The organism is Herbaspirillum sp. GW822-FHT03A08, from assembly GCF_058801885.1.
The window spans coordinates 173,015-229,214 of record NZ_JBXANR010000008.1 but is presented as its reverse complement, the minus strand read 5'-3'; the positions used below and the strand labels follow the sequence as shown (position 1 = coordinate 229,214).

56 protein-coding genes (2 of these 56 cut by a window edge) are annotated in these 56,200 nt (G+C 59.7%); 17 read left to right on the top strand and 39 right to left on the bottom strand.

The genetic code is table 11. The annotated features are described in order from the left end of the window. The 14 genes from AC1RN6_RS23200 to AC1RN6_RS23135 all read right to left on the bottom strand — a co-directional run. Positions 1-442, bottom strand: the 5' portion of a protein-coding gene (locus AC1RN6_RS23200) for a phospholipase D family nuclease (protein WP_493007828.1). Its footprint begins 131 nt before the window's first position; only the first 442 of its 573 coding nucleotides appear in the window; it begins with the start codon at positions 440-442; its stop codon lies beyond the left edge, outside the window. An 11-nt stretch (positions 443-453) separates the two neighbouring features. Beyond that, entirely contained in the window at positions 454-1,710 is a 1,257-nt protein-coding gene (locus tag AC1RN6_RS23195; protein ID WP_493007826.1) for an RsmB/NOP family class I SAM-dependent RNA methyltransferase, read from the bottom strand. A 22-nt stretch (positions 1,711-1,732) separates the two neighbouring features. Then, entirely contained in the window at positions 1,733-2,353 is a 621-nt protein-coding gene (purN, locus tag AC1RN6_RS23190) for a phosphoribosylglycinamide formyltransferase (RefSeq protein WP_493007825.1), read from the bottom strand. 75 nt (positions 2,354-2,428) lie between these two features. After that, positions 2,429-2,896: a barstar family protein gene (locus AC1RN6_RS23185; protein WP_369828895.1), complete on the bottom strand. Its 468-nt coding sequence runs from the start codon at positions 2,894-2,896 to the stop codon at positions 2,429-2,431. Beyond that, positions 2,875-3,255, bottom strand: a complete 381-nt coding sequence (locus AC1RN6_RS23180; RefSeq protein ID WP_493007823.1) for a guanyl-specific ribonuclease — start codon at positions 3,253-3,255, stop codon at positions 2,875-2,877. The genes AC1RN6_RS23185 and AC1RN6_RS23180 overlap by 22 nt, the downstream gene beginning before the upstream one ends. Before the next feature lie 124 nt (positions 3,256-3,379). Continuing rightward, the gene (locus AC1RN6_RS23175) at positions 3,380-4,576 is read right to left on the bottom strand and encodes a patatin-like phospholipase family protein (RefSeq protein ID WP_493007822.1); all 1,197 of its coding nucleotides are present in this window, start codon (positions 4,574-4,576) and stop codon (positions 3,380-3,382) included. Between the two features lie 99 nt (positions 4,577-4,675). Next, positions 4,676-5,434 (bottom strand): 3-hydroxyacyl-CoA dehydrogenase, encoded by a 759-nt coding sequence (locus tag AC1RN6_RS23170; RefSeq protein WP_493007821.1) that lies wholly within the window; start codon positions 5,432-5,434, stop codon positions 4,676-4,678. 81 nt (positions 5,435-5,515) lie between these two features. Then, the gene (locus AC1RN6_RS23165) at positions 5,516-7,633 is read right to left on the bottom strand and encodes a sodium-translocating pyrophosphatase (protein WP_493007840.1); all 2,118 of its coding nucleotides are present in this window, start codon (positions 7,631-7,633) and stop codon (positions 5,516-5,518) included. A 236-nt stretch (positions 7,634-7,869) separates the two neighbouring features. Further along, the gene (adk, locus tag AC1RN6_RS23160) at positions 7,870-8,526 is read right to left on the bottom strand and encodes an adenylate kinase (RefSeq protein ID WP_493007820.1); all 657 of its coding nucleotides are present in this window, start codon (positions 8,524-8,526) and stop codon (positions 7,870-7,872) included. A gap of 289 nt (positions 8,527-8,815) precedes the next feature. Beyond that, the gene (gene kdsB, locus AC1RN6_RS23155; protein WP_493007818.1) at positions 8,816-9,619 is read right to left on the bottom strand and encodes a 3-deoxy-manno-octulosonate cytidylyltransferase; all 804 of its coding nucleotides are present in this window, start codon (positions 9,617-9,619) and stop codon (positions 8,816-8,818) included. 57 nt (positions 9,620-9,676) lie between these two features. Next, positions 9,677-9,886 carry a Trm112 family protein gene (locus tag AC1RN6_RS23150; protein WP_493007817.1) on the bottom strand — a complete coding sequence of 70 codons (210 nt, stop codon included), beginning with the start codon at positions 9,884-9,886 and terminating at the stop codon, positions 9,677-9,679. Next, a complete protein-coding gene (gene lpxK / locus AC1RN6_RS23145) occupies positions 9,867-10,853 on the bottom strand; it encodes a tetraacyldisaccharide 4'-kinase (protein ID WP_493007839.1) in 987 nt (328 codons plus the stop codon). The genes AC1RN6_RS23150 and lpxK overlap by 20 nt, the downstream gene beginning before the upstream one ends. A gap of 90 nt (positions 10,854-10,943) precedes the next feature. After that, the gene (locus tag AC1RN6_RS23140) at positions 10,944-11,396 is read right to left on the bottom strand and encodes an ExbD/TolR family protein (RefSeq protein WP_493007816.1); all 453 of its coding nucleotides are present in this window, start codon (positions 11,394-11,396) and stop codon (positions 10,944-10,946) included. 12 nt (positions 11,397-11,408) lie between these two features. Then, on the bottom strand, positions 11,409-12,014 hold the full coding sequence (locus AC1RN6_RS23135; protein WP_050478527.1) for a MotA/TolQ/ExbB proton channel family protein: 606 nt from the start codon (positions 12,012-12,014) through the stop codon (positions 11,409-11,411). 340 nt (positions 12,015-12,354) lie between these two features. Here AC1RN6_RS23135 and xseA point away from each other — a divergent pair, with 340 nt between their 5' ends. The 5 genes from xseA to AC1RN6_RS23110 all read left to right on the top strand — a co-directional run bounded on the left by xseA (position 12,355) and on the right by AC1RN6_RS23110 (position 16,730). Beyond that, positions 12,355-13,728, top strand: a complete 1,374-nt coding sequence (gene xseA / locus AC1RN6_RS23130; RefSeq protein ID WP_493007815.1) for an exodeoxyribonuclease VII large subunit — start codon at positions 12,355-12,357, stop codon at positions 13,726-13,728. A 190-nt stretch (positions 13,729-13,918) separates the two neighbouring features. Next, a complete protein-coding gene (gene sodB / locus AC1RN6_RS23125; RefSeq protein ID WP_007876983.1) occupies positions 13,919-14,497 on the top strand; it encodes a superoxide dismutase [Fe] in 579 nt (192 codons plus the stop codon). A 125-nt stretch (positions 14,498-14,622) separates the two neighbouring features. Continuing rightward, positions 14,623-15,009: an OsmC family protein gene (locus AC1RN6_RS23120; RefSeq protein ID WP_493007814.1), complete on the top strand. Its 387-nt coding sequence runs from the start codon at positions 14,623-14,625 to the stop codon at positions 15,007-15,009. A 317-nt stretch (positions 15,010-15,326) separates the two neighbouring features. Continuing rightward, positions 15,327-16,028: a pirin family protein gene (locus tag AC1RN6_RS23115; RefSeq protein ID WP_493007813.1), complete on the top strand. Its 702-nt coding sequence runs from the start codon at positions 15,327-15,329 to the stop codon at positions 16,026-16,028. A gap of 87 nt (positions 16,029-16,115) precedes the next feature. Next, the gene (locus tag AC1RN6_RS23110; RefSeq protein WP_493007812.1) at positions 16,116-16,730 is read left to right on the top strand and encodes an FMN-dependent NADH-azoreductase; all 615 of its coding nucleotides are present in this window, start codon (positions 16,116-16,118) and stop codon (positions 16,728-16,730) included. A 92-nt stretch (positions 16,731-16,822) separates the two neighbouring features. Here AC1RN6_RS23110 and AC1RN6_RS23105 read toward each other — a convergent pair whose 3' ends face one another. The 8 genes from AC1RN6_RS23105 to AC1RN6_RS23070 form a co-directional block, all read right to left on the bottom strand. Next, a complete protein-coding gene (locus AC1RN6_RS23105; RefSeq protein WP_493007811.1) occupies positions 16,823-17,749 on the bottom strand; it encodes a LysR substrate-binding domain-containing protein in 927 nt (308 codons plus the stop codon). A 33-nt stretch (positions 17,750-17,782) separates the two neighbouring features. After that, complete coding sequence (locus tag AC1RN6_RS23100) at positions 17,783-18,706, bottom strand: rhodanese-like domain-containing protein (RefSeq protein ID WP_493007810.1); 924 nt, start codon at positions 18,704-18,706, stop codon at positions 17,783-17,785. An 85-nt stretch (positions 18,707-18,791) separates the two neighbouring features. Continuing rightward, positions 18,792-19,511 (bottom strand): YoaK family protein, encoded by a 720-nt coding sequence (locus tag AC1RN6_RS23095; RefSeq protein ID WP_493007809.1) that lies wholly within the window; start codon positions 19,509-19,511, stop codon positions 18,792-18,794. Between the two features lies 1 nt (position 19,512). Beyond that, a complete protein-coding gene (locus AC1RN6_RS23090) occupies positions 19,513-19,992 on the bottom strand; it encodes a DoxX family protein (RefSeq protein WP_493007808.1) in 480 nt (159 codons plus the stop codon). Positions 19,993-20,028: 36 nt separating this feature from the next. Further along, positions 20,029-20,196, bottom strand: coding sequence for a XapX domain-containing protein (locus tag AC1RN6_RS23085; protein WP_408166338.1), 168 nt, complete (start codon positions 20,194-20,196; stop codon positions 20,029-20,031). Then, positions 20,193-20,390 carry a DUF1427 family protein gene (locus tag AC1RN6_RS23080; RefSeq protein WP_493007807.1) on the bottom strand — a complete coding sequence of 66 codons (198 nt, stop codon included), beginning with the start codon at positions 20,388-20,390 and terminating at the stop codon, positions 20,193-20,195. The genes AC1RN6_RS23085 and AC1RN6_RS23080 overlap by 4 nt, the downstream gene beginning before the upstream one ends. A gap of 16 nt (positions 20,391-20,406) precedes the next feature. After that, positions 20,407-22,266, bottom strand: a complete 1,860-nt coding sequence (locus tag AC1RN6_RS23075; RefSeq protein ID WP_493007806.1) for an amidohydrolase — start codon at positions 22,264-22,266, stop codon at positions 20,407-20,409. Positions 22,267-22,369: 103 nt separating this feature from the next. Further along, positions 22,370-23,023, bottom strand: a complete 654-nt coding sequence (locus tag AC1RN6_RS23070) for a hydrolase (RefSeq protein ID WP_493007805.1) — start codon at positions 23,021-23,023, stop codon at positions 22,370-22,372. Positions 23,024-23,117: 94 nt separating this feature from the next. On the opposite strand from AC1RN6_RS23070, the gene AC1RN6_RS23065 reads away from it, so the two are divergent. The 3 genes from AC1RN6_RS23065 to AC1RN6_RS23055 all read left to right on the top strand — a co-directional run bounded on the left by AC1RN6_RS23065 (position 23,118) and on the right by AC1RN6_RS23055 (position 25,616). Beyond that, a complete protein-coding gene (locus tag AC1RN6_RS23065; RefSeq protein WP_493007804.1) occupies positions 23,118-23,357 on the top strand; it encodes a hypothetical protein in 240 nt (79 codons plus the stop codon). 9 nt (positions 23,358-23,366) lie between these two features. Beyond that, the gene (dkgB, locus tag AC1RN6_RS23060; RefSeq protein ID WP_493007803.1) at positions 23,367-24,170 is read left to right on the top strand and encodes a 2,5-didehydrogluconate reductase DkgB; all 804 of its coding nucleotides are present in this window, start codon (positions 23,367-23,369) and stop codon (positions 24,168-24,170) included. Positions 24,171-24,590: 420 nt separating this feature from the next. Further along, a complete protein-coding gene (locus tag AC1RN6_RS23055) occupies positions 24,591-25,616 on the top strand; it encodes an alpha/beta hydrolase (protein WP_493007802.1) in 1,026 nt (341 codons plus the stop codon). Positions 25,617-25,690: 74 nt separating this feature from the next. Here AC1RN6_RS23055 and AC1RN6_RS23050 read toward each other — a convergent pair whose 3' ends face one another. The 3 genes from AC1RN6_RS23050 to AC1RN6_RS23040 form a co-directional block, all read right to left on the bottom strand. After that, entirely contained in the window at positions 25,691-26,989 is a 1,299-nt protein-coding gene (locus AC1RN6_RS23050) for an MFS transporter (protein WP_493007801.1), read from the bottom strand. Positions 26,990-27,097: 108 nt separating this feature from the next. After that, on the bottom strand, positions 27,098-27,532 hold the full coding sequence (locus AC1RN6_RS23045; protein ID WP_493007800.1) for a MarR family winged helix-turn-helix transcriptional regulator: 435 nt from the start codon (positions 27,530-27,532) through the stop codon (positions 27,098-27,100). A 208-nt stretch (positions 27,533-27,740) separates the two neighbouring features. Further along, on the bottom strand, positions 27,741-28,346 hold the full coding sequence (locus AC1RN6_RS23040) for a winged helix-turn-helix transcriptional regulator (protein WP_493007799.1): 606 nt from the start codon (positions 28,344-28,346) through the stop codon (positions 27,741-27,743). A gap of 91 nt (positions 28,347-28,437) precedes the next feature. Between AC1RN6_RS23040 and AC1RN6_RS23035 the strand changes: the two genes are divergently transcribed. Then, complete coding sequence (locus tag AC1RN6_RS23035; RefSeq protein WP_493007798.1) at positions 28,438-28,905, top strand: MaoC family dehydratase; 468 nt, start codon at positions 28,438-28,440, stop codon at positions 28,903-28,905. Positions 28,906-28,909: 4 nt separating this feature from the next. Here the strand turns inward: AC1RN6_RS23035 and AC1RN6_RS23030 are convergent, their stop codons facing one another. The 5 genes from AC1RN6_RS23030 to AC1RN6_RS23010 form a co-directional block, all read right to left on the bottom strand. After that, complete coding sequence (locus AC1RN6_RS23030) at positions 28,910-30,829, bottom strand: putative bifunctional diguanylate cyclase/phosphodiesterase (RefSeq protein WP_493007797.1); 1,920 nt, start codon at positions 30,827-30,829, stop codon at positions 28,910-28,912. 553 nt (positions 30,830-31,382) lie between these two features. After that, positions 31,383-32,033 carry a maleylacetoacetate isomerase gene (maiA, locus tag AC1RN6_RS23025; protein ID WP_493007796.1) on the bottom strand — a complete coding sequence of 217 codons (651 nt, stop codon included), beginning with the start codon at positions 32,031-32,033 and terminating at the stop codon, positions 31,383-31,385. 36 nt (positions 32,034-32,069) lie between these two features. Next, positions 32,070-33,410, bottom strand: coding sequence for a fumarylacetoacetase (gene fahA / locus AC1RN6_RS23020; protein ID WP_493007795.1), 1,341 nt, complete (start codon positions 33,408-33,410; stop codon positions 32,070-32,072). Further along, positions 33,407-34,765: a homogentisate 1,2-dioxygenase gene (hmgA, locus tag AC1RN6_RS23015; protein WP_493007793.1), complete on the bottom strand. Its 1,359-nt coding sequence runs from the start codon at positions 34,763-34,765 to the stop codon at positions 33,407-33,409. Before hmgA ends, fahA begins: the two co-directional genes overlap by 4 nt. 31 nt (positions 34,766-34,796) lie before the next feature. Next, complete coding sequence (locus AC1RN6_RS23010; protein WP_493007792.1) at positions 34,797-36,113, bottom strand: MFS transporter; 1,317 nt, start codon at positions 36,111-36,113, stop codon at positions 34,797-34,799. A gap of 174 nt (positions 36,114-36,287) precedes the next feature. Here AC1RN6_RS23010 and AC1RN6_RS23005 point away from each other — a divergent pair, with 174 nt between their 5' ends. From AC1RN6_RS23005 to AC1RN6_RS22990, 4 genes are all read left to right on the top strand, one after another. Next, on the top strand, positions 36,288-37,193 hold the full coding sequence (locus AC1RN6_RS23005; RefSeq protein ID WP_493007791.1) for a LysR family transcriptional regulator: 906 nt from the start codon (positions 36,288-36,290) through the stop codon (positions 37,191-37,193). 19 nt (positions 37,194-37,212) lie between these two features. Then, the gene (locus tag AC1RN6_RS23000; protein WP_493007790.1) at positions 37,213-38,076 is read left to right on the top strand and encodes an alpha/beta hydrolase; all 864 of its coding nucleotides are present in this window, start codon (positions 37,213-37,215) and stop codon (positions 38,074-38,076) included. 192 nt (positions 38,077-38,268) lie between these two features. Then, positions 38,269-39,426 (top strand): MFS transporter, encoded by a 1,158-nt coding sequence (locus AC1RN6_RS22995; RefSeq protein WP_493007789.1) that lies wholly within the window; start codon positions 38,269-38,271, stop codon positions 39,424-39,426. A 140-nt stretch (positions 39,427-39,566) separates the two neighbouring features. Then, on the top strand, positions 39,567-42,188 hold the full coding sequence (locus tag AC1RN6_RS22990) for a PepSY domain-containing protein (protein ID WP_493007788.1): 2,622 nt from the start codon (positions 39,567-39,569) through the stop codon (positions 42,186-42,188). Positions 42,189-42,203: 15 nt separating this feature from the next. Here AC1RN6_RS22990 and AC1RN6_RS22985 read toward each other — a convergent pair whose 3' ends face one another. Then, entirely contained in the window at positions 42,204-42,602 is a 399-nt protein-coding gene (locus AC1RN6_RS22985; RefSeq protein WP_493007787.1) for a hypothetical protein, read from the bottom strand. Between the two features lie 331 nt (positions 42,603-42,933). On the opposite strand from AC1RN6_RS22985, the gene cls reads away from it, so the two are divergent. Next, positions 42,934-44,364 carry a cardiolipin synthase gene (cls, locus tag AC1RN6_RS22980; protein ID WP_493007786.1) on the top strand — a complete coding sequence of 477 codons (1,431 nt, stop codon included), beginning with the start codon at positions 42,934-42,936 and terminating at the stop codon, positions 44,362-44,364. Positions 44,365-44,414: 50 nt separating this feature from the next. Next, entirely contained in the window at positions 44,415-45,332 is a 918-nt protein-coding gene (locus tag AC1RN6_RS22975; protein WP_493007785.1) for a hypothetical protein, read from the top strand. Between the two features lie 101 nt (positions 45,333-45,433). Here the strand turns inward: AC1RN6_RS22975 and AC1RN6_RS22970 are convergent, their stop codons facing one another. From AC1RN6_RS22970 to AC1RN6_RS22955, 4 genes are all read right to left on the bottom strand, one after another. Next, complete coding sequence (locus tag AC1RN6_RS22970; protein WP_493007784.1) at positions 45,434-47,044, bottom strand: ABC transporter substrate-binding protein; 1,611 nt, start codon at positions 47,042-47,044, stop codon at positions 45,434-45,436. A gap of 137 nt (positions 47,045-47,181) precedes the next feature. Further along, positions 47,182-49,374 carry a putative bifunctional diguanylate cyclase/phosphodiesterase gene (locus AC1RN6_RS22965; RefSeq protein WP_493007783.1) on the bottom strand — a complete coding sequence of 731 codons (2,193 nt, stop codon included), beginning with the start codon at positions 49,372-49,374 and terminating at the stop codon, positions 47,182-47,184. A 13-nt stretch (positions 49,375-49,387) separates the two neighbouring features. Further along, positions 49,388-49,561, bottom strand: coding sequence for a hypothetical protein (locus AC1RN6_RS22960; RefSeq protein WP_493007782.1), 174 nt, complete (start codon positions 49,559-49,561; stop codon positions 49,388-49,390). A gap of 129 nt (positions 49,562-49,690) precedes the next feature. Further along, positions 49,691-49,951, bottom strand: coding sequence for a hypothetical protein (locus AC1RN6_RS22955; protein ID WP_050478500.1), 261 nt, complete (start codon positions 49,949-49,951; stop codon positions 49,691-49,693). A gap of 218 nt (positions 49,952-50,169) precedes the next feature. Between AC1RN6_RS22955 and AC1RN6_RS22950 the strand changes: the two genes are divergently transcribed. Continuing rightward, positions 50,170-50,940: a glutamine amidotransferase gene (locus tag AC1RN6_RS22950; RefSeq protein ID WP_493007781.1), complete on the top strand. Its 771-nt coding sequence runs from the start codon at positions 50,170-50,172 to the stop codon at positions 50,938-50,940. 30 nt (positions 50,941-50,970) lie between these two features. Here AC1RN6_RS22950 and AC1RN6_RS22945 read toward each other — a convergent pair whose 3' ends face one another. The 4 genes from AC1RN6_RS22945 to scpC form a co-directional block, all read right to left on the bottom strand. Then, a complete protein-coding gene (locus tag AC1RN6_RS22945) occupies positions 50,971-51,357 on the bottom strand; it encodes a response regulator (RefSeq protein WP_493007780.1) in 387 nt (128 codons plus the stop codon). Then, entirely contained in the window at positions 51,354-51,809 is a 456-nt protein-coding gene (locus AC1RN6_RS22940; RefSeq protein WP_493007779.1) for a response regulator, read from the bottom strand. Before AC1RN6_RS22940 ends, AC1RN6_RS22945 begins: the two co-directional genes overlap by 4 nt. Next, positions 51,802-53,433: a sensor histidine kinase gene (locus tag AC1RN6_RS22935; RefSeq protein WP_493007778.1), complete on the bottom strand. Its 1,632-nt coding sequence runs from the start codon at positions 53,431-53,433 to the stop codon at positions 51,802-51,804. The genes AC1RN6_RS22940 and AC1RN6_RS22935 overlap by 8 nt, the downstream gene beginning before the upstream one ends. 403 nt (positions 53,434-53,836) lie before the next feature. Then, a complete protein-coding gene (gene scpC / locus AC1RN6_RS22930) occupies positions 53,837-55,339 on the bottom strand; it encodes a succinyl-CoA:acetate CoA-transferase ScpC (RefSeq protein ID WP_493007777.1) in 1,503 nt (500 codons plus the stop codon). Between the two features lie 155 nt (positions 55,340-55,494). Here scpC and AC1RN6_RS22925 point away from each other — a divergent pair, with 155 nt between their 5' ends. After that, positions 55,495-56,200: the 5' portion of a LysR family transcriptional regulator gene (locus AC1RN6_RS22925; protein WP_493007776.1), read on the top strand. 188 nt of this gene lie beyond the right edge of the window; the window shows 706 of its 894 coding nt (coding positions 1-706); the start codon lies at positions 55,495-55,497; the stop codon falls past the right edge of the window.

Sequence of the window (56,200 nt, the reverse complement as noted above, 5' to 3'; positions counted from 1 at the left end):
AGCTACCGGTGATCACCGTAGCGTCAGCATTGTCAGCATCGATGACAATCACTTTGTTATGCGCGTTCTTGTATTTGGTTTCTTGCCGGACCTTGACGCCGGCATGCAGCATCTCCGCAATGCGATCGCGACCGGACTTGTTGAGCTGGTCGGCGTCGACCAGCACACGCACGTCCACGCCGCGTTTGCGCGCGGCGATCAACGCTGCAGTCAGCGGTTTGCTCGTCAGAATATAAGCCTGAACGAGAACCTGGGTGCGCGCCTTGTCGAGCGTATCGGCGATCAGGCCTTCGATGTCGTCGTCCGGCGTGAAGGCAACCTGCAAGGTCCCCTGCGCGGCTATCGGTTTCGACACCCCGCCATCGAAAGCCCGCGCCGTGCCGCAGGCGAGCAACAGTGCCAGCGCCAGCGACGACAAAATAGCCTGGCGCGTTGGCCGCATCCCTGCCCGCATTACTTCTTGCGTTCCAATACAGCAGCGAAGAAACCATCGGTCTGATGCAGGTTCGGCAGCAGCTTCAGGTAGTCTCCCATTTCCAGCGCAATCTTTTGCTCTTCCAGCACGGCGCTCATCGGCACCAGCGTGAAGTCGGGACTGTTTTGCAGGAATTCGGCGACCACGTCTTCGTTTTCTTCATTCAGAAAACTGCAGGTGCCGTAGACCAGACGACCGCCGGCCTTCACCAGACGCGCGGCGCTGGTGAGGATCGCGACCTGCTTGGCGTGCATCTCGGCGATGGTTTCCACGGTCTGACGCCACTTCATGTCGGGATTGCGGCGCAAGGTGCCCAGACCGCTGCACGGCGCATCAACCAGAACGCGGTCGATCTTCCCAGCCAGGCGTTTGACCTTGGCATCGTTCTCGTGGGCGATCATGACCGGATGGACGTTGGACAAACCACTGCGCGCCAGGCGCGGCTTCAGCTTGGCCAGGCGCTTTTCGGATACGTCGAAGGCATACAGACGGCCGGTGTTGCGCATGCTGGCGCCGAGCGCCAGTGTCTTGCCGCCTGCACCGGCACAGAAATCGGCGACCATCTCGCCGCGCTTGGCGCCGACGATCTGCGCCAGCAACTGGCTGCCTTCGTCCTGCACCTCGATCGCGCCATCCTTGAATAGAGGCAGATTTTGCAAAGCAGGCTTTTTGATGATGCGCAAACCCAGCGGCGAATAGGGCGTCGGCTCGCAAAGAATCGGCGCTGCCGCCAGTTCAGCTGCGACGTCGTCGCGATTGGCCTTGATGGCGTTGACGCGCAAATCCAGCGGTGCAGGCTGGTTCATGGCGTCGGCCAGTTCCATCGCGGCAGCTTCGCCGTCGCGGGCAATCAGTTTGTCCAGCAGCCACGGCGGCAGGTTGGCGCGCATCGCCAACGGCAGTTTGTTGCGATCGATCTGCGCGGTGCGTGTGAGCCATTCGACTTCTTCCGCCGACAGGCCGGCGATCGATTCGATGCTGACGGTGTCCGTCAGACCCAGCAGCGCCATACGGCGCATCATAGGGCCGACGCCGGACTCAGCAAAATTGGTGTAGACCGACTTGTTGCGCAACAAGCCATAAACCGATTCTGCGATCACGCCGCGTTCACGGCCGCCCAGCTTGGGATTCTCGCGAAAATAGCGCGATAGCGTCACATCGGCCGGGCCGGTAAAACGCAAAATTTCACGCAAGACTTCTTCCGTGTGGGGAACGATTGCGGGTGGCAATCTCATACTGCTTCCTTCAAAGTGATATTCAGACTTGCTCGGCGGACGGGTCGATATGAACACGACCGTTGTCCAGGCGCAGCTTGCCTTCGACGAACCAGCGCACAGCGCGCGGGTAAATTAGATGTTCCTGTTGCAGCACGCGTTCAGCCAGCACTTCTTCGCTGTCGGTGCTCAGCACCGGCACCGCCGCCTGTATCACAATCGGTCCGTGATCCAGATCGGGCGTGACGAAATGCACCGTAGCGCCGTGCAACTTGACGCCCACCGCCAACGCCTGCCGGTGCGTTGCCAGCCCGGGAAAGGATGGCAGCAGCGATGGATGGATGTTCAGCATCCGTCCAGCATAGTGCTCGACGAAAGGCGTTGTCAGGATACGCATGAAACCGGCCAGCACCACCAGATCGGGCGCAAACCCGTCAATGACGGCGCGCAAGGCGGCATCGAACAGCTCGCGTGTGGGATAGTCCTTGTTGGCGACGACCGCAGTTGCAATACCATGCTGCCGGGCGAAATCGAGACCGGCGGAATCGGCCCGGTTGCTGATGACTGCTGCGATGGAAACAGGCCAATTCTCAGCCTGTGCGGCCCGGACGATGGCTTCCATGTTGCTGCCGCGTCCGGAAATCAGGATAACAATGCTTCTCATGGTCGGCATTGTAACCGCTGCCCGTGGTCGAATTGACGAAAAATCGGCAAAAACGCAACTACGGGCGGGTAAATGTTACTGAAATGAGTAAAAAACGCGGAAGGCAACTTTCTTGTCGGCCCAGAAATCCGCCGCATCGCGGAACACATCCAGCAAGGTTTCGCGGGCTTCCTTGTCGAATTTTTGCGTATTCGGCAATTGCTCAATAACAACAATAAAGCCAGGCTGCGGACCGGCCTTGTGCGTCAGATCGGTCAGGCAGTCACCGAGCGCATCGAAGTTTTTGCCGAAATGGCGGGGGAAATGAAAAGCGCCGGCAATGATCGCCAGAACCTGCTGCTTCGTCATTGCCTCGGCGCAATAGGCGTACAGAAAGTGCTGGCCAAGACGAGCAGCCTCTTCCTGCAAGTCGCCGACGCGAAAGGCGCGGATGGACTGCACAACATTTGGCGGCACCGTTTTAAATAAACTCATTTCTCCCTCAGATTTTGCAATGGATGCTGCAACCAGAATCTGCTTGTTCATTCCCTGATGCGCTGGAATGTCTGATAGTGATCCTTGGTGTAATAGTACTCACCCGACGTTTGCGGATTACCGCCGGAGATGATCCGGCGCGCGCCGCGATTACGCGCTTTCGGCGTTTTCACGGTGAATTCGTGATAATACCCGCGCTTCTGCCTGGGCAAAACCCCTTCGTAGTTGCCAAACACGACACCGTCCTTGGCATACGGATACGGACCGCCCTGCTTGATCAGAGCCAAAGTCTGCTGCGCTTCCGGCGGTAAGGTGCCTGCGGCGATGTTGCCGACGCTGCTATCGGGCGAGCCTTTGGCGAATACGGAAAACGATAACAACAGTGCTGCGAGGAATACACACCACTGTTTCAGAAAGGTTGTCTTCAAGAGCAGGCTCGCATTATTTTATGTTGCACAAGTATTAATTTTTCGCAATACCATTGCGTAGAGTAACGTTTTGCTTCAAACCAAGCAACCCGTATCTGCGTTCTGTAAGGTAGGTGCGTGAAGCTCAGGCTTGGAGCGCCAGGGCACGATCTGGTTCAAAAAATGCAAGAACCTGGTCGCGCATGGCATAGGTATCGCGTTCGCCGAGGGCGATCAGCTCGCGCGTAAAACTCTGTTCGAACAGGAGATACGATGCCAGCGCCGCACCGCGTACTTCGGTGGCGCCGATACCGCCCAGCATCACCCGCACCGGGCGCGGCAGGCTGTTGACGTGACGGCTGGCGATCTCGTCAATGCGTTCTGACGGCGAAATCACCAGCACTTCGATGGGACGCAAGGGCATCTTGGCGCGCTGCTCGGGGGTGAGCATGGACAAGGTTTGATTGACACGGTTGGTACGCTCGATGTCCGCAGCCAGTCCATCGAGGAAGATGCTCGACAAGGCATGACCGGCCACCTGCGCCAGGCTGGGGTATTGCGCCAGCTCGGTCGGCGCTTCGGAGCGCTCCCCCATGCGGCCGGCGCCGATCACCAGGATCTTGCTGGAGCCCAGATGAATCGCCGGCGAAATCGGCGCAATCTGGCGCATCGAACCGTCGCCAAAATATTCGCGGCGACCTTCGTAAAAAATCGGAATTGCCGGAAAGATGAAGGGAATCGCCGACGACGCCAGCAAATGCTCAACGCCGATCTGGTCGCGGATGGCGCCGCGCTGGGTGCGCCGCCACGGCTCGATTTCCTGCATCGATTGATAAAAGGTCAGATGCTGGCCGCCGGTGTAAGACGAGGCCGTCACCGCCAGCGCATGCAAAGTGCCGTTGGCCAGCGCATCGTCCAGCCGCGGCAGATCCAGCAGGCGATGCAGCATCGTGACCAGCGGCGTGTTGTCCAACAGGGAATTGGGCGGATTGGCACGCCACTTGCGCAGCAGCCAGCCGAAGGAAAACAGCGACAGCCAACGCGCGCCGGAACGGATCACGCCGAGCGAATCAGCGCGGTAGACCTGTTCGACGCGGAAATTCGACCAGACGCTCATCAGCTCGCGCACACCCTCGCCGAAATCATCAGCGCGGCACGCCAGCGCCGTTGCATTGATGGCGCCGGCTGAGGTACCGCAAATAATCTGGAATGGATTCTGATGGGCCGGCCAGCCGGCTTCCATCAAAATCATGGACAAGGCATTCAACACGCCGACTTGATAAGCCGCGCGTGCCCCTCCGCCAGTCAGGATTAATCCCGTTTTTTTATCTGTTGACTCCATGCCAACAGCTTAGCAGGGCGCACGCGCTTTAGGCGGAATTTAGACGGCAAAAATGCGAGATGTTGCCAAAAATACGCAAAGAGAAATTACGTAATTTTTCTATTTTGGCGGCATGCGAATGGCGCCGTCGAGACGGATGGTTTCGCCGTTGAGCATGAGGTTCTCAATGATGGTCCTGGCGAGGTGAGCATATTCCGTTGCCTTGCCCAAGCGTGGCGGAAAAGGCACCGCGCCGCCGAGCGAATCCAGGACTTCTTGCGGCATGGACATCATCATCGGCGTCTCGAAAATGCCCGGCGCAATGGTCATCACGCGGATGCCGCTGCGCGCCAGGTCACGCGCCATCGGCAGCGTCATGCCGACAATCGCCGCCTTGGACGCGGAATACGCCGTCTGCCCGATCTGGCCGTCGAACGCCGCTACCGAAGCGGTATTGATGATCACGCCGCGTTCACCCTGCTCCAGCGGATCTTGCTTGCTCATGGCGTCCGCCGCCAGGCGCGCCATATTGAAGGTACCGACCAGATTGATATTCAGCGTCTTCTGGAACAAGGCCATGGTATGCGGGCCGTCCTTGCCGATCAGCTTGGCGCCAGGCGCGATGCCGGCGCAATTGATCAGACCGCGCAGACTGCCCAGCTGTTTGGCCGCTTCGATCGCTTTCAGACCGTCTTCTTCCGTGGTCACGTCGCAGCGCACAAATTTGCCTTGCAGCTCAGTCGCCAGCTTTTCACCGGCTTCCTCCTGCAAATCGGCCAGCACCACCTTGCCGCCGTTTTCCGCCAGCATGCGCGCGGTTGCCGCGCCCAGTCCCGATGCTGCGCCTGTTACTACAAACACTTGTCCAGCAATCTGCATGTCTCTGCTCTCCAATATAAAGACCGGCATGGAGTACCCATGCCGGTCGTTTTTGTGATCATCCTTGTGGGATGGGAAAGGCTATTTTCCCACGGGGACGCTCACAACAACAGCGGTTGTCTCAGTGACAGCGGCGGGAACAACCGCCGATGCAGCCGTCAACGCCGGTGCCGGCAACAAGGGCACCAGCAGCAAAGCCACGATGTTGATGATCTTGATCAGCGGGTTGACCGCGGGACCGGCCGTGTCCTTGTAGGGATCGCCCACGGTATCGCCGGTGACTGCCGCCTTGTGTGCGTCGGAACCCTTGCCGCCGTGATGACCGTCTTCGATGTACTTCTTGGCGTTGTCCCAGGCACCGCCGCCGGTAGTCATTGAGATAGCGACGAACAGACCGGTGACGATGGTGCCCATCAGCAGACCTCCCAGCGCCGCCGGCCCGAGCAGCAGACCGACGATGATCGGCACGATCACCGGCAGCAAGGACGGGATGATCATTTCCTTGATCGCCGACGAGGTCAGCATGTCGACGGCCTTGTCGTACTCGGGCTTGCCGCTGCCGTCCATGATGCCTTTGATCTCGCTGAACTGGCGTCTCACCTCGATCACCACGGCGCCGGCTGCACGCCCCACCGCTTCCATCGCCATCGCGCCGAACAGATAGGGAATCAGGCCGCCGATGAACAGGCCGACGATTACCATCGGATTGGACAGATCAAAGGATGTACTCTTGCCTACCGAGTCCAGCGCATGGGTGTAATCAGCGAACAGCACCAGCGCTGCCAGCCCTGCCGAGCCGATGGCGTAACCCTTGGTCACCGCCTTCGTGGTGTTGCCGACGGCATCCAGCGGATCGGTAATGGCGCGCACCGATTCCGGCATGCCTGACATTTCGGCGATGCCGCCGGCGTTGTCGGTGATCGGACCATAGGCATCCAGCGCCACGATGATCCCGGCCATCGACAGCATCGACGTCGCAGCAATCGCAATGCCGTACAAACCCGCCAGCCAGTACGAAGCCAGGATCGCCACGCACACCGCCAGCACAGGATACGCCGTCGACTTCATCGACACGCCCAGCCCGGCGATGATGTTGGTGCCGTGGCCGGTGGTGGAGGCTTCGGCGATATGCCGGACCGGCTTGAAATCGGTGCCGGTGTAGTACTCGGTGATGTAGACCATCAGACCGGTCAGCACAATGCCGACTACCGCCGAACCCATCATCGGTATGCGCAGCTCAGGCGGCATCACGGTCCACGTGACAATCGCGAAACCGACCAGACTCAATCCTGCCGCCCACCACAAGCCGGTGTACAGCGCCGACATGATTTTCTTGCCCGGCGCCACCTTGACCATCATGCAGCCGATGATCGACGCCAGAATCGACACGCCGCCAAGCAGCAGCGGATACAACACTGCCAGCACTTCCGCCCCCTTGAGCAGCAGGCTGCCGAGCAGCATGGTCGCAATCAGCGTAACCACATAAGTTTCGAACAAGTCCGCCGCCATGCCGGCACAGTCACCGACATTGTCCCCGACGTTATCGGCGATCACCGCCGGATTGCGCGGATCGTCTTCGGGAATCCCCGCTTCGACCTTGCCCACCAGATCGGCACCGACGTCCGCGCCCTTGGTGAAAATGCCGCCGCCCAGACGCGCAAAAATGGAAATCAGCGAAGCGCCGAACGCCAGACCGATCAGGGGCTGGATGGCATCATGCAGCGACGGCGCATTGCCGACGCCACGCAGGAACAGCCACCAGAAAAACAGCACCACGCCCAGCAAGCCCAGCCCGACCACCAGCATGCCGGTGATCGCGCCGCCGCGAAACGCCACGTTGAGCGCCTCGTTCATGCCTTTGGTCGCCGCCTGCGCGGTGCGCACATTAGCGCGCACCGAGACGTTCATGCCGATGAAACCGCACGCGCCCGACAATACCGCGCCGATCAGAAAACCGAGCGCCGTAATCCAGCCGAGGCCGGGAATCAATGCGATGACGATGAAGAGCACCACGCCGACCAGCGCGATAGTGCGGTATTGACGCGCCAGATAAGCTGCGGCGCCTTGCTGAATGGCGGCTGCAATGTCCTGCATGCGCTGGTTGCCGGGGTCTTGCTTGAGAATCCAACTGCGGGAAATGAGACCGTAGATCACTGCGACGACGCCGCATGCTACGGCAAACCATAAGGCTCCTGCCATCATGTCTCCTCCTTGTTATCACGACAAAGTAAACAATCACGACCTTCTGCATCGCCGCTCTTCTTCGGCTGATGCAGACACTGCGCACTGCAAAACTTTACGTCGCCCTTTTTCTTATGGATCTTTTATGTGATGCCGGGCTATACCCCTTTGCTGCTTCTGCCTGCTCCCTGCTGATGTTACCGCTGCGTCCCGATTAGGGGCGTAAAAAAAGCGGACACATGGTCCGCTTCATTTTATGCCGACAGTGCCTTAAATGCACTCTCTCTGATTTGCTCTACCGGTCCGACGCCGGCGATCTTGCGATATTGCGGCGCGCCGGGTTGACCCGACTCTGCCCATTTGCCGTAATAGCCGACCAGCACTTCGGTCTGTTCGTGATACACCGACAGACGCTTCTTGACGGTTTCTTCCTTGTCGTCATCACGCTGGATCAGCGCTTCGCCGGTAACGTCGTCCTTGCCTTCGACCTTCGGCGGATTAAACTTGACGTGGTAAGTGCGGCCCGAAGGCTGGTGCACGCGACGGCCGCTCATGCGCTCAACAATGGCGCTGTCGGGAACGTCGATTTCCAGCACGTAGTCGATGGTGACGCCGGCATCCTTCATGGCGTCGGCTTGCGGGACCGTGCGCGGAAAACCGTCAAACAGGTAACCGTTGGCGCAATCAGCCTGCTTCAGGCGATCCTTGACCAGACCGATGATGATGTCGTCGGACACCAGACCACCTGCGTCCATGACCTTCTTGGCTGCGATGCCCAGCTCCGTTCCGGCAGCGACGGCGGCGCGCAGCATGTCTCCGGTCGAAATCTGCGGAATGTTGTATTTTTCCTTGATAAAAGTGGCTTGCGTACCTTTACCGGCACCAGGCGCTCCTAGAAGGATGAGGCGCATATTTTTTCCTAAATTGAAGTTTTGAATTCTGTTGCGATGGCCACTGAACGTACCAACTTATCCAATTGCTGCCATCGAAGGCGATTGTCTCTGTTGACGCCGTGTATCTCTGCTCTGTACGAAACTTACCACAAAATCTTACCAGATCATGACAAACGCCTATTTTTTAGGCAGCCTGTTTCACTGAATTATCACTGGTGAGAATGACAGCAGACTTACAAAGCCGCAGCCGATGAATACGCAGAAACGATACGAATCGTATCGAAACGGGCGCATCAGCGATAAAAAATTACAAGGCGGAAATTGCCGTGACCAGCGGGCTGTCCGGCGGCGCTTCGAAATGCTTGCGCACGCGTTCCAGATCTTCCGGCGTATCGACGCCGGCTTCCGGCAGCAGCGATGTCACGTGCACTGCAATCGAATAGCCGTGCCAGAGCACGCGTAATTGCTCAAGCGCTTCGATGCGCTCCAGCGGCGACGCAGTCAGCGTCGGATAGATCTGCAGGAATTTGTTGGTGTAGGCGTACATGCCGATATGGCGCAGCGGCGCGAACTCATGGCTGTGCAGCTCGGACAGGCTTTCCTTCGACTGCGCAAAACCGTCGCGATGCCAGGGAATCGCCGCGCGCGAGAAATACATGGCGCGGCCTTCCTTGTTCAGCACCACCTTGACGACGTTGGGATTGAACATCTCCGGCAGCAGTTCGATGCTGTGCGCTGCGGTCGCCATCGGCACATCCGATTTGATATGACCAGCGGTAGCCGCGATCAGGCCCGGATCGATCAGGGGTTCGTCGCCCTGCACATTCACCACCACGGCGTCGTCGGCCAGATCCAGCGCAGCCGCCACTTCAGCGATGCGATCAGTGCCGGAAGGATGATCGGCGCGCGTCATGGCGACGTCAATGCCGTGTTGCTCGCAAGCGGCGTAGATATCACGGTGATCGGTTGCCACCACGATACGCGCCGCACCCGACAAGGCCGCCCGCTCCGCCACGCGCACGATCATCGGCTTGCCGCCGAGATCAGCCAGGGGCTTGTTCGGCAAACGGGTGGAAGCAAGGCGCGCGGGAATGATGACGGTAAAGGACATGGCAGGTGCAATCAGACGGTCAGCAAAACAGAAACGGGACTAAGGGCAGACAGGTGTTTATTCGGCAGCCGGCGCAACCGGAGCAGCCGCTATCGCGGGTGCGGCGCCGAGATCGCGCGCTTCGTCGGCCCACATGATAGGAATGCCGTCGCGGATCGGATAAGCCAGCTTGTCGCCGTTGCAAATCAGTTCCTGGGCTTTTTTGTCGAACTCGAGCGGTCCCTTGCAAACGGGGCAAACGAGAATATCAAGCAGTCGGGCGTTCACGGAGTTTCTCCACTATATGTTCAGCCAGCGCGCCGTCTATGCGCGCCGTCACGGGCACGACCCAGATACGCGGGTCGTTTTTGATGGCCTCAATTGCCCTGCATTTTACTGCATCCTTCTCGGTGATCAGGATCAACGCGGCTGACAGGCCGGCAAAAGGGTTCTGCGCGAAATCATAGTGATCTGGCAATGCAATCGCTTCAAAGTTCAGACCGGCCTGGCGCAGCGTGGCAAAAAAACGCGACGGATTGCCGATGCCGGCGACGGCGGCGATGCCTTCGGCCTGACTCAATGCTTCCAGCGGCTGTTTGCAGGAACGGTCCTGCAACAACTCCACCTGACCGGTCACCAGCTGCATGGCGACAGAACCGGCGGGAGCAGCGGTCACATCGCCGTCGCTGCCGACATTGCACACCGTGAAGTCGCGGCGGCGCGAAACAGGTTCGCGCAGCGGCCCTGCCGGCAACAGCCAGCCGTTGCCGTTGCCGCGCGCATCCGACAAAACGATCTCGACGTCGCGCGCCATGGCGTAATGCTGCAGGCCATCGTCCGACACGATCACATCCACCTCGGGATGCGCCGCCAGCAAGGCCTCAGCAACGGCGACGCGCGCGCGTCCGACCATCACCGGGCAAGCGGCACGTTCAGCGATCAATAAGGGTTCATCACCGACATCCTGCGCCTGCGATGCGGAAGTCACTTCACGCACCTCCCCCAGCTTGGAGCCATAGCCGCGCGAAATCACGCCCGGCGTGTAACCGGCCTGACGCAAGGCTTGCACCAGCCAGATCGTCAGCGGTGTCTTGCCGGTGCCGCCGACAAAGATGTTGCCGGCCACAATCACCGGCACCGGCAAACGCGTCGCCTGTTTGAAGCCAAGCCGATACAAGGCGCGCCGCACCAGTGCAATCAGCCCGAACAGCAGCGACAGCGGCCACAGCAGGCAGGCCAGCCAGCCGCGCCGCATCCAGGCGCGCGTCAATGCGGATTCAAGGGAAGCGTGATCGGACAAAAGTGGGCCTGGTCAGAGAAACGGGGGCAGTGGCGCAATTACTTATTACTTGCCGCTGCTGCTTTGCGCAGCAAACGTCACCCGCGAAAAACCGGCCGTGCGCGCCGCTTCCAGCACGTTGATCACGGTCTGATGCGCTGCCAGCGCGTCGGCGTTGATGATCACTACGGGATCAGCCCTGGCAGTGCCGGCAGCAACATTGGCTTCATTCGCCTTGACCGCGCTTTGCAATTCCCTGGCGATGCCGCTGACGTCGCGCGCAGCAATCTGCACGTTGTTGATGGCGTAATGCCCCTGCGCGTCGACGGCGACGTTCAGCTCAAACGGCTGCTCCAGCGCCTTCTCGGCGTCGGCAGTCGGCAGCGTGATCTGCAAGGCGGTGAACTTGCTGTAGGTCGTAGTCACCATCAGGAAGATCACGATCACCAGCAAGACGTCGATGAAAGGGATCAGGTTGATTTCCAGATCTTCCCGTCCGCGGCCTTTGCGAAAATTCATGGCGATTCCTCTTTACTGACGCGCGCCGTGCACAACGTCGACGAACTTGACCGCTTGCTGTTCCATGTCGACCACAAAGCCGTCAACTAACGCGCGGAAGTGGCGGTAAAACACCAGCGCCGGCATCGCAATCGCCAGGCCGAAACCGGTGTTGTACAGCGCAATCGAAATACCGTGCGCCAGTTGCGCAGGGTTAGTGCCGGCGGCGTTTTGCGAGGCAAAGATTTCGATCATGCCGATGACCGTGCCGAACAGCCCCATCAGCGGCGCCAGCGAGGCAATCGTGCCCAGCGTGGTCAGATAACGTTCCAGACGGTGCGCGGCAGCCTGGCCGGCTTCTTCGATGGCTTCCTTCATGACTTCGCGCGGCGCATCGACGTTGCGCAAACCGGCGGCGAGCACCTGGCCCAGCGGCGAATTCTGCTCCAGCTTGTCGATCACATCTTCGTTGACGCGGCCAGACTCATAGACACGCACCACTTCCGGCAGCAGGTCTTCAGGAAGGATGCGCGAGCGGCGCAGGTACAAGAGTCTTTCGATGACCAGCGCAAGGCCGATGACGGAGGCGATCAACAACGGCCAGATCGGCCAACCTGCGGCTTGGATGATTTCGAACAAGAGAGACTCCTTTGTGAACTGAACGGACTGGATACAGATTAGATACGGCTGACTACGAACTGAATATATACGGATTAATTTTCCGGTGCAGAATGTAACGCGTTGCCCCCCTGCCCGGCAAGGTCAAGATGCATTTTGCCGGACGCCGCGCTCAAACAGCTTTAGAATCGCGCTTTGCAAGCCTGTGCACTTTACCCACATTTTCTGTGCATAACTTTGTGAACAAGCGCGTGGCAATGCCTTAAGCCCCTTGATTTCAAAGCGTTTTTTAAAACTGAGCAGAAACGATGCACAGCATGGACAACACGACCGCAAGACTACCCGATCCCACGCCAGCACCATGACTTTCGACGATTTCTCCAGCCCTTCGCCATCCGCCGCGCCTTCCGGTCCGCCGGTGCTCGCCGTCTCGGCGCTCAATCAAGCGGTAGCGCGCGTGCTGGAACGGACATTTCCGCTGGTCTGGGTATCGGGCGAAATATCCAATTTTACCCGCGCTGCATCGGGCCATTGGTATTTCACGCTCAAAGATGACGCCGCCCAGGTACGCGCCGTGATGTTCAAGGGCCGCGCACAGCATGCCGGTTTTTCGCCGCGCGAAGGCGACAAGGTCGAAGTGCGCACGCTGGTCACGCTCTACGCGCCGCGCGGCGACTATCAGCTCAACGTCGAAGCGATCCGCCGCGCCGGAGTCGGCAATCTCTACGAAGCCTTCCTGCGTCTGAAAGAAAAGCTGGAACACGAAGGCCTTTTCGATCCCGGCCGCAAGCGGCCCCTGCCGGTTTTCCCGCGCTGCATAGGCATCGTCACCAGCCCGCAGGCAGCGGCGCTGCACGATATCCTGACCGCACTGCGCCGCCGCGCCCCGCATGTGCGCGTGATCCTGTATCCGACGCCGGTGCAAGGTGAAGGCGCCGGCGCCAGAATTGCGCGCGCCATCCAGACTGCGTCACAGCGCGCCGAATGCGACGTGCTGCTGGTCGGTCGCGGCGGCGGCAGCATGGAAGACTTGTGGGCCTTCAACGATGAAGCCGTCGCCCGCGCCATCGTGGCTTGCCCGGTACCGGTGATTTCCGGCGTGGGCCACGAGACCGATTTCACAATTGCCGATTTCGCCGCCGATCTGCGCGCGCCGACGCCGACCGCCGCCGCTGAATTGTGCGCCACGCCCCGCACTGAATGGCTGGCCGAATTGCACAGCCATGCACTTGACCTGACACGTGCCTTCAAGCGCCAGTTGACCGAACGCAGCCAGACCGTTGACTGGATGTCGCGCCGCCTAGTCAGCCCGACCGCCTACATCACGCATGAGCGCGTCAAACTCAACGCGCTGCAAGCCAGACTGGAACACGCCACCCGCACGCCGGTCACCAAAGCACGCTACCAGTTGCAACATCTGCAGATGCGCCTGCAAAACCGTCTGCCCGACACGCGCGCCGCGCGCCTCGTACTGAGCGACCGCCAGCGCCGCATCGGCAACGCCGTCGCCCGGCTCAACCAGCACCGGCGCCAGTTGCTGGCAGCGCAAAACGCCCAGCTTGAATTGCTCAATCCCCAACGCACGCTGGAGCGCGGCTACGCCATCGTCACCGACAGCAAAGGCAAGGTCTTGCGCGCGCCCTCGGAGCTGCAACCACGCAGCAATGTGACGCTGCGCCTGGCCGAAGGCAGCGCCGAGGTGGGTATCGCCAGCGTCCAGCCGACGCTTGATTGAGGCCTGATTGAGAATCATCACGTTTTACAAGGACGATGCGGGCCGCATGGGGACATTTCCTACATTAAATACCGACAGTCGATACCTGTTTGCGTAGGCTGCGGAGAGTGCAAAGAATCGCTATCCGCTTTAGAATCACAGACTCAGAATAAAAACCTTGTTTTAATCAACAAACCCGAAAGGATTCACCATGGCGCATACCCTACCGGCATTGCCTTACGAACTCGACGCACTGGCACCTACCATCTCCAAGGAAACGCTCGAATATCACTACGGCAAGCACCACCAGACCTATGTGACCAATTTGAACAACCTGATCCCTGGTACTGAATTCGAAAACCTGTCCCTCGAAGACATCATCAAGAAGTCCTCCGGCGGCGTGTTCAACAACGCAGCACAAATCTGGAACCACACTTTCTACTGGAACGGCCTGACCCCAAAGGGCGCCGGCGCTCCAAGCGGTGCACTGGCTGACGCCATCAACGCCAAGTGGGGTACTTTCGACGCGTTCAAGGCTGAATTCACCAAGCAAGGCCTGGCCAACTTCGGTTCCGGCTGGACATGGCTGGTCAAGAAAGCCGACGGCACGCTGGACATCGTCAACACCACCGGCGCCGGCACACCGCTGACCACCGACAGCAAGGCGCTGCTGACCATCGACGTCTGGGAACACGCTTACTACATCGACTATCGCAATGCACGCGCGAAGTATGCAGAAGCATTCTGGGGCATCGTGAACTGGGATTTCGCAGCGAAGAATTTCGCATAAGCAAATCCGTTTTTCGCTCTTGAAAAAAGCCTGCCTGCGTGCAGGCTTTTTTTACGTCCGGTGAAAACTTGAAAATGGAATGTGCAACAATCATCCATCCCCATCCTGCATTGAAGGAGAACACCATGGCGACCATCCACCTGCACAACGACACCGGCTACGCACAACGCATCCGCGCCCGCACCCACCAGTTGCAAGCGGATGAACCGGCCAACAATGGCGGCACGGATACCGGCCCGGCGCCTTACGAGCTGCTGCTGGCTGCGCTGGCCGCCTGCACCTCGCTGACCTTGCGCATGTATGCCGACCGCAAGGGCTGGGATGTCGGCACCATCCATATCGACGCGCGTTTTTCGCGCGACGACTGCGGCCTGGAAAACATTGAACGCACCGTCACCTTCGGCAATGCACTGACGCCGGAACAGATCACGCGCCTCGGTGAAATTTGCGAAAAGACCCCCGTCACCAAAACCCTGCGTGAAGGCACGCCGATACGCACTGCCTTCGTCTGAAATCATGCGGCCTCATCCGGCATCCGGCATCCGGCATCAGGCCGATGGATTTTCGATTCTCATCGAAAATAATGATCAATCACATACAAATTTCATGTAATCAGCACCAAAATACGGCCTAGATATAAAAATTAATCGTTTATTATCAATCACTTATAAATATCATCGAATTATTCGATGATAGCCCGCAAATCTTTCCGTTTTTCTTTTCATTTCGCCCCGCGCATACTCCGTTCTGTCCACTTAATCATGCAAACAAGAAGGCAGTTTTCCAAGGTGGAAAACGCCCTTGCCAGCACTAACCGACGGAGAAAATCATGCTTCAAATTCGCAAAAGCAACGAACGCGGTGTCGCCGATCACGGTTGGTTGAATTCGCACCATACATTTTCATTCGGCCATTACTACGATCCGGAACATGTCGGCTTCGGTCCGCTGCAAGTCATCAATGAAGACCGCGTGACACCAGGCATGGGCTTCGGCACACACGGCCACAGCGACATGGAAATCATCTCCTATGTCCTCGATGGCGCACTGGAACACAAGGACAGCATGGGCACAGGTTCGGTCCTGCACTATGGCGACGTCCAGCGCATGAGCGCCGGCAACGGCGTGCGTCACAGCGAGTTCAACCACTCGAAGACGGAGCCGGTGCACTTCCTGCAGATCTGGATCCAGCCGAACGTGAAAGGTATTCCGCCAAGCTACGAAGAGAAGAATTTCACTCCGGAGCAAAAGCAAGGCCAGCTGCGCCTGATCGCTTCGTCTGATGGCCGCGACAACTCGGTGCTGATCCATCAGGATGCATCGATCTTTGCCTCGATCCTGAACGGCGATGCCAAACTGGAACACGCACTGGCCGCCAAACGCCTGGGCTATGTGCACCTGATCCGCGGTCAGCTGACCGTCAACGGCAAGCAATTGTCCGGCGGCGATGCGATCAAGATCAGCGCAGAAAGCCTGATTACGTTCGAGAAGGCGGAAGCGGCTGAATTCCTGCTGTTCGACCTGCCTTACTAATCCATCAACGCAAACAAGTCATGCACTGCCACTGCGGCGGTGCATGGCTTCCTACACCCAAACACAACGCACACTCAAGGAAAAATCATGGCAAACATTCTCTTCATCAACAGCAGCGCACGCAGCACCGGCTCGATCTCGCGTCAGGTCGCGGGCGAATTCGTCGCCAAGCTGCAAGCATCCCAACCAGGCAGCGTCGTGGTCGAACGCGATGTCGCCGCCAACCCGATTCCTCACCTGGATGAGCAAAAGCTGGGCGCGTTCTTCACCCCTGCCGACAAGCGCAGCGCCGAGCAGCAAGAACTGGTGAAAGTTTCTGAAGAACTGATTGCTGAAGTCAACGCCGCCGACATCATCGTCATCGGCGCACCGATGTACAACTTCTCGATCACGTCGACGCTGAAGACCTGGATCGATCACGTGGCGCGCGCCGGCGTGACATTCAAGTACACCGAAACCGGCCCGGTCGGCCTGATCCAGGGCAAGAAGGTTTATGTCTTCACTTCGCGCGGCGGCGTGTACAGCGAAGGTCCTGCCAAGGTCATGGACTTCCATGAAACCTATCTGCGCGGCGTGCTGGGCTTCATCGGCATGACCGACATCACCTTCGTGCACAGCGAAGGCCTGGGCATGGGCGAAGCGGCTGTTGAAAAAGCCATCGCACAGACCCGTGAAACCATAGTCACGCTGGTTGCTGCCTGATCGATTTGCCGCCTGGTCGAGCCGACAGGCGCCCATAAAAAAAGCGCGGCAGCCACAAGCTGTCGCGCTTTTTTACGTCTGTTCAGGAGCGGCTACAAACCGCCGTCGGCAATCTGCGACAGCATGCGCCTGAGGATGTCGGTTTCGCGCATGCGCTTGAGCCACCAGCTCAACGCCGCGCCCTCTTCACCCACGCGCCACGCCAGCGAGAAAGTTTCTTCCGCGCGCGGCTCTTCCACTTCCTTCACGATCAGCGCGCCGGAGGCAATCGACTTCTGCACGCACGGTTCCGGCAAGAATCCAAAACCTACGCCGGCCAGTTGCAAGGCGTACTTGCTGCGCATGTCCGGCACCGTCAAGGTATCCTGCCCGAACAGCAGCCCGACGGTGCGCGGCGGCATCTTGCGTGCCGAGTCCGCCACGCTGATGGCACGATACGGATGCAGGTCGGCCTTGCTCAGCACCTTGTTCATTTTTGCCAGCGGATGATGCGGCGCGACCACGAAGACGAATTTCACCGTACCGATTTGCTCGGCGACATAACCGCCGCCAGCCGGACCTTCACCCGGCGCGGCGATAAGCAGATCGACGCGGCGATCGAGCAAGGCTTCCCAAGTGCCGGCCAGCGATTCGCGTGCGATGCGCAGGCGCGTGCGGTCGGCGACCTGGTAGAAGGCGACGATGTCAGGCTCCAGCGATGCCGCCGAATACAGCGAATCGAGGCCGATCGTGAATTCTGTTTCCCAGCCCGAGGCCACGCGGCGCACGCGATGTTCCAGATCCTCCGCGGCCTTGAGCAGATAGCGCCCCTCTTTCAGTAATTCTTCGCCGGCGCGCGTGAGCACGACCTTAGGACCTTGCCGCTCGAATACCTGCACGCCGAGGTCTTGCTCCAGCTTCGATACGGTGTAGGAAATCGTCGACGGCACGCGATGCAACTCAAGACCGGCGGCGGAAAACGAACCGCGCCGATCGATAGCATCGAGGATCAACAAGGCGTCGAGACTGATTCTGAACATGGGAATGAATCGAAAGAGAGATGAAAAAGCCGATCAGGCTTCAACGGAATAACCGGCAGCGACCCAGGCGTCGATACCGCCGGTCAACGGCCGCACACGCTTGTAGCCGCGCCGCATGAGCGCTTTGGCAACCAGCGCGGCCGAGGCTTCATTGGGACAGGCGCAATAGACGATAACTTCATCCTCCATCGGCGCATCGAAGGCAAAGGTCTGGATCTCCTGATTGGAAATCGTCACCGCGCCCGGAATGCGTCCGGCTTGTTGCGATGCCGGCGAACGCACGTCGACGATGGTCGGCCGCACGCCGCTCTTGAGCAAACCATCCAGTTCACCCACGGAGATGCGTGCCATATCCAGCGATCTGCGAAAACGGCGGCGCTGCCACCACTTGCTGGCGACGAACACGGCAAACCCGACCGCCACCAGAATCATGCCGTATTGACCAAGCTCAGCCAGCACGTTGAGCACATCGTCAATCGCGGTATTGAACAAGCCGCCGAGGAAAATCGCTACGCCGGCCCACAAGGCCGCACCGATGCCGTCGTACAAAATGAATTTGCCGCGCGAGGTACCGACTGTGCCGGCCAGCGCACTGGCAATCGAGGCAAAACCGGGGATGAATTTCGCCACCAGCAGCGAGCGCGCACCCCAGCGCGCATAGATGGATTCGGTCTGGCGCACGCAGGAATCGGGAGAGAGAGAAATGCGGCACAGCGTCGACATGATGCGGCGGCCGTAGCGCCGCCCGGCGAGATACCAGACATAGTCGGCAATCAGTGCGGCCACCACCGCCACCAGCAACAGCAGTACAACGGGATACTGGCCGCGGTAGGCCAGTGCGCCGGTGATGACCAGCGTCGGATAAGCAGGGATCGGTGCGCCGAGCTGTTCAGTCAGCACGTTCAGGAATACGATGATCAGACCGTACTGTTCAATCAGGTGATACAAATAAGTCATCGCCGCACCGCTACCCTTGTCTGTCGATCTGCAGTATGACCTGCAGATCTCTATTTTTGACGCCCGAATTCAGCCCAGGCGCTCATTATAGGGTTGAAGACGTTGCCGCTCCCGACTTTCGTCCCGGATATTCCGCCCAGATCATTGCCACCAGAATCGCTGCAGGCAGCAGCAAAGCCAGAAACAAGGCAGAACGATAGGCAAATGCGCCGCCGATAGCACCCACGCCGAAGGCGACGATGGGCCAGAAAAATTTAACGCAGCGCTGGTGCACGCTCTGATCTCCCGCACCCCGCACGATATCCACGACGTCGATCACCAGTTGCGTGACGTTACCGGTCATGACTGTACTTGGCGCCGACTGCGGCAAAATCAAGCGCGCCGCAGCGTTCTGCACACCCATCGCCGCCGCGCCGAACATGCCTGCCAGCAAGGCTGTCGTGGCTCTCGCATCGGCCACGCCGACCGGAGCAATGCTCTGCCCCAGCCCCATGAACACCAGCAAGAACAGCAGTTGCAACCCCAGAATATAAGGCAGTGCCGGCTTGCCGCTGCGCTCCAGCCAGAGCACCGCCATCCGCGTCAGGATCACCGATCCGATAAAGGCGGGAAACGCCAGAAACTTGATCAGCACACCATGCGAAGGATTCGCCAGCTCGCTGCCGATCAGCACGAAGTTGCCCGTGACGTGCGCCGTGAACAATCCGAACAAGGCGACAAAACCCACCGTATCCACATAACCTGCCAGGAAACTCATGGCGACGCCCTGGCAGGTCGCACGAGGAATGTTGCGGATCGCGTTCATCTCAGTCCTCGGCTTTTTGGCTCAATGCGGCATCAATCGAAAACCTGCCTGCGCCCATCAGTGCAATGCTGCCGAACACGATCATCAGCAACCAGCCGAACTGACCTTCGGCGATGCTCCAGTCGGCATGGACCAGAAACATCGACACGCTCAGCAGGACCAGCACGGCGACACTGGCCAGACGCGTCAGGATGCCGGGCACGATCAGCACCGGACACAGGACTTCAGCGAAAATTGCAAAGCCCAGCGTGAAGGCGCGGCCGACATGCAGCGGGTCATCGATGTGCTGCAGCTCGCCGGCGAAGTTGATGATCTTCGGCAGGCCATGCACATACAGCAACAGCAAGGCGCCGGAGAGGCGCAGGAACAGCAAGCCGAGATCCTGTGCCGGCGCCCACAGCAGGCGCGGCAGCCAGGTTTGTTTTACAGCCTGTGCGGCTGATGCGGTTGATGCGGTTGATGCGGTTTGATACGTTTGCATGATGATGCTCCTTCGTTGGAAATCAAAAATCAGAAATTAAAAATGACCAACCAGGACAAACCCGGCGACCACATAACCCAGCGTCATTGCCACCACCAGCGATGCACCGACCGGTGTCGGCGGCGTCGGTGACGGCAAACCGAACCAGCGGCAGACCGCACCGATCAGGGCGCCCAGCACGGCGCCGGTAAAGAGCGCGCTCATGCTTTCACCTCTGCGGCCTTGGCAGTACGCGAAGCCAGGTAACGATCCACCAGCCAGTAGCCGCTGCTCATCGTGAAGACCAGCAACGCACCGCTGAGGACCGGCGGCGACGGCACCGGAATCTGCGCCAGATGGCAGCAGAAGCCGACTACAAAGGACAGAAGCAGTCCCCAGATCACTTTGGAATAAGACATTTTTTTAATCTCCAGATCAGAAAGCGAAGCAGCTGCAACCGAGCGCGCCCCAGAAGCCCGAGAAGTTCGAGGCGGGCACCGACGAGCGGCGGGCGACATCATGCGAGTGGGCGTGCACGCTGCAGGCGCCCGCGCATTGATGCGGCATCGCGGATTGTTTTTGTTGAGCGCCCGCCGACTTTGCCACCGGACGGTAGTGGCCAGGCACGGTCTTCACCGGCGACCAGTCAGGCAAGACCGGGATCGGCGGCGGCGCCAGCGGATCGAACTCGGCAGCACCGTAGACGATCTTGCCGCCAACCACGGTCATTACCGATTCGATGGCCTTGATGTCCTCTTCCGGTACGCTGAAAAAGTCCGAAGACAGCACCACGAGATCGGCCAGCTGACCGTCCTTGATGCGGCCTTTTTTGCCCTGTTCGTTAGAGAACCAGGCGCTGCCGGCGGTCCACAGTTCGAGTGCAGTTTCACGCGGCAAGCCGGCTTCAGCCAGTTGCAGGCCGCCGACGGTCTTGCCGGACACCAGCCAGTACAGAGCAGTCCACGGGTTGTAGCTGGCAACGCGGGTGGCATCGGTGCCGGCGCCGACAGGTACGCCCATGTCGAGCATGCGCGCTACAGGCGGTGTTGCCTTGGCGGCTTCCTTGCCGTAACGGTCAACGAAGTATTCGCCCTGGAAGGCCATGCGATGCTGGATCGCCAGGCCGCCGCCGAGCTCACGCACGCGCTCGATGTTGCGCGGCGAAATGGTTTCGGCGTGGTCGAACATCCAGTGCAGGCCATTGAATGGAATCTCTCGGTTCACTTTCTCGAAGACGTCGAGCATGCGGCTGATCGATTCGTCGTAGGTCGCATGCAGGCGGAACGGCCAGCGGTTCGACACCAGATGGCGCACCACCTTTTCGAGTTCGTCTTCCATGCCGACGGCCAGTTCCGGACGCGGCTCCAGGAAGTCTTCAAAGTCGGCCGCCGAGAACACCAGCATTTCACCGGCGCCGTTGTGGCGATAGAAATCGTCGCCCTGCCCCGGCGTAATCATGTCGGTCCAGCGCTGGAAGTCTCCCAGCTCCTTGCCTTTGTTCTGCGTGAACAGGTTGTAGGCAATACGCACGGTGAGTTGCTGCTCGCGCGCCAGCTGGTCGATGATGGCGTAGTCTTCCGGATAGTTCTGGAAACCGCCGCCGGCGTCGATGGCGCTGGTAACGCCGAGACGATTGAGTTCGCGCATGAACTGGCGTGTGGAATTGACTTGCTGGTCCAGCGGCAGCGACGGACCTTTGGCCAGCGTCGCGTACAAAATCATGGCGTTGGGACGGGCGATCAGCATGCCGGTCGGATTGCCGCTGGCATCGCGCTGAATTTCGCCGCCCGGTGGATTCGGTGTGTCCTTGGTATAACCGACGGCGCGCAAGGCGGCGCGGTTGAGCAAGGCGCGGTCGTACAGGTGCAGGATGAAAACCGGGGTGTCAGGTGCTGCGGCGTTGATTTCGTCGAGCGTCGGCATGCGGCGTTCGGCAAACTGGAATTCGGTCCAGCCGCCGACCACGCGCACCCATTGCGGATGCGGAGTGCGCAGAGCTTGTTCGCGCAACATGCGCAGAGCGTCTGCCAGCGAAGGCACGCCTTCCCAGCGCAGTTCAAGGTTGTAGTTCAGGCCGCCGCGGATCAGGTGGATGTGCGAATCGTTCAGGCCTGGCACGACGCTGCGGCCGTTGAGGTCGACCACCTGGGTCTTGCCGTTGCGGTGGCGCATGACGGCTTCGGCATCGCCGACAGCGAGGAACTTGCCGTCCTTGATCGCTACGGCACTTGCCAGCGGTTGTTCTTTGTCGATGGTGTGGAATTTTCCGTTCAGCAGAATCAGGTCGGCGCTCATGTTCACTCCTGGAGGTAGTCGTTATGGTTTGTCAGGGGGATTTCTACAACTGCGGGATCCTGATGTTGATTAAATCAGGATCCCGCCTGAAGCTCAGCAAGGATTAATGGCCTTCCGAAGCATTGAACATGGTCTTTGCATAAATCAGGCCCAGACCGTAAGCGCCGCCGTTGGCAATCGCAGTTGCCACGGTCTCGTTGTAAGTCTCGGTGCGTGCCCAGTCGCGTTGCAGTTCGAGCAGGTATTGCAGCGAGGTCATCGGACGTGCGCCCAGCTGGATCATGCGCTCAATGGCGCGTTGGTGCGCTTCATTCGAGACGTCACCGCTGGCGTCGGTGATCACATACACTTCAAAGCCCTGATCCAGCGCCGACAGTGCAGGACCGACGATGCATACCGAAGTCCACAGGCCGGCCAGCACGATTTTTTCCTTGCCGATGGCGTTGACGCGGTCCGCGATGCGTGGGTCTTCCCAGGTATTCATGCTGGTGCGGTCGATCACTTCTTCGTTCGGGAACACCGATTTGATTTCATCGAAGATCGGGCCGGAGAAGGACTTTTCGGCGACGGTTGTCAGAATTGTCGATACCTTGAATTCCTTCGCGGCCTTGGCGACCAGGGCGACGTTGTTGCGCAGGGTGACCATATCGATCGAGTGCGTCGCAAACGACATCTGCGACTGATGGTCAATCATGATCAGGGTGTGGTTGGTTGGGTTCAACAGTGTTTTGCCTGGTTGTGCTTTTGCGATTGCCATGATGTTCTCCTGAGGTATGTGCGATTAATTCGATAAGGGTTAGTGCTTCGTTTGGTGTCCGTCTTTCTCTGTGCCGTTCACCATGGAGCGAAGTATGGGCGAACAAGGAACGAATGAAAAACGGAAAGATTGGGGATCAATTATCGAAATATTCGAAAATAGATTTCAAACCGCTCAGCGTGAATATATTTGCCTCGCAAGCAATAAAGTTTTGCTTTCCACCCTATTTTTGCAACAGCTCTTTGACCCCATACTTCAATCCATGCAGGGGCCTACAAACACTCCCCCTGTCTCCACCATTGCGCCGGCCTGCGTCCGCGCTTCACCTCCATAAAGGAAAACCATGAACAACATTCCCGCTTTCGGCCTCGGCACCTTCCGCCTGAAAGACCAGCAAGTCATCGACTCGGTCACTAACGGCCTGGAACTCGGCTATCGCCATATCGACACCGCCCAGATCTATGGCAATGAAGCCGAGGTCGGCAAGGCGATCGCCGTCGGCAAGGTGGCGCGCAAGGAGCTGTTCGTCACCACCAAGATCTGGACCGGGAATCTGGCCAAAGACAAACTCATCCCCAGCCTGAAGGAAAGCCTCGCCAAACTGCAGATGGATCAGGTCGATCTGACGCTGATCCACTGGCCGGCACCGAACGACAGCATCGCCGTCGCGACTTATATGGAAGCGCTGGCCGAAGCCAAGGCGCAAGGCCTGACGAAGCTGATCGGCGTGTCGAACTTCACCATCGCGCATCTGAAGCAAGCCATCGACGCCGTCAGCGCCACGGAAATCGCGACCCAGCAGATCGAGATCCACCCTTTCCTGCAAAACCGCAAGCTGGTTGACTTCACACGCGGTCAAGGCATCCATCTGACTGCATATATGCCACTGGCTTATGGCAAGGTGATGACCGACCCGGTGATCGTCGAAATCGCCAAGGCCCATCAGGCCAATCCGGCGCAGATCGCGCTGGCGTGGTCGCTGCAGCAAGGTTTTGCCACCATCCCGTCGTCGACCAAGCGCGCCAACCTGGAAAGCAATCTGGCGGCAAAAGATATCCGCCTGACGGATGCGGAGATGGACGCCATCTCCCGGCTTGATCGCAACGACCGCCTTGCCAATCCCGACTTTGCGCCGCAATGGGATTGAGCTGAATTCGCAACGACCGCCTTGCCAATCCCGACTTTGCGCCGCAATGGGATTGAGCTGAATGCCAGGTTCTCTTCCCGCCTGGCGGATGAGAAAGCGATACGCACCCCGCCTGTATGGCTGATGCAGGCGGGGTTTTGTTTTTGCCGCACTGTTTTTTCCCGGCCCTGCTTTTACCCGGCACTCCCTTCTCAACATGTTGCGTGTTGTATTTTTATTTTTAAATTGCTTGCAATTTAATTTTCATCAATTTAATATTCACCCCATGCACTAACCGAACGAACCGGTCGCCGACGACAGAGCGGCCCCAACGAAGAGGATGGCGCATGCATCACGCATTGCAATACTGAAACACCAAATATATTGCGCACAATTTAATTGCTTGATTTAAAACTACCTCCGACCCCGAAAGGAAACATCATGAAATCGATCAAACAACTTCTCGCCCTCAGCGCCGTCGCACTGGCTGCAGCTTCCACCGCGCAAAGCGCCACTGCCGCTTCGGTAGAACCGCAGACTCAGGGTTTCCTCGACGTGCTTTCCGCAGCCGGCGGCCCTCCGATCTACACACTGACTCCTGAACAAGCCCGTAATCTGCTGGCAGGCGCACAGGCAGGCAAGGTCGCCAAGCCAGCCGCCGACATTGAAGACCGCGTGATCCCGGTCGGTCCGACCGGCAGCACACGCATCCGCATCCTGCGCCCGCAAGGCAACAAGGAAACCCTGCCGGTGGTGATGTACTTCCACGGCGCAGGCTGGGTGATGGGCGACGTCAATACGCATGATCGCCTGGTGCGCCAGATCGTTGACGGCGCCAAGGTCGCCGTGGTGTTTGTCGATTACGACCGCTCGCCGGAAGCTCGTTATCCGATTGCCATCGAGCAGGACTATGCCGCAACCAAATACGTTGCCGAGCACGCTGCCGAATTTAACGTCGATGCGAGCCGCCTGGCGATTGCCGGCGATAGCGTGGGCGGCAACATGACTGCGGTCGTTAGCCTGTTGGCGAAAGAACGCAAGGGTCCGGCGATCAAGTATCAGGTGCTGTTCTATCCGGTGACCGACACCAATTTTGAAAACGGTTCGTACAACCAGTTCGCCAACGGCCCCTGGCTGACCAAGGAAGCGATGAAGTGGTTCTGGAACGCCTACCTGCCGGCCGGCGCCAACCGCAAGGATCCGCATATCGCGCCGCTGAACGCGACACTGGAACAGTTGAAGGATCTGCCGCCGGCACTGGTCATCACTGATGAAAACGATGTGCTGCGCGACGAAGGCGAAGCCTACGCCGCCAAGCTGGCCAAGGCAGGCGTACCGGTGACACAAGTGCGCTACCTCGGCACCATCCATGACTTCGTGATGCTCAATGCGCTGGGCGATACACCAGCGGCGAAGAGCGCTGTCGATCTGGCGACTTCCAGCCTGCGCAAAGCGCTGGCGAAGTAATCAAAGCCGGGCAATAAAAAAACCGCCCGCTCCTTTTCAGGACGCGGGCGGTTTTAGTGGGATCGCCTGCAGAGTTACGCTGCTACTGCCACCGGCTTGCCGTGCTGCTCACCCTTGATGCGCAACACCATGACAGCGCCGATCAGACAGGCCACGCCCATCAGTATCGACGACGCCGTGTAATCGCCGAGGTTGGCGCGCATGAAGCCAGATATCGTCGTGGCGGCAGCGGCGCCGAGCTGATGGCCGGCGACGATCCAGCCGAATACGACAGGCGCCGCCAGACGACCGAACACATCATTGGCCAGACGCACGGTCGGCGGTACGGTAGCGATCCAGTCAAGTCCGTAAAAGACTGCGAACACGGTCAGACCGAAATAGTCGAGACCAAATGCGTACGGCAGGAAGATCAATGCAATACCGCGCAGACCGTAGTACCAGAACAGCAGCACGCGTGGATTAAAGCGATCCGACAACCAGCCCGACAAGGTGGTGCCGACCAGATCGAGCATGCCCATCGCCGCCAGGATGCTGGCGCCGCCGACTTCGGAAATGCCATAGTCGTTGCACATGGCGATGAACTGCGTGCCGATGTAGCCGTTGGTGCTCATGCCGCAGACGAAGAAGCTGAAAAACAGCAGCCAGAAGTCGCGCACCTTCATCGCCTGACGCAGCGAATCGAAGGCGATTGCCAGCGGATTGCGCTGCTTGACCTCGGCATCGGCAGGCGCATCAGCGGCCTGGCCGTAACGGCGCAAACCGACGTCGGATGGACGCTCCGGCAGGAACAGCGCCACCAGCGGCACCGCCACGGCAGCCACGATGGCGACCAGGAAAGCCACCGAACGCCAGCCGTAATGTTCCACCATCGATGCCATCAGCGGCAGAAAAACCATCTGTCCGGTCGCCGCGCTGGCGGTGAGCAGACCCATGGCCAGACCGCGGCGCATTTCAAACCAGCGGCTGACAATTGTCGCACCCAGCGTGTTGGCCGCGACACCGGTACCCGAGCCGACCAGCAGACCCCAGGTCATGACCATATGCCATGGCATTTGCATCAGCGTACTCAGGGCCGTGCCGACCGACAGCAACACCAGCGCGCCCATCACTACCGGACGAATGCCGAAGCGCTGCATCGCTGCCGCTGCGAACGGTCCGATCAGGCCATACAGGGCGATGTTGAAGGAAATCGCCAGCGAGATGGTGGAACGATTCCAGCCGAACTCATGCTCCAGCGGCAGGATCATGACCGACGGCGTGGCGCGGATGCCGGCCGACGTCAACAGGACAAGGAAGATGACGGCGACCACCACCCAGGCATAACTGAATCGGTGTGAGGTGCGCGTGGCGATGGCTTGCGTGACTTTATTCATGACGCTCAATCAAAGGTGGAATAAAAAAGATGAATAAAAAACCATCAATGCAGACTGCATTGATGGTGCTCATGGCGATGTACTGCAAACGACCCGGTCACGGCCGGATCAGGCTTCCTGCAATTTGTCGTAGGCGTTGTCTACCATGTTCGACAAGGCTTCATGCATGTCTTCACCCAGCAAACCATCGATCTCCAGCTGCGCCTCTACCCAGTTATGACGAGCCGCTTCCAGCTTGGCCTTGCCGGCCGCGCTCAGGGTCAGCCCGAACGAACGCTTGTCGACGTGCTCGTCCGGCGGCATGTCGACAGTAGCAATCCAGCCGGCGGTCATCAGCGGCTTGATGTTGCGGCTCAGGGTGCTGCGATCCATGCCCATCTCAGCCGCCAGGCGGAGATTGGCGATGGAGCCGTGCTTGCCCACCCGGCTCAGCAGCGAATACTGGCTGATAGTCAGCTCGTCCGGCAGCAAATGGCGGTCGTAAATCGACGTGATGCGGCGGGTAAGCCTGCGCAAACGGGTACAAGTGCACTGGTTAAACATGATTCATCCGGCTTTCTGAACAAAGCTTTTCAACTGGTCTCAATTTCAATTTATCAATGCATATGCATTGATGTATATGCATAGTAGCGATCGAACAAGAGGCTGTCAAGCCCGCTCGTTATGCACCTCGGTATCGGGGACAAAAAAATGGCGCCTTAACAACGGCGCCAGGGAGACGAAAACGAAACTTGCGCGCTCCGGCGCTTTCTCAGGCGCTCTTCTTCGCTGCCGCCTTCTTGCGCGGCGCTTTGGCAGGCTTGGCAGGTTCGGCTGCCGACGGTTGGAGCGCGGTATCGGCGCCCGCACCATCATTGGCAGCCTCGGCGGCACGTTCACGCGCAAAGTTGATGCGGCGGATCATGCTCTCGTTGGCTTGCGGGCCCGGAGTGAAGACGAATTCAGGCGAGGTCAGCGGCTTGCCGCTCTTGCGGTCGACCATGATCGGCTCGGCCACTTCGCCCGAAGTCGAATCGACCAGCAGCACGCTCGGACCTTCGGGGGCAAAATGCTTGTTGCCCCAGCTGTTGAGCGCGACCAGAATGGAACGGAAATCGCGGCCCAGGTCGGTCAAAACATATTCATAGCGTGGCGGACGTTCGCTGTACTGGCGGCGCTCCAGCAGGCCGGACTCGACCAGCGAGTTGAGGCGGCGCGTGAGCATGTTGGGCGCAATGTCCAGGCTCTTCTGAAACTGGTCGAAGCGCGTCAGCCCGTGCATCGCATCGCGCAGGATCAGAATGCTCCACCATTCACCCACGCGTTCGAGCGTGCGGGCGACCGGGCATTGCATGTTGCCAAAGCTTTTACGTTCCATAGACAAGTCCCATCAAGCTGATTATCATTCGACTGAACAACTTACTATCATTTTGATACCTACATTATAAAACAACTCGAGGGAGACTGCCATGCCTGAAATGTCCAACGCGCCACTGTATCTGGAAGACTTTACCGCCGGACAGAAATTCAGCGTCGCCGCGACCGAAACGCTGAGCGCCGGCGACATCAAAGCCTTCGCCGCCAGTTACGACCCGCAGCCCTTCCATATGGATGAAGCGGCAGCGGCGCAGAGTTTTTTTGGTGGCCTGGCGGCCAGCGGCTGGCACACGGCGGCGCTGACCATGCGCCTGCTGGTGAAGACGCTGCCGATCAAGGGCGGCGTCATCGGCGCAGGTTTTGAAGAGTTCCGCTGGCCGCGTCCTACCCGTCCGGGCGACGTCCTGCGCGTCGAAGTCGAGGTGCTCGAGTTGAAATTCTCACAGTCGAAACCGCAGCAGGGTTTTCTCAAGCATCGCGTCACGACGTTCAATCAGAACAACGAACCGGTGCTGGTCATGACCGGCAACCTGCTGGTGCCGCGCCGGCCATCGAACTGATTGCCTAGTTCTCGAAGATGAACTGGGTCGCCTTGTCGGCCGACAAGGGACGGCCATAGAAGTACCCCTGAATCTCGTCGCAGCCCCAGGCGCGCAGCAACTCGCGCTGGCTGGCTGTTTCGACGCCTTCGGCGATGACCGACAAACCGAGATGGTGGCCGAGGTTGATGACCGCCTGCACGATCGCCGCGTCTTCGCTGTTGGGGCGCAGATGGCGAATGAAGGACTGGTCGATCTTCAGCTTGTCGATGGAGAAGCGTTTGAGATAGGCCAGCGAAGAATAGCCCGTACCGAAGTCGTCAATCGCCAGCGTCAGGCCGCGCTTGCGCAGATCTTCCAGCAACTCGATGGTGCGTTCGACATCGCGCATGACGATGCCTTCGGTAATTTCCAGTTCGATGAAGGACGGATCGATCTGGCTTTCGCTCAAGGTCTCGGTGACGCGGCGCAGGAAGGATGGATGGTGGAACTGGCGCGGCGAAATGTTGACCGCGATGACGAACTTGCGCGGCGTCTCCAGACTCCAGATCTTCGCCTGACGGCAGGCCTCGGCCAGCACCCAGTCGCCGATCGGCACGATCAGACCAGACTCTTCGGCCAGCGGGATGAAGTCGGCCGGCGAAATCAGCTCGCCGTTGCGGCGCCAGCGCACCAGCGCCTCGAAGCCGACCAGCCGGTCATCCGTCAGACCTTGCTGCGGCTGGAAGTGCAGCTCCAGTTCATTGCGTTCGATGGCGTGACGCAGTTGCGCTTCCAGTGCCAGACGCTCCTGGGCGCGCGTGTTGAGCGCATTCGAATACTGCACAAAGCAATCGCCGCCGGCGTCGCGCGCCGCCTGCAACGCCGCATCTGCATTCTGCAGCAGATGCGCGGGTTCGGCGCCGTCGCGCGGATACTCGGCGCCGCCCATGCTCATGCTGGAAAAAATCTCATGCTGGCCGAATTCAAACGGCTGGCGCATGTATTCCTGCAGGCTCGACAAGGCTTCCTGAAAATTCACATGGTCGCCCTTGGACTTGTACAGGATCGCGACATTGGCGCCGTTGAGACGGAACACTTCGCCGCCGTGGCGTTCTGCCGCGCGCTTGATACGGCCCGCCATCTCCTGCATCAGGCGATCGCCAAAGGCGTGGCCGAGACCGCCGACGACGCGCTCAAAACGGTCGATCATGCCCAGTACCACCGTGTGCGGCTGATCTTCCATGGTCTTGAGACGGCGCTCGAACGAGCCGCGGTGCGCCAGGCCGGTCAACGGATCGTGAGCTGCTGCAAAAGCCAGCGCATTCTCCGAGCGGAAGCGCGCCCATACGTGATACATCATGAACAAGGCCACCAGCAGCATACCTACGCTGTACACGTGCACCAGCCACGAAATCTGATCGACACCGGAGTTCGCCATCTCGCCGACACGGTATACCGATCCCTCGACGTCCAGCTTGGCTTTGTCGAGCAGGTTGCGAATCGTGTTGGTTTTGACGTTGAGATCGCTCAGCAAGGCGCGCGCCTGATCGCGATTGGCGGTTGGCGTCAGCAACAGCTTTTCCAGCGCCGGCCCCATTGCCAGCACGGCATCATAGTTGCTGACCAGCGCCGACATCTGCGCCGTCTGCCGCAGGTCGCGGCGGACGAACTCGAAATTGGCGCGCATCTGTTCGGCGGCGACGGATTCAATGTGATCGAAGCGATCGCGGCCAACGGAAGCCACGTAGTATTTGTTCAGCGCCAATTGATAGCGCAGCAAGGCGCTTTCAAAATCCGAGAGATGACGCAGGGTCGGAATGTTTTCCTTCAACAGCGGGGTTGTTGACGAACGAATATCATTGGCCGTGCGCGCCATGGCAAAAAACAGCGCGATGCCGGCGGCAATCACGACCACCAGCAAACCGTAAATCGCCCAGCGATAACGTCGGCTGACTACTTGCATAAAAAGAACCCCAGCGAAGAGACCCACCCCCGGAAGCCGCGTCGCCGTCGATAGTATAAGGGCGCGACCAGCTCCGGATCGCACCACGCCAACCTAAGGCCGGCGCGAGAACATATCTGCGGCGGCTTGTTGTTCAGCGGGACGATATACGGCAGCGCTCCCTGCTCCCCATTTACGGCGAAACTGTATTTCCCTGAGTCAGACTTGATCATTATTGGCAGGCGCCTCAGCGGCCCCTGCATCATTGCTTTTATCCACAGCGCTTGTCGGAGCGTCTTGTTATTTTGATTCGGTAGCTTAGCGAGGAAAATTATACCGGCAATACTGTCGGCAACCGTAATTCCGGCAGGCGGCTGTGTCAATAGAGAAAGATATTTGGCAAATTTCCAACAAGAATGCCGGGATTCGTTTTTGACGCCAAAAAGGATGCTCGTTTTTGGGGCAAAGCGGCCATGGGAATAGCATACCGGTCGAAAGGTATTACCGGCTGATCACCCCGGATCCGGGCCTGGGCACGTATAGACGCCCGGACCGTTTCCGGCAATGAAAAATGTCAGGCCGCGTCGGGCTGTGCAGAGGGTTGCGCCAGTTGAAACGCCTTGAGCTGGCCGCAGGCGTCGTCGATGGCCGCCAGCGTCGGATAAGGAGTCATGTCGACTTCAAAACGGCGCGCATTGAAGATCTGGGGAATCAGACAGCAGTCCGCCATCGTCGGCGTGTCGCCAAAACAGAAACGTCCGCGCTGCGGACTCGCCGCCAGCTGCTGCTCCAGCGCCGCGAAACCGAGCTTGACCCAGTGCTGTATCCACTGCTGCTTGACCTCTTCGCTCACGCCCAGCTCCTGCTTGAGCATGCGCAGCACGCGCAGGTTGTTGAGCGGATGGATGTCACAGGCGATCGCCAACGAGATCTCGCGCACATGGGCGCGGTCAAGCAAACCCGAGGGCAGCAGCGCCGGCGTCGGAAAGCGTTCTTCCAGATACTCCAGTATTGCCAGCGACTGCGTGATGTGACGCCCTTCTTCTTCCATCACCGGCACCAGCGATTGCGGGTTCAGGGCGCTGAATGCCGGTGCGAATTGTTCGCCGCCATTATTGACCAGATGAACCGGCACGGTGTCGTAGGACTGCCCTTTCAAATTCAGGGCGATGCGCACCCGGTACGACGCCGAGCTGCGGAAGTAGCTGTAAAGATGAATCGTCATTCCTTCGTCTCCTTGGTATTTTTTATCCGGGAATCATCACAGCGAACGCGCCGGCAACACCGTGCCTGCGACGCCGCCGAAACCGATGCGCGGCAAGCCGTCGCGCCCGGCCCAGCCGCGCATGATGACGGTATCGCCGTCTTCGATGAAAATGCGCGTCTCGCCGTTGGCCAGGCTGATGGATTGCTTACCGCCGGCGGTCAGTTCCAGCAGCGAACCGGCTGACTCCGGCGTCGGTCCCGACAACGTGCCCGACCCCAGCAAGTCGCCGGCGCGCAGGTTGCAGCCGCCGACGGTGTGATGCGCCACCAGTTGCGACACCGTCCAATAAGCGTCCTTGAAATTGCCCAGCGACAGGCGCTGCGGCGCCGTGCCCGCTTCGCGCATGGCCCTGGTCTGCAACAGCACCTCCAGCTGCACGTCGAAAGCGCCGCCCGCGCGCAGATCGGCCGAGTCCAGATACGCCATCGGCTGCGGATCGGCTGCATCGCGCGTCCATGCGGCGCGATACGGCGCCAGCGCTTCAATCGTGACGATCCACGGCGAAATGGTCGAGGCGAAATTCTTTGCCAGGAAAGGACCCAGCGGCTGGTATTCCCACGCTTGTATGTCGCGCGCCGACCAGTCGTTCAACAAGCACAGACCGAACACGTGCGACTCGGCCTGGCCGATGTCGATGGCGTCGCCGATGGCATTGCCCTGTCCCATGAAGACGCCGACTTCCATTTCGTAATCGAGACGCTTGCACGGACCGAACACCGGATCGTCGGCAGTCGGCGGTTTGGTCTGCCCGACCGGACGGCGGAACTGCTGGCCCGACACCGCAATCGAGGACGAGCGGCCGTGATAGCCGATCGGCACCCATTTGTAATTGGGCAGCAAAGGATTGTCAGGACGGAACAATTTACCGATCGCCGTCGCATGATGAATCGAGGTGTAGAAATCGGTGTAATCGCCGATCTGCGCCGGCAACGCATGCTCGGCTTCGGCTTGCGGCACCAGCGCCGGCTCCAGCTGCGACTGATGCATCGAAGCTTCACGCAGCAGCGTCGACAAAGCGAGGCGCAAGGCCGACCAGCTTGCGGCATCGAGCTCCATCAGAGGATTCAGATTGCTGCCCGCCGTCGCTGCAACGATAGCTTTGTGAACAACTTCGCCGAAGCCGCTGAACGCGCCGCTTTCAAAGGCTGCGCGCAAATCGAGAATCTGATCACCGATGGCGACGCCGGCGCGGAAGGCTTCCCCGCCATGGTTGCGGCGAAACACGCCGTACGGCAGATTCTGGATCGGAAAATCGCTGCCGGCAAGATTGGCCGAGGCCACCCAGCTGCGCAGGGCGATGTCGTGGGTTTCGTTCAGATTCAAAGAGGGGCTCATTGTTGCTCCGGAGCTTGTTGTGGATTGAAGTGCTTCTTGATGTCCATCCAGCACTGATAATAATTTTTCTGCAGCGTCGGCGAAGTCAATGCGTGACGCGTCGGCTTGATGATGTTGCGCGTCTCGAACATGAAGGCCATGGTATCAGCGACCTTGTTCGGCTTGCTGGTGTCGCTGCGGCTGGCCTTCTCGAAGGTCGCACCGTCGGGGCCGTGGCCGGTCATGCAATTGTGCAGGCTGGCGCCGCCGGGACGGAAGCCCTCGGCCTTGGCGTCGTACTCGCCATGGATCAGCCCCATGAATTCGCTCGCGACATTGCGATGGAACCAGGGTGGGCGGAACGTATGTTCGGCAGCAAGCCAGCGTGGCGGGAAGATCACGAAATCCAGCGTGTCCACGCCCGGCGTATCGCTCTGCGCCTGCAGCACGAGGAAGATCGACGGATCGGGATGGTCGTAGCTGATCGAGCCGATGGTATTGAAGTGGCGCAGGTCGTACTTGTACGGCGCATAGTTGCCGTGCCACGCCACCACGTCCAGCGGCGAATGGCCGATCTTCGCCTGCCACAGATTGCCGCCGAATTTGGCAATCAGGCGGAAGTCGCCTTCGCGATCTTCGTACCAGGCCTGCGGGGTGAGGAAGTCGCGCGAATTGGCGAGACCGTTGGAGCCGAGCGGCCCCAGATCCGGCAAGCGCAGCAGCGCACCGAAGTTTTCGCAGACATAGCCTTGCGCCTGCCCGTCCGGCAGTTTCACCTGAAACCGCACGCCGCGCGGAATCACCGCGATTTCCTGCGGCTCAATCTCGATCACGCCCAGCTCGGTCAGCAATTGCAGGCGGCCGGCTTGCGGCACGATCAGCAACTCGCCATCGGCCGAATAGAAAAAGCTGTCAGTCATCGACTGATTTGCCGCATACAGATGAATCGCACAACCGGTCTGCGCATCGGGCGAGCCGTTGCCTGCCATGGTGATCAGCCCTGCGACAAAATCCGTCGGCGCCGTCGGCATGGGATGCGGGTCCCAACGAAATTGATTGGGCGGCGTCTCGACATCGTCGAAGCGCGCGATCAGGCCGTTGTCGATGCGCTCGAACGGCTCGTGCATCGCCGCCGGACGAATCCGGTACAGCCAGGAACGGCGGTTGTGGCTGCGCGGCGCGGTGAAGGCCGTACCGGAAACCTGTTCGGCATAGAGACCATAGGCGACCTGCTGCGGTGAATTCTGATTGCGCGGCAAAGCGCCCGGCAAGGCCTCGGTAGCGAACTCGTTGCCGAAGCCGGATTGATACCCGGACTGACAGCGCGCCGTATTCACGGTTGCTTTGGCGATGGAGGATTCTGCAAGCGTATTCATGATTTGCCCTTCTCAAAACAAAAGCTGGAAACTACTGCGGCCGATACCAATGCAGGCGCGCCACCATCAGCGCCGAGATGATCGCCGGTACGGCAGCCGCGACGAACAGCGAACTGTTGGCCCATTGCATGGCGATCAGCTGACCGCCGATCACCGGCCCCAGCACCGAGCCGATACGGCCGATGCCGAGCGCCCAGCCGATGCCGGTTGAGCGCAGTTGCGTCGGATAGAACGTACCGGCCAGCGCATTCACCGCAGGCTGGCCGCCGACTACGCAGAAGCCCGCCACCACCACGCTGATGAACAACAGCACCGGCATGGTCGCCACATGACCGATCAGGGCGATGAACACGCAGGCAACCACGAAGCAGCTTCCCAGCACCTTGGTAAAGCCGAAACGATTGATGAACCAGCCCAGCGTCAAGGTGCCGACGATGCCGCCGACTTGCAGCGAAGTGCCGATCAGCACCGCAGTGCCGGTCGAATAACCCGCATCCTTGATCAGCGTCGGCAGCCAGTTGGAGAGGAAATACAGATTGATCAGATTCATGAAGCTGATCAGCCACAGCAGCAACGTCACGCCGGCGCGGCCTTCGCGAAACAGCTCGGCCACCGGCATGCCGTCGTTCTTGGCTTCCTTGACCACGACGTTGCTGCCCTCATGGACTTGCAAACCCGGCTGTACCTTGTTGAGCCAGCGCGCGACCTGTTTCATCGGACGTTTACGCAGTACCAGAAACTGAATCGACTCCGGCAGCCAGACCAGCATCGCCACACCCAGCGCCGCCGGAATCAGACCGCCGGCCAGAAACACCGAACGCCAGCCGAAAGCCGGAATCAGCGCCGCGCTGACAAAACCGCCCACCGCCGCGCCGACCGTGAAACCGCACGAGACCAGCATCATGCGCGTCACGCGCTTGCTGTTGGGGCTGAACTCGCCAACCAGCGCCATTGCATTCGGCATGATGCTGCCGAGGCCGAAGCCGGTAATAAAGCGCAGCACCAGCAACTGGTCGATAGTTTCGACACGCGTGGTCAGCAGCATGCAGACGGCAAAGAAAAAAGTGGAAACGATCAGTACCGGACGCCGGCCGTACTTGTCGCCGACCGGCGTCAGCACCAGCGAACCGAGCAGCATGCCGAACAAGCCTGCGCCGAACACGGGGCCGAGGCTGGCCTTGTTGACATGCCAGTCGCCGATGATAGCCGGTGCGACATAGCCCATGGCCTGGATATCGAAGCCGTCGATGATCAGGCACAGGCCGCACAGCAGCAACAGCCCGAATTGAAACGCGCCGAAACGGCTCTGCTCGACCACCTGATCGACATTGATCACGTCAGATTGCATCTGTGCTCCTCCAGATTGGTTGTGGATGTGCGCCGATTGTCCGTATGGCAACGTGGCGCTTTTTTATTGGTGTAAGACTGTAGTGCAATGATGCGACTTTTACGATATAAATGGATCAATGTAGTTCATTGATATTATGAATAGTGATGCCTTGGTAGCACGGACGACACAGACATGATCGAACCCAAAGATATCGACCTCAATTTGCTGGTGGTGTTTCAGGAAGTCTTCCAGGACCGGCAGATCTCTTCCGTGGCGCGCCGCCTGAACCTGTCGCAGCCGGCGGTCAGCAATGCGCTGGCGCGCCTGCGCCGCACCTTCGGCGATGCGCTCTTCGTCCGTACGGCGCAAGGCATGCAGCCGACGCCGTTCGCGCAGCAGCTGGCCGAACCGGTGGCGTCGGCGCTGCTCCATGTCTCCAAGGCGCTGAACCGGCAGGAGGCTTTTTCCCCGGCGACCAGCGAACGCCAGTTCACGATTGCCATGACCGACGTCGGCGAGGTGTATTTCATGCCGCTGCTGATCGAGCAATGCAGCCTTCTGGCGCCCGGCATCCAGATCGGCACGGTGCGCGCCGGCACGATTGATTTAAAGACCGAGATGGAATCGGGCCGCGTCGATCTCGCCATCGGCGCTTTCGACAATGTCTCCAGCGCCTTGTACCAGCGCCGCCTGTTTCGCCAGAACTATGTCAGCATGTTCCGGCAAGGCCATCCGCTGGCGGACAAGAAGGTCACCATCAAGGAATTCCTGGCGGCGCGGCATCTGGTGGTGTCGTCGCTGGAAAGCCCCTACGACCGCATCAATCAGAATCTGGAAAAAGCCGGCATCCGGCCCAACGTGCATTTCCGCGTACCGCACTTCACTGCCGTGCCGTACATTGTCAGCACCACAGACCTGATCGTGACAGTGCCGCAAAAACTGGCCGAGAGCGCAGCGCAGCCGTTCAACCTACAATACATTCGTCCACCGCTGCGCCTGCCGTCTTTGCAAACCAACATCTTCTGGCACCGCCGCTTCAATCAGGACGAAGGTAATGTGTGGCTGCGCGGGTTTATCTCGGAACACTTTGCCGAATAAGAATACTTGGGAGACAGTAATGCACTACCTGCACTACGACCGCGAACAACTCGACCGCCAATACAACGTGCGCGCCGGCATACCGCGTTTTCAGGATATCTTCGACCGCTGGAATCGGCAGGCAGACGTGTATCGCCAGCAATTGACCAGACTCCCGCCGGTGCGCAGCAATCTGCACTACGGCACGCACCGGCTGCAAACCCTGGATTATTTCCCGGTGGCCGACACCGCTGCGCCGCTGCTGGTTTTTGTGCACGGCGGCTACTGGCGCTCGCTCGACAAGAACGACTTCAGCCATCTCGCCGAACCCTACCGGCAAGCCGGCATTGCCGTAGCCATGCTCAACTATCGCCTCGCACCGGAAGTCGACATCCCCGAAATCGTGGCCGACGTGCGCGCGGCGTTCGGCTGGCTGTACCGCCAGGCATCGTCGTTCGGTTTCGATGCCGAGCGCATGTATGTCTTCGGCCATTCCGCCGGCGGCCACCTCGCCGCTGAACTGGCGAGCACCGACTGGCGCAGCGCGGGTCTGCCGACCGACGCGATCAAAGGATTGTGCGGCGTCAGCGGTCTCTACGATCTGGAACCGGTACGGCTGTGCTATCTCAATGAGACCTTGCAGCTGGATGAGCCGCAAGTGCAGCAATACAGTCCGCTGCATCACCTGCCGGCAATAAAAATGCCGGTGATCCTGACGGCCGGCGGTGCGGAGTCGTCTGAGTTCCATCGGCAAAAAAACGCGTATGCGCTGGCCCTGCATACGGCCGGTTTTCCGGTACAGCAGATCAAACTGGCAGACGGCCATCACCTGGATGTCATCGACAAACTTGCCGACGGCAACGGCGAGCTGGCGCACGCCATCATCGCCATGGCCGGCAAGTAACCGGGATCCGATTGCAAGAATGAAAAACGGCGGGTGGTATCATCCCCGTTCTTCACGTCGCGTCTCCGGTGGCATCCTCCTGTCATGGCGAACCACTGCATGATCAGAGACCACGCTCCGCTTTTTTCACCTTGTTACGCGCTCTGCCTGTCTTCCTGCGCAAGCGCCTGATTCAGTTTCCGAGTTTCATTCATGTCCCGTCCTCCCCTGCTGCAAATCATTCCTCTGGCCGCGCTCACCGGCGTCGGCATGCTGGCGACCGATCTCTATCTGCCGGCATTGCCGCATCTCGCGCACGATCTGGGCACCGACGTACCGACCGTGCAGGCGACGATTTCGTCTTTCATGATTGCGCTGGCGCTGTCGCAGTTGTTCTGGGGCGCAGTGGCCGACAAACTCGGCATGCGCAATACGCTGCTGGCGGGAGTCGCCCTGCTGGCGGCGACCGGCGTCGCCTGCGCACTGGCCTCGGACGTTGACGCGCTGATCGTCTATCGCACGATCCAGGGCATCGGCGCGGGCGCTGCGACGGTGGTGGTGCCGGTATTGCTGCGGCGGCGCTTCGCCGACGCCGATGCGGTACGCGCGATTTCCTGGGTCAGCATCGCCGAATCGGTCATCCCGGCGATCGCACCGGTGATCGGTACCGGCATCCTGCTGGTATCAGGCTGGCGCAGCAACTTCTGGCTGGTGGCCGTGCTCGCGCTGATCCTGCTTCCCTTCATCCTGGCGCTGGTGCCGGGACGGCAGGTATTGCACTCACCCGACGAAACCGTCAGCTACCCGGCCCTGCTGCAAAATCGCGCCTTCCTGCGCGACGCTACGGTCTATGGACTGACCTTCGGTGCGCTGGTTACTTTCGTCGCCAGTGCGCCGCACCTGATCGAACAATGGAGCGGGCGTGGCCCCGGCACCTTTGCATTGATGCAAGTCTGCGGCGTCTCGTCCTTCATCGTCGCCGCTTCGCGCGCGGGCGCCATGGCGCATCGCTGCGGCACCTACAAACTGATGAAAGCCGGCGCCATCGTCCAGCTCTTCTCCGTCGCCGGACTGATCGCACTCGGGATACTGGACGCACGGCATGTTGCGCCGCTGATTCTGTGCTGGATGCTGTTCTGCGCCGGCCTCGGCCTGCGCGGCCCGTCTACCGTGACGCGTGCACTCTCTGTGCCGAAGCCGCTGACCAGCCTGGCGTCGGGCTTCCTGATGTTTCTGGCGCTGACCCTGTCCGGCATCGGCACGCAGATCGCCGGATTCCTGCTGCATTACGGCTTACTGCCGGTGGCGTTGCTGGTTGCCGCCATGATTCTGGCCAGCATGATGTTGCAAAAAGACACATCTGGCGCCTGAAAACGGCTTGCCAGAACCGGATTGATACATTCAGGAATAATTCTCATTCTCTTGATCATCTATAATAGAGCGCTTTAGCAAAGCGCCTTCCGCCAGCTGGTTTCGGCCTCAGCCTGCCGCCAGCCAATAAGAGAAAAAACATGTTCAAGAAAATCTGGTTCCAGATCCACTGGTTCATCGGCATCACCGCGGGCACCGTGCTGATGTTCATTGGCGTGACCGGCGCCATCCTGTCTTTCCGCGAAGAAATTACCGACTGGCTCAATCCCGGCATCGTCCACGTGGCAGTGCGCCAGCAAGCTCCGCTGACGCCGCCGCAAATCCTTGAGCGCCTGCGCGCAGAAGTGCCGCACGAACGCGTTGCCGTACTGATCGCATCAACCGAACCGGGCGCTTCCGTTCGCATCAATTTCGCGCCGCCGCCGGGTGTACGCCGCGGCGAAATGCGCTACGCCGATCCTTATACCGGCGCTTTGCTGCCGCCGCTGGCCGGCAACGAGTTCTTTGAATTTACTGAACGCTTCCACCGCTGGCTGCTGCTGCCGACCGACACCGGCAAGATCGTCGCCGGCAGCCTGTCGATGTGCCTGCTGGTGCTCGCACTGTCGGGTCTGTACATGCGCTGGCCGCGCCGCGCACTGAACTGGCGCGCCTGGTTCAAACTTGACTTCGGCCTCTCCGGCCGCTCCTTCCTGTGGAACCTGCACTCGGTGATCGGCACCTGGGCGCTGGTGATGTATGTCATCTTCACGACCACCGGCATGTTCTGGGCGTTCGACTGGTTCCGGGCCGGCGTCAATACGCTGGCCGGCCAGGAAACGCCGGTGCGCGCGCCCCAGGCCAAACGCGACAAGCCCAAAGGCATGGGCATGAACATGGAAAAAGAGAAGGACAAGTCCGAGAAAACCGAAGCCGCTCCGTTCGACCTCACCCTGGCCTGGGACACCTTCGTGCGTGAAGCCGGCCCCTACACGCTGGTCAATATCCGCATTGCCGAAAAAACCACCCAGCCGGTCCAGTTCAACTATCTGCTGCCGGGCGCCTCGCATGAACGCGCGCGCAACCGTCTGAACGTGTTGCCGCAAACCGGAGAGATCAAGCTCAACGAACGCTTCGCCGACAAGAGCACCGGCGGCCTTTTCATCGGCGCAATCTATCCGCTGCACATGGGCACCTACTGGGGCTTGCCCGGCCGCATCATCATGACGATCGCGGCGCTGATCATGCCGCTGTTCGGCATCACCGGCTGGATGCTGTATCTGGATCGCCGCCGTAAAAAGCGCGCCGTCCGCGCCGAACGCGCGCTGCTCGATCAGAGCAAGACTGCGACAACCGGTACACCAGGCGACAATAAGGAAACCGTCCTGCTGGCCTACGCCACGCAAGCCGGCCAGTCCGAACGCATCGCCCTGCATACAGCGGCGGCATTGCAAAAAGCCGGCGTCGCCGTCACCGTCCAATCGCTGGCGGCACTGGATCCGGAACGCCTGCGCCATTTCCATCGCGTACTGTTCGTGGTCAGCACCTTCGGCGAAGGCGAACCGCCCGACAACGCGCGCCGTTTTGCCCGGCAACTGGCGCGTCAGCAAGGCAGCACGCTGGGCCATGTGAAATACGGCATGCTGGCGCTGGGCGATCGCCATTACGAAAAATTCTGCGGTTTCGGCCACACGCTCGATCACTGGCTGCGCAGCCAGGGTGCGGAAGCATTCTTCCCAATGATCGAAGTCGACAACAACGCCGCAGCAAGCCTGGCCAAATGGCAGCACGAACTAAGCGTGCTGACCGGCGGCGCGCCGCTGGAAACGGAAATCTCTGCACCGGTTGCGCAAGAAGCCGCTTATGGCGCCTGGACGCTGCGCACGCGCACCCTGCTCAATGCCGGCAGCTGCGGTCAGGGCATCTACCATCTGGAATTCGACGCACCGTCGGCGAACGCGTTGAACTGGCAATCGGGCGCGCTGGTGGAAATCCTGCCGCGCCATGCGGGCGATCGGATCGCGCTGTTCCTCTCGCGCACTTCGCTCGACGGCAACACATCGGTGCAGCATCAGGGTTCACCGCGCACGCTGGCCGATGTGCTGGCGCGCAGCGTCTTGCCCGCCACCGGCAGCCTGCCTTCCGGCATCACCGCGCAGGCATTGACGGACGGCTTGCAGGCGCTGGCTTCGCGCAAGTACTCCATCGCCTCGATTCCGGCAGACGGCCGCGTGCACTTGCTGGTGCGCCAGGCGGTGCATGAAGACGGCCTCGGCATCGCCTCCGGCTGGCTGACCGAATACGCGCCGCTGGGCAGCGCCGTCGACATGCGCCTGCTGGAAAACAGCAGCTTCTCTCTGGCGCCGGAACCCGTCCCGGCCGTCTTCATCGGCAACGGCTCCGGTCTGGCCGGCCTGCGCAGCCATCTGCGCGCACGCGTGCAACTCGGCCTGCGCCGCAACTGGCTGCTGTTCGGCGAACGCAAGCGCGAACACGATTTCCTCTACCGCGCCGAGATCGAACAATGGATGCAGGACGACATGCTCAGCCGCGTCGACCTCGCCTTCTCGCGCGATCAGGCCGAGCGCGTCTACGTACAGGACAAACTGCGCCAGGCAGCCGACATGCTGAAAGCATGGATAGAAGAAGGCGCCGTACTGTATGTCTGCGGCAGCCTCGACGGCATGGCTGCAGGCGTCGATGCAGCGCTGGCCGACATCCTCGGCGAAGCCGCGCTGGACGATCTCATCGCTCAGGGCCGCTATCGTCGCGACGTGTATTAAAACGTGTGTTGAAAATCAGTGAGTCTTCACCTGCCGCAGGCTGAACTCTGCCTGCGGCAGCGCCCACATCACGGCATCCATCACCATCGGCACGGCCTCCGCCTGTACACACAGGCATAGCTCCATACGCGTCGCATGATCCAGCGGCGACATGCGCATGAAGCACACGCAATGGCCGCAGCTCTGCATCACGACCTGGCGCAGGTGCGTGACTTCCGCCCTCTCCACAGTGATATGCATCATGCGTTCGCGCTGTTTCGGCAGCGTCGGCCGGCTGTCCACTTTGTACGATGCGGATGAAATCTCTCTCCCCAGACCGGCGCTGGCGGACCCCGCCGTCAACGACGGCAAGAGTTCGGGAAACAACAGCTTGCTCACCAGAGAAGAACGCTTGCGCCATACCATCGGATTCATATCAGCCCCGTTCCTTATTGTGTAGGGATTGCGATCGGATTAACCACGCAGCAAGCTTAGCCACGGTCACGTAAAGACGATCTAAAAAGAATGCCGGTTCAGGTAAACAGGCCATAAAAATACGCTGCGCCGCCGCAAGCCGTGCCGGACTTGTCAGCCCTCGCCGCGTTTTGCTGTAGGAATCCGCCGTTTCGTGGGGTGAACGCCGTCAGCATGCAGCAAGCCTCCAAAAACTGGGCATATACTCAGGCTGTCATTATTTTCCCCCAGCATTTGTTGTACCCCGACCAGGCCGGTCATCGCGTTTTGCAGGACATTGCCGGATATGAAGATGCCACAAAAAAAACTCAGAAATCTCATCGATCATTGCTCCGCCCGTCTGGGCCGGCTCACGCTCGTGCTGCCCCTGCTGGTGGCCGGCTGCGGATCGCTGCCACGCATCGTGCCGGACATGGACACCCAGTCCGCCAAGGTCATCCAGATCAAGGGCGGACGCGGCATCCTGACACCGGAGCAAAGCCAGGCTGCGCTCGACAAGCTCAAGAACAATAAGCAAGACAACCAGGACAATCTGATCCTGGAGAAACATCTCGCCGTTGAAGAAGCCGTCACCGGTTCGCCGCTGGTTGCCGGCAACAAGGTCACGCTGCTGATCGATGGCCCGGCCACCTACGCCTCCATGTTTGCCGCGATCCGCGAAGCGCGCGATCACATCAATATGGAAACCTACATCTTTGAAAGCGACGACACCGGCAAGCAATTCGCCGATCTGCTGATCGACCGCCAGAAACACGGCGTGCAGGTCAACCTGATGTACGACAGCGTCGGCACACTCAGCACGCCGCGCGAGTTCTTCCAGCCGCTGATCGATGCCGGCGTGCAGGTGCTGGAGTTCAATCCCGTCAATCCGGCGCAAGCGCGCAAAGGCTGGGAAGTCAATCAGCGCGATCATCGCAAGCTGCTGATCGTCGATGGCAAAACCGCCTTCGTCGGCGGCATCAACATCAGCAGCGTGTACTCCAGCGGCTCCTTCCGCAAACGCAAGCCCAAGGAAGACGACGACGCCAACAAAGTGCCGTGGCGCGATACGCAGGTACGCATGGACGGTCCCGTAGTTGCCGAATTCCAGAAATTGTTCATCGATACATGGCAGAAGCAGCACGGGCCTCAACTGGCCGAGAAAAACTATTTCCCCAAGGTCGCCAATCAAGGCAGCGAGATCGTGCGCGGCATCGGCAGCTCGCCGGACGATCCCTACAGCGTGATTTATGCGACCTTCATCTCGGCCATCCAGCATGCCGAGTCCAAGGTCTACCTGACCAACGCCTATTTCATCCCCGATCCGCAACTGCGCGAAGCCCTGAAGGATGCCGTCAAGCGCGGCGTCGACGTGCGCCTGGTATTGCCGAGCAAGAGCGATTCGGCGCTGGTGCTGTATGCGTCGCGCTCCTTCTACACCGAATTGCTGGAAGGCGGCGTCAAGATCTATGAGCGCCAGGACGCGCTATTGCACTCCAAGACCGCAATCATCGACGGCGTCTGGTCGACCATCGGCTCCACCAACCTCGACTGGCGCAGCTTCATTTACAACCAGGAAATCAACGCCGTCATTCTGGGCCCGCAATTCAGCGCGCAGATGCAATCGATGTTTGATCGCGACATTGCCGCATCGAAAGAGATCACCCTCGAAGCATGGAAAGACCGTCCCATCAGCGACCGCATGAAGGAATTCGGTGCCGGGCTGTGGGCGCGCTGGCTATAACTCACATGCGGATACACATGCTACACATGCAGATGCAACAAGGATTTCGTATGCACCACTTCAAACACCGACCGTCGTCAGATGTGCTTTTACGCTTCTTCGCTGCGCTGGTTGCAGTATGGCTGGCATTCTGCGGCGCGTCCGCCGCCGCTGCGGATACGCCATCCGGCGCTGCCGCTCTGCAAGAGAAATACCAATCCTTGCAACCGCAACTGGCGCATAACCAGTTTTCTCGCCCGGTTTATCTGAACTCGTCTGAGAGTTCTTCCACCATCAAAGGCGACATCTATGCGGTCGTCGATTATCCGTTCGCCCAGGTGCACAGCGCCTTGACTGCCCCCGTGAACTGGTGCGATGTGCTGATCCTGCACCTCAACACCAAGTACTGCCGCGCCAGCGCCAACAAGGCGCCTGCGACGCTCAGCATGCGGGTCGGCAAGAAATACGACCAGGCGCTGGACGACGCCTATCGGCTGGACTTCACCTACCGCGTGAACGCCGACAGCGACGACTACTTCGACATCCGCCTCAACGCCGACAAGGGACCGCTGGATACGCGCGACTATCGCATCCAGCTGGAAGCCGTTCCGATTGCAGACGGCCGCAGCTTTCTGCATCTGACGTACTCCTACGGCTACGGCTTCGCCAGCCGCATGGCGATCGGCGCTTATCTGGCGACGGCGGGCAGCAGCAAGGTCGGCTTCACGCAGCTGGAGAAATCGGACGGCGGCAAGCCCGCTTATGTCGGCGGCATGCGCGGTACCGTCGAACGCAACACCATGCGTTACTACCTTGCCATCGACGCCTACCTCAGCGGACTGGCAACGCCGCCGGCGCAACAGCTGGAGCAGCGTCTGCAAACCTGGTTTGCCGCCACCGAGCGCTATCCGCGCCAATTGCACGAAGTCGACAAGGCCGAATACCTGGCGATGAAGCGCAAGGAGTATGCGCGCCAGAATACGGAATAGACGCCCGGTTCAATATCTGCAGCATTGAGTCGCCAATTCATCAGCGTAAAAAGCCGGCCTCCAGGGCCGGCTTTTTTATGGTGCTGCATCAATGCGGCAGATCAGTCGAAATACAAATCCGCAAAACTGCCGCGCAAACCTTCCGCCGTCGGCGCGTAGTTCTTCACCTTTTTCGCGGCAATCGTAATGCTCGGATTGGCGCCGAATTCAATCGACGGAATGTCGTCATGCACCACCTTCTGGAAATCCAGGAACAACTGGCGGCGCTTGTTCTCATCCACTTCCACCGATGCAGCTTCCAGCAAACGATCCGCTTCGGGATTCACATAGTGCGGCGCATTCGAAAACGGCAAACCGACCTTGAAGTTCTTGGACCAGAACACGCGCTGTACACCCACGGTCGGATCGAATACGTTGGCCAACGCCTCCAGCGTCAGGTCGAAGGCGCGCTCCGTGTAGGCTTTGGTGACATACGTCCCGAAGTCGTAGTTCTCGATGTTGGCGTCGATGCCGATACGGCTCAGCGACTGCCGCACGAAGTCGGCCGCACGGCGCTCCTGGAAGGGGTTGTACAACAAGCGCAGGCGGAACCGCACGCCATCCGCGCCACGCTTGAGACCGGCGGCATCCAGGGCGGCTTCCGCTTCCTTCGGGTTGTACGAGAAATATTTGATATCCGGATTGTGATATTTGCTGTTGAGCGTGCCGATCACGGATGCCGAGACCTTGCCGTAGCCGTACCAGACCACCTTGTTCAAGGCATTGACGTCAATCGCCTGCGAGATCGCGCGGCGCACTTCCAGCTTTTGCAATACCGGGGTGTCGAGATTGAAATACAACTGCTGCTGCAGGCCGATGTACGCCCAGTTGGTGGTGTCGACATTGATCTTCGGCAGCTTGCTGAAACGGGTGACGTCCGATAACGGGATCGCTTGTCCGGCCAGGTCGGCGGCACCCGACTCCAGTGCGGCGGCACGCGCCAGCGCATCGGGAATGAAGCGCACGATCACCTTGTCGAGATACGGCTTGGGCTTGTCCCAGTAATTGGGATTGCGCTCCAGCACGATATGGCTGCCCTTGACGAATTCCTTGAAAATAAACGGTCCGGTGCCGACCGGCGCGCTGTTGTATTTGCTGTTGAGGATATCGGTCTTGTCGTAGAGATGCTTGGGCACGATCGGCGACTCTGCGCCGGCCAGTGCCGTCAACAGCGTCGGCGATGGTTTCGACAGCACGATGATGGCGGTGAAGGTATCCGGCGTCTGCACTTCCGTCACGTTGGCAAAGGTGGCGCGGCCGCGAGGATGCACTGTCTTCAGCGTGAGAATGGAAAAGGCCACGTCGGCGGAAGTGAAGTCCTTGCCGTCATGCCATTTGACGCCACGGCGCAGGTTGAAGCGATATTGCAGGCCGTCCTTGCTGATGCTCCATGATGTCGCCAGCAGCGGCTTGGGATTGAGATTGAAATCGTAAGTCAATAAACCTTCGACGATCTTGGGACCCAGTTCGGTATTGCCGCCTGCGGTTGTCGTCAGCGGCAAGATCGACGACGGTTCCGGCGTAACGATCCAGGTCAGCGTACCGCCCTGCTTCGGCTCCGCTGCATTGGCGAGCTGGCCGAGTCCTGACAACGCTGCTACAGCACCTGCGGCAACTACGGCCGCAGCAGCCATCACGCTGCGTGCAAATGTTCTTCTTCCCCACTTCTTCATGCTATCCCCGAGACATTAATAAAACATGCCATCTTAGTAAGCGGGGAAAAGCACGGTCAACGAACAAGAACGTGTTTGCTTAGTCGTTTTATTTATTCCCAGTGCCGGCGCGAACGCATGCGGCCACAAGACAGCCGTCAGGTCTCGGCTTGCGCACCGCCCAGATACCAGCGCGCTTCGATCTCGCTGGCTGACAATGGCTTCGAATGCAAATAGCCTTGCACGATGTCGCAGCCGGCCGCGCGCAAAAAGTCATGCTGCTCCTGCGACTCCACGCCTTCCGCAACAACTTGCAGATGCAGCTTGTGCGCAATCGCAATGATCGCTTCCGTGATCGCGATGTCGTCAGCGTCGCCGGGAATGCCCTTGACGAAACTGCGGTCGATCTTGAGCGTGTCCAGCGGATATTGCTTAAGGCTGGCCAGCGAGGAATAGCCAGTGCCGAAATCATCCACCGAAATCGTCACCCCCAATTGACGCATGCGCTTGAGCAGCACCACCGCCTCCTGCGGATTCTGCATGATCGCGCCTTCCGTGATTTCCAGCTCCAGCATGGCCGACGGCAGGCCGCTATGCGCCAGCGCATTGTCGATGGTCGACAGCAAATCATCGGATGAAAACTGGCGCGGCGACAGGTTCACGGCAATACGTCCGAACTGGTAGCCGCGGTCGAGCCAGGCCTTGCCCTGGCGGCAGGCTTCACGCAGCACCCACGCGCCCAGCGGCACGATCAGACCGGTCTGTTCCGCCAGCGTGATAAAGCTGCCCGGCGCCACCAGGCCTCGCGTCGGATGTCGCCAGCGGATCAGCGCTTCGGCGCCGCAGATGGCGCCATCGCGTGCAGAGAATTGAGGCTGATAATAGAGTTCGAATTCTTTGCGCTCAATCGCATGACGCAGGCTGTTTTCCAGCAGCATCTGCTCCAGCGCGTGATTGCTCATTTCCTTGCTAAACAGCTGGAAGGCATTCTTGCCGCGTTCCTTGGCGTGGTACATGGCGATGTCGGCGTTCTTCAGAATCGCGATCGCATCTTCGCCATGTTCCGGGTAAGCGGCGCTGCCGATGCTGGCACTGATGAACATCTCGTGCCCGTTGATCACGAACGGCCGCAAAATGCTGTTGATGAGACGCTGTGCAATCGCCGCAATCATCTCCTGCGGCGGTGAACCGCCAAGGATCACCACGAACTCATCGCCGCCGAAACGCGCCAGCACATCGTCCGGACGCAATTGTTCACGCAGCCGCTCCGCCGCCGCCACCAGCAACTGGTCGCCGGCATGATGGCCGAGCGTGTCGTTGACGGTCTTGAAGCGGTCGAGATCGATGAAGAACAGCACCAGCGTTTCGCCGGAGGTCTGCGCCGCCTCGATCTGCTGCGCAAAAATCCGCATCAGGCTATTGCGATTGAGCAGGCCGGTCAGGCTATCGTGGTCGGCGAGAAAGGCCAGTTTGTTCTCGGCTTCCTTGCGTATCGTGTTGTCGGTAAACACGCCGACGTAATTGGTGATGCCGCCCTGGTTGTCGCGGATCGCTGAAATCGACAGCCACGCCGGATACCAGCTGCCGTCCTTGCGGCGGTCTTTCATTTCACCCTGCCAATGGCCGTCGGATGCCAGGCGCTGCAGCATGCCGCGGTTGATTTCAGCCTGCGCGCCGGGACCGGTCATCATGCGCGAGCGCTTGTCCATCGCTTCTTCCGGGTGATAGCCGGTAATGCGTGTAAACGCCGGATTGACGGCCAGGATGCGGAACTCGGCATCGGTGATGAGGATGCCTTCGCTGGTCGATTCGAACACGCGGTCGGCCAGGCGCGACTGCCATTCGGATTGCACCTTCTGGTTGACGTCGAGCGCCATCTCCACCAGCGCGGTGCCGCCGTCGTACTGGCACACGCTGCCGTGGACTTCCACCCAGCGGCGCGTGCCGTCGCGGCTCAGGATGCGGTGGGTATAGCGCACGTGTTCTTCCACGCCGGTGAGGCGCGCGTGCAAATTCTCTTCCAGCAGCGCCAGGTCCTCGGGTGCGGTGAGGTTGGCGATGTGCAGCCCGATCAGGTCGGCGGCGCATTCGTAACCGAGCATATTGGCCATCTTGTCGTTGGCGTGCAGGATGCTGCCGTCGCTGCGCAACATGTATACGCCCACCAGCGACTGATCGGCGAAGTAGCGGAAGCTGCGCGCCAGATCGGCCGACGGCGCGCGCACCTGCTGATGGAGGTGGCAGGCGTAGGCGTGCGCACGCGCATGCGCACCGCGAGCGCGCGCCGAACGGCCGTAGCGTGCCTGAATGGCGACGAACGCATTCGATAATCGTCTTTGCAATGCTCTCAAGCTTTTTCCTGTATCAGGCCCGGCCGCGAACCTGTTGCCGGTTGCGTGCCATTGCCTGTGTCTCCGATGATTTTTTTATGCGTCTTCCGTTTTGGAAGATGGCCGGCCTGTCTTTGTCGCCGGTGCGGCGCCGCTGCACGGTATCGCCCTGATGCGGCTTGCCGTGCGCCATGCTTTTATCGTGCATTTTGCGCGCAGGCGCTAGATTAGCACGCCCGCTGCGCCCTCCTCACGATTCCACGCCAAAATAGCAGCGCCAGCTTACGCCGGGCTTGCGGAGTTTCCCTGCATCACTATTATCACTATGAGAGGCAGCTTATTGGAGGTCTTCCAGGCTGAGAGAAATATATTGGCGCAGGACAGGCTCGGCCAGCTTTTTCTTGACCGCGTCGGCGATGCGCGCGCGGTGTTCGGTATACAGTGCAACGATGTTGTTGCTGGTGAGGCCGCCGATGGAAATCAGCGTGGCGCGTGCCACGAAGCCCGGCAGCACGGTGCCGTTGTTGCGGATGATGAAGGTCACGCGGTCGTCGCCGGTATCCTTGGGGCTTTCAAGCAAAAACTGTTGTTTCGACATGCAACGGCATCAACTGAATCATGAACGGGCCGCATCGTAACATACCGACGCCGACATCGCACTACGAAAAATGCGCGGCCAGGATGCAAGCCGCCAGGCCTGCGCCTGGCTTTTTTATTGTCTGTTTTTTTGCTTGCCATGGCTCATCGTTGTATACGTTAAAATATAGCGAAGTTATCACCATACCATTCCCGCCGCTGCGGCCTGGAAGATCGTCAATGCAACAGGAAAAAACCATGAAGAAAGCGCTGGCGCTACGCCATGTCTCGTTTGAGAATCTGGGACAACTGGAACCCCCGCTGAAGAAGCGCGGCTTTGAGGTCAGCTATTTTGAGGTGGGAGTGGATTCCTTCCCGGCCATTTCACCGCTCGACGCCGATCTGGTGGTGGTGCTCGGCGGCCCGATTGCGGTGTACGACATGGACGCCTATCCCTACCTGCGCGCCGAGATAGCCTGGCTGCGCGCGCGCCTGCTGGACGACCTGCCGACGCTGGGCATCTGTCTCGGCGCGCAGTTGATGGCCGCGGCGCTGCATGCGCGTGTCTATCCGGGAACATCCGGAAAGGAAATCGGCTGGGGCACATTGCAGGCAGGCGAACACGCTGCCGAAATCCCCTGCATCGAAGAACTGATCGGCAACGGCACGCACGTGCTGCACTGGCATGGCGACACCTTCGACCTGCCGGCCGGCGCAAAGCATCTGGCCTCGACCGACCGCTATCGCAACCAGGCATTCTCGTGGGGACGCAACTGCCTGGCGCTGCAATTCCATCCGGAGTTCGATGTGCGCATGGTGGAGCAATGGCTGATCGGCCACGCCCATGAAATCGCCCATACACAGGAAGTCAGCCTGGCCGGACTGCGTTCGGGCGCGCTGCAATACGGCCGCAGTTTTCAGAACGCTTCACATGCTTTCTGGAACGGCTGGCTGGCCAGCATCAGCACCCCGGCTAAGGCTAAGAGAACGACCGCCGAGCAAGCCGGCTAAGTCGCCGCAGCATCTCTAGCCTGCGGCGACTTAGCCGGCCTGTTGCTGCAGAACCTGCTTCACCAGATCCGGCAGCTCGTCGAGATAGTCCTGCGTTTTCGGCAAGACATGCGCAATACCGCAGTTGAGCGCTTCACTGACGTGCGCATCGTCGGAAAATCCGCTGCACATCACCGCAGGAATATGCACGCCCTGCTCGCGCAGTTCATTGTAGAAATCCAGGCCGCTCATGTTGTCATCAAGCTGGTAATCAATCACCAGCAAATCGAATCCACCGTCGCGCAACAGACTGCGCGCCTGCACAATGCTGCTGGCGGTGCCCACCGTGTAGCCGCGCTTTTCCAGACGACGCCGCGCCAGCATGCGCAAACCTTCATCGTCATCAATAATCAAAATGGCGGGGTCGGATGCAGTCATGTGCCGTTGCGTCCCGCAGCCGGTACTTTGATGATTTGCAGGAAGAAGCCGAGACGGCGCACCGCTTCGATGAAGGCTTCGTACTCCACCGGCTTGGTGATGTAGAGATTGCAGCCATAGTCGTAGCAACGCTCGATCTCGCGCGGATCATCGGTGGTGGTCAGCATGATGATGGGAATGGACGCGGTGGCCTCGCTTTCCTTGAGGCGCTTGAGTACGTCGACGCCGCTCACACGCGGCATGTTGACGTCCAGCAGCACCACGATGGAGTCGAAGCCTGGTTTGTTCGGCGCACCGTCGCTATTGAAGAAATAATCGAGCGCCTCCTGCCCATCCTTCAAGCGCAGAAAGCCATTCGACAAACCGGCGCGACGCAGGTTCTTCTCCACCAGCAAGGCGTGGCCGTCGTCGTCTTCGACCAGCAGGATGCCTACTTCTTCGCTATCAGCCATGAGTTTGTTCTCCTTGAGCAAGTTGGCTTGCAGGACTGTCTGCCGGCGTAACCGGCAACGAGGTGTAGAAGGTGGTGCCGGCGCCTTCGGTGGACTCGACCCAGATCTTGCCGCCGTGCCGCATCACGATCCGCTTGATCAGCGCCAGACCCACGCCCTCTCCTTGAGCCACGTCTGCATGCAGACGATTAAAAGCCGAAAACATTTTTCCGAGATAATCGGCCGGAATGCCCAGGCCGTTGTCCTTGACGTAATAAGTGCGGTAGCCGGGCTGTCCGGGATCCGACGGCAGCACGCCGATCTCCACCGTCCCCGGCCGCTTGGGATCGAGATAATTGACGGCGTTGCCGATCAGGTTGCCGAAAATCTGTTCCACAGCAGTCGGATCGCCGTAGCACGGCGGCAGCGGCTGCGCCAGCACCAGCGCCTCACGCTGACGGATGGTGGAGCTCATGGCATCGATCACGCGGCCCACGACCTCGTTGACGTCGGTCAGTTGCGACTGATATTCGACACGCCCCACACGCGACAGACGCAGCATGGAATCGATGATCGATGCCGAGCGTGAAACCGCCGTGCGAATGAACTTGAGCGACACTTCCACATCGTCTTCAATCAGATCGTGGATGCGCTGCTTGTCCTTGTCGTTGAGGTTGCTGTCAGAAATGGTGTCGTGCATTTCCCTGATCGAGTGATGCAACTCCTTGCTGAAACCCTGCAGATTCACCAGCGGCGAACGCAAGTCATGCGACACGCTGTAGATGAACATTTCATTGTCCTGCGTCTGCCGCTGCAGATCGTCATTGACCAGCGCAAGTTCGCGCGCGTGGCGTTCCAGCTGCTCACGATAAATCCGGGCATTTTCTTCCGCCTGCTTGAGACGGCCGTGGGTCTCGTGCAATACCTTATCCAACGCCGTGATCTCGTCGTTGCCGCCAACCGCCGAGGCCAGGGTGCCGCCTTCGCTGAGTTGCCGCGCGTTGTCAGTCAGCACGGCGAGCCGGCCGCCGACATCCTTGCTGAATATTTTCGCTGCAATGGCCGCCGCCACAATCGAGCCGGCCAATGCGATCCACAATGCAATGTTCTGCAGCCTGCGTGCTTCGATGACGCGCTTCTGGCGCACATCGTCCAGCGCTTCTTCAACCTTGATGAACTCCACCAGTTGCCGCTGAATGACCTGGATCAGACGCAGCGCCTTGGGGTCGCGCAGGGCGGCCACCAGCTCGTCGCGGCGGCCGCTCTTGAGCAACTCGGTTTGCAGATCGGTCCAGGCGCGGTATTCCTTCACCGATTCACGGATCTGTTCCGTGAGGCGCAGCTGCGGCGGATTGTCTGCGACAAAATCACGCAGCTCATTGACCTCTTTGTCGATGCTTTCCCACAGATCGTTTTTTTCAAGACCGCTGGGATCGTCAAGAATAATGGCCGCACGCAGACGCGCCGATTGCAACAATACCGGCTCGCGGACTTCCGCAGCCTGGATGATGACGTCCTTGGTATGCAGAGCCCACACCTCGGCCTGCGTGGCGTTCTCCTGGCTCTTGTACAACACCCCCAGCAAACCCAGTTCAAACAGGCCAGGAATTGCAACCAGCAACAGACCTTTTTTGAAGAGCTTCATAAACGGCTTCTCTCTCCGGAAAAACACGTCAATAAATGAATCGGAACGTCCCCCCGGTGCAAACCTTCTGTCCCGGACAATTTGTACTTTATTATTTTAAGGAAGCATCCGGATTCGTTCGAATTAATCCCCACATCTTGCATTTACGTTACTGAAAGTTACGCTCATGCCAACAAGTTATTTAATGGCATCGTCTCATAAACAATTTCAAACCGCTATTGATTTTTGTGCGATCCACGCAAGGAAGACAACGCGCCACGCCCCGCAACGCGGCTTGCACGAACGACAACTATTGTTCTCTTCTCAACAAAACAAGAAGGTGGACATCCGCCACCCGACCACCTCCGGAGTCGCTCAGAAGTCGAATGGCAGTGCATCAAGGAATGCAGGCAAATGCGTGAAATCAATCCGGCGACGCGGTTGGCTTCATCGTTTTGCTGCCTGCATAGCGCACATGCCAGGACAAGGCCTCGGCCAGCACGTGCGGGGTCTGGCCGCCGCTGGCGTCGCAGGCGCGTGAAAAATATTCATGCAAGGCTGGACGATAATCGGGATGGACGCAACGTTCGATGATCAGCGGCGCGCGTTCGCGCGGCGCCAGTCCGCGCAAATCGGCCAGGCCGTATTCCGTCACCAGCACATCGACATCGTGTTCGGTGTGATCGACATGCGACACCATGGGCACCACGCTGGAGATATCGCCGCCACGGGCAACCGACTTGGTGACGAAGATCGACACCTGCGCGTTGCGCGCGAAATCTCCCGAGCCGCCGATGCCATTCATCATGTGAGTGCCGCCGACATGCGTCGAATTGACGTTGCCGTAGATGTCGAACTCCAGCGCCGTATTGAGTGCGATAAGACCGAGTCGGCGCACCAGCTCTGGATGATTGCTGATCTCTTGCGGCCGCAGCACGATGCGCGAACGGTAGCGATCGAGATCTTGCATGAACTTCGCATTCATCGCCGACGACAAGGTGATCGACGAGGCCGACGCGAACGCCAGCTGACCGGAGTCGAGCAATGCAATCGCGCTGTCTTGCAACACTTCCGAAAACATCGTCAGGTTGCGAAACGACGATTGCGTCAAACCATGCAACACCGCGTTGGCGATGGTGCCGATGCCGGCCTGCAGCGGCGCCAGTTCAGGCCCCATGCGACCGGCTGCCACTTCGCCTTCGAGGAAAGTGATGACGTGGCGCGCGATGGCGTTGGTTTCTTCATCGGGCGGCAACACGCTCGAGGGGCTGTCCGGCGTATCGGTGATGACGATGGCGGCGATGCGTGACGGGTCGACGGGAATCGCGCGCGTGCCGATGCGCTGGGCCGGATCGGTCAGCGGGATCGGTTGACGCGACGGCCGCGCGGCCGGCAAATAGATATCGTGCAAACCGGCCAGCGCCAGCGGCACGCTTTTGTTGAGTTCGATGATGACCAGCGGCGCCTGCTCGACGAAGCTGGCCGAGTTGCCGACCGACATGGTCGGGATGATGCCTTCGGCCGTGACGGCCACCGCCTCGATGACCGCGATGTCGATCTTGCCCGGCATGCCGGCCCGCAGCTGCTCGACCGTTTCGGACAAATGCTGGTCGATGAACATCACCTCGCCGGCATTGATCTTCTTGCGCAAGACGCTGTCGACCTGGAACGGCAAACGGCGGGCCAGTAATCCGGCTTCCGCCATCAGACCGTCGCTGTCGTTGCCCAGCGAGGCGCCGGTGACAACGGTAAAGTGCAAATCTTCGGTTTTGGCACGCTCGGCCAGTGCGCGCGGAATGGCCTTGGCGTCGCCGGCGCGGGTGAAGCCGCTCATGCCGATGGTCATGCCGGTGTGGAACAGGCTGGCGGCTTCGCCGGCGGACATGACTTTGTCCACCAGCGAAGACGGGATGCGCTCGCAATGCATGTGGTTCTCCAACTCGATTTTAGACGGGATAAAGATGGTTCTCCGCCATCTTTGCGAACGAGTATAGAATCGGAAATACATGCACTTCATGATTTAAATGCGCTGCATGCAGTCGTTTTCCGAATACCTGATTTCTCTCATTTTTTACTCTCGCCATGGACATTCGCGCACTGCGTTACTTTTCGGAAACCGTCAGACTGAACAGCTTCAGCCGCGCCGCCGATGCGCTGCATGTGACGCAGTCGACGGTCAGCAAGATGGTGCGCCAGCTCGAAGACGAAATGGATGCACCACTGCTGATCCGCTCGGGGCGCAGCCTGCAGCTGACCGATACCGGCCGCATCGTCTATGAACAGGCGCAGCAGATCCTCGCCAATGTGCAGCGCCTCAACACCGAGGTCCACAACACCCGCAATCTGCGCCAGGGCCATCTGGAAATCGGCATCCCGCCGATGGTCAACATCCTGTGCACGCCGGTGCTGAAGGCCTTTCGCGATCGCCATCCGGATATCGCCATCACGCTGGTGGAAGATACCGGCCCGCGCATCGAACAGCGCGTCGCCGCCGGCACGCTGGAGATCGGCATGACGGTGCTGCCCATAGATCCAGAGCTGGAACTGAGCCTGACGCCGGTCGCGCGCTACCCGATCTGGGCGGTGGCGCAAGCCGGACGTTTCCAGAAACAGCGCAGCACGCTGCCCTGCAAAGCACTCAAGGACATGCCCTTGCTGCTGCTGAACAACGAGTTCGGCCTCACGCGCACCTTGCGCAGCATGTTCCGCGACGCCGGCATCGAACCCGGCATCGCTGCTCAAAGCGGCCAGTGGGACTGGCTGGTCGGCATGGCGCTGGCCGGCATGG

Excerpts from the sequence above, each read along its gene's own strand:
- AC1RN6_RS22945 (WP_493007780.1), bottom strand. The coding sequence starts at position 51,357 with ATGACTGCATCCGACCCCGCCATTTTGATTATTGATGACGATGAAGGT.
- xseA (WP_493007815.1), top strand. The coding sequence starts at position 12,355 with ATGACTTTCGACGATTTCTCCAGCCCTTCGCCATCCGCCGCGCCTTCC.
- AC1RN6_RS22940 (WP_493007779.1), bottom strand. The coding sequence starts at position 51,809 with ATGGCTGATAGCGAAGAAGTAGGCATCCTGCTGGTCGAAGACGACGAC.
- AC1RN6_RS23075 (WP_493007806.1), bottom strand. The coding sequence starts at position 22,266 with ATGAGCGCCGACCTGATTCTGCTGAACGGAAAATTCCACACCATCGAC.
- AC1RN6_RS23050 (WP_493007801.1), bottom strand. The coding sequence starts at position 26,989 with ATGAATAAAGTCACGCAAGCCATCGCCACGCGCACCTCACACCGATTC.
- AC1RN6_RS23100 (WP_493007810.1), bottom strand. The coding sequence starts at position 18,706 with ATGACTTATTTGTATCACCTGATTGAACAGTACGGTCTGATCATCGTA.
- AC1RN6_RS23195 (WP_493007826.1), bottom strand. The coding sequence starts at position 1,710 with ATGAGATTGCCACCCGCAATCGTTCCCCACACGGAAGAAGTCTTGCGT.
- scpC (WP_493007777.1), bottom strand. The coding sequence starts at position 55,339 with ATGCATTGCGAGCGCATCCCGTCTTCGCTGGTGGACAAAGTCATGTCC.
- AC1RN6_RS23035 (WP_493007798.1), top strand. The coding sequence starts at position 28,438 with ATGCCTGAAATGTCCAACGCGCCACTGTATCTGGAAGACTTTACCGCC.
- AC1RN6_RS22970 (WP_493007784.1), bottom strand. The coding sequence starts at position 47,044 with ATGAAGAAGTGGGGAAGAAGAACATTTGCACGCAGCGTGATGGCTGCT.
- sodB (WP_007876983.1), top strand. The coding sequence starts at position 13,919 with ATGGCGCATACCCTACCGGCATTGCCTTACGAACTCGACGCACTGGCA.
- AC1RN6_RS23030 (WP_493007797.1), bottom strand. The coding sequence starts at position 30,829 with ATGCAAGTAGTCAGCCGACGTTATCGCTGGGCGATTTACGGTTTGCTG.
- AC1RN6_RS22975 (WP_493007785.1), top strand. The coding sequence starts at position 44,415 with ATGCACCACTTCAAACACCGACCGTCGTCAGATGTGCTTTTACGCTTC.
- AC1RN6_RS22960 (WP_493007782.1), bottom strand. The coding sequence starts at position 49,561 with ATGCACGATAAAAGCATGGCGCACGGCAAGCCGCATCAGGGCGATACC.
- AC1RN6_RS23165 (WP_493007840.1), bottom strand. The coding sequence starts at position 7,633 with ATGGCAGGAGCCTTATGGTTTGCCGTAGCATGCGGCGTCGTCGCAGTG.
- adk (WP_493007820.1), bottom strand. The coding sequence starts at position 8,526 with ATGCGCCTCATCCTTCTAGGAGCGCCTGGTGCCGGTAAAGGTACGCAA.
- AC1RN6_RS23140 (WP_493007816.1), bottom strand. The coding sequence starts at position 11,396 with ATGAATTTTCGCAAAGGCCGCGGACGGGAAGATCTGGAAATCAACCTG.
- AC1RN6_RS22995 (WP_493007789.1), top strand. The coding sequence starts at position 38,269 with ATGTCCCGTCCTCCCCTGCTGCAAATCATTCCTCTGGCCGCGCTCACC.
- cls (WP_493007786.1), top strand. The coding sequence starts at position 42,934 with ATGCCACAAAAAAAACTCAGAAATCTCATCGATCATTGCTCCGCCCGT.
- AC1RN6_RS23115 (WP_493007813.1), top strand. The coding sequence starts at position 15,327 with ATGCTTCAAATTCGCAAAAGCAACGAACGCGGTGTCGCCGATCACGGT.
- kdsB (WP_493007818.1), bottom strand. The coding sequence starts at position 9,619 with ATGTCCTTTACCGTCATCATTCCCGCGCGCCTTGCTTCCACCCGTTTG.
- AC1RN6_RS22955 (WP_050478500.1), bottom strand. The coding sequence starts at position 49,951 with ATGTCGAAACAACAGTTTTTGCTTGAAAGCCCCAAGGATACCGGCGAC.
- AC1RN6_RS23095 (WP_493007809.1), bottom strand. The coding sequence starts at position 19,511 with ATGAACGCGATCCGCAACATTCCTCGTGCGACCTGCCAGGGCGTCGCC.
- purN (WP_493007825.1), bottom strand. The coding sequence starts at position 2,353 with ATGAGAAGCATTGTTATCCTGATTTCCGGACGCGGCAGCAACATGGAA.
- AC1RN6_RS23080 (WP_493007807.1), bottom strand. The coding sequence starts at position 20,390 with ATGTCTTATTCCAAAGTGATCTGGGGACTGCTTCTGTCCTTTGTAGTC.
- fahA (WP_493007795.1), bottom strand. The coding sequence starts at position 33,410 with ATGAGCCCCTCTTTGAATCTGAACGAAACCCACGACATCGCCCTGCGC.
- AC1RN6_RS23045 (WP_493007800.1), bottom strand. The coding sequence starts at position 27,532 with ATGTTTAACCAGTGCACTTGTACCCGTTTGCGCAGGCTTACCCGCCGC.
- AC1RN6_RS23065 (WP_493007804.1), top strand. The coding sequence starts at position 23,118 with ATGGGCGAACAAGGAACGAATGAAAAACGGAAAGATTGGGGATCAATT.
- AC1RN6_RS23000 (WP_493007790.1), top strand. The coding sequence starts at position 37,213 with ATGCACTACCTGCACTACGACCGCGAACAACTCGACCGCCAATACAAC.
- AC1RN6_RS23105 (WP_493007811.1), bottom strand. The coding sequence starts at position 17,749 with ATGTTCAGAATCAGTCTCGACGCCTTGTTGATCCTCGATGCTATCGAT.
- maiA (WP_493007796.1), bottom strand. The coding sequence starts at position 32,033 with ATGACGATTCATCTTTACAGCTACTTCCGCAGCTCGGCGTCGTACCGG.
- lpxK (WP_493007839.1), bottom strand. The coding sequence starts at position 10,853 with ATGCGGCGCGGCTGGCTGGCCTGCCTGCTGTGGCCGCTGTCGCTGCTG.
- AC1RN6_RS23005 (WP_493007791.1), top strand. The coding sequence starts at position 36,288 with ATGATCGAACCCAAAGATATCGACCTCAATTTGCTGGTGGTGTTTCAG.
- AC1RN6_RS23070 (WP_493007805.1), bottom strand. The coding sequence starts at position 23,023 with ATGGCAATCGCAAAAGCACAACCAGGCAAAACACTGTTGAACCCAACC.
- AC1RN6_RS22985 (WP_493007787.1), bottom strand. The coding sequence starts at position 42,602 with ATGAATCCGATGGTATGGCGCAAGCGTTCTTCTCTGGTGAGCAAGCTG.
- AC1RN6_RS22950 (WP_493007781.1), top strand. The coding sequence starts at position 50,170 with ATGCAACAGGAAAAAACCATGAAGAAAGCGCTGGCGCTACGCCATGTC.
- AC1RN6_RS23040 (WP_493007799.1), bottom strand. The coding sequence starts at position 28,346 with ATGGAACGTAAAAGCTTTGGCAACATGCAATGCCCGGTCGCCCGCACG.
- AC1RN6_RS23175 (WP_493007822.1), bottom strand. The coding sequence starts at position 4,576 with ATGGAGTCAACAGATAAAAAAACGGGATTAATCCTGACTGGCGGAGGG.
- AC1RN6_RS23110 (WP_493007812.1), top strand. The coding sequence starts at position 16,116 with ATGGCAAACATTCTCTTCATCAACAGCAGCGCACGCAGCACCGGCTCG.
- hmgA (WP_493007793.1), bottom strand. The coding sequence starts at position 34,765 with ATGAATACGCTTGCAGAATCCTCCATCGCCAAAGCAACCGTGAATACG.
- AC1RN6_RS23170 (WP_493007821.1), bottom strand. The coding sequence starts at position 5,434 with ATGCAGATTGCTGGACAAGTGTTTGTAGTAACAGGCGCAGCATCGGGA.
- AC1RN6_RS23085 (WP_408166338.1), bottom strand. The coding sequence starts at position 20,196 with ATGAGCGCGCTCTTTACCGGCGCCGTGCTGGGCGCCCTGATCGGTGCG.
- AC1RN6_RS22935 (WP_493007778.1), bottom strand. The coding sequence starts at position 53,433 with ATGAAGCTCTTCAAAAAAGGTCTGTTGCTGGTTGCAATTCCTGGCCTG.
- AC1RN6_RS22990 (WP_493007788.1), top strand. The coding sequence starts at position 39,567 with ATGTTCAAGAAAATCTGGTTCCAGATCCACTGGTTCATCGGCATCACC.
- AC1RN6_RS23120 (WP_493007814.1), top strand. The coding sequence starts at position 14,623 with ATGGCGACCATCCACCTGCACAACGACACCGGCTACGCACAACGCATC.
- dkgB (WP_493007803.1), top strand. The coding sequence starts at position 23,367 with ATGAACAACATTCCCGCTTTCGGCCTCGGCACCTTCCGCCTGAAAGAC.
- AC1RN6_RS23055 (WP_493007802.1), top strand. The coding sequence starts at position 24,591 with ATGAAATCGATCAAACAACTTCTCGCCCTCAGCGCCGTCGCACTGGCT.
- AC1RN6_RS23090 (WP_493007808.1), bottom strand. The coding sequence starts at position 19,992 with ATGCAAACGTATCAAACCGCATCAACCGCATCAACCGCATCAGCCGCA.
- AC1RN6_RS23010 (WP_493007792.1), bottom strand. The coding sequence starts at position 36,113 with ATGCAATCTGACGTGATCAATGTCGATCAGGTGGTCGAGCAGAGCCGT.